Origin of the sequence: Limosilactobacillus ingluviei str. Autruche 4 (genome assembly GCF_000312405.1) — a bacterium.
In the GTDB taxonomy this organism is placed as follows: Bacteria; Bacillota; Bacilli; order Lactobacillales; family Lactobacillaceae; genus Limosilactobacillus; species Limosilactobacillus ingluviei.
On the sequence record NZ_HE997173.1, the window covers coordinates 666024 to 721795 of the forward strand.

General features: G+C 54.0%; 60 protein-coding genes and 1 tRNA gene (1 of these 61 only partly in view). 13 read left to right on the top strand and 48 right to left on the bottom strand.

Annotated features, from left to right (window positions below):
* Positions 1-25: 25 nt before the first annotated feature.
* The 4 genes from BN54_RS03255 to BN54_RS03270 all read right to left on the bottom strand — a co-directional run bounded on the left by BN54_RS03255 (position 26) and on the right by BN54_RS03270 (position 3304).
* Positions 26-745 carry a Bax inhibitor-1/YccA family protein gene (locus tag BN54_RS03255; RefSeq protein WP_019205712.1) on the bottom strand — a complete coding sequence of 240 codons (720 nt, stop codon included), beginning with the start codon at positions 743-745 and terminating at the stop codon, positions 26-28.
* Positions 746-896: 151 nt separating this feature from the next.
* On the bottom strand, positions 897-2201 hold the full coding sequence (gene murC / locus BN54_RS03260; protein ID WP_019205713.1) for a UDP-N-acetylmuramate--L-alanine ligase: 1305 nt from the start codon (positions 2199-2201) through the stop codon (positions 897-899).
* A 16-nt stretch (positions 2202-2217) separates the two neighbouring features.
* A complete protein-coding gene (gene ytpR, locus BN54_RS03265; protein ID WP_019205714.1) occupies positions 2218-2856 on the bottom strand; it encodes a YtpR family tRNA-binding protein in 639 nt (212 codons plus the stop codon).
* Positions 2857-2980: 124 nt separating this feature from the next.
* Positions 2981-3304, bottom strand: coding sequence for a thioredoxin family protein (locus BN54_RS03270; protein WP_019205715.1), 324 nt, complete (start codon positions 3302-3304; stop codon positions 2981-2983).
* 150 nt (positions 3305-3454) lie between these two features.
* On the opposite strand from BN54_RS03270, the gene BN54_RS03275 reads away from it, so the two are divergent.
* The gene (locus BN54_RS03275) at positions 3455-3793 is read left to right on the top strand and encodes a hypothetical protein (protein ID WP_019205716.1); all 339 of its coding nucleotides are present in this window, start codon (positions 3455-3457) and stop codon (positions 3791-3793) included.
* A gap of 39 nt (positions 3794-3832) precedes the next feature.
* Here BN54_RS03275 and BN54_RS03280 read toward each other — a convergent pair whose 3' ends face one another.
* The 4 genes from BN54_RS03280 to BN54_RS03295 form a co-directional block, all read right to left on the bottom strand.
* Positions 3833-4252 carry a hypothetical protein gene (locus BN54_RS03280; protein WP_019205717.1) on the bottom strand — a complete coding sequence of 140 codons (420 nt, stop codon included), beginning with the start codon at positions 4250-4252 and terminating at the stop codon, positions 3833-3835.
* Positions 4253-4519: 267 nt separating this feature from the next.
* Positions 4520-5167: a tRNA (guanosine(46)-N7)-methyltransferase TrmB gene (gene trmB, locus BN54_RS03285; protein ID WP_019205718.1), complete on the bottom strand. Its 648-nt coding sequence runs from the start codon at positions 5165-5167 to the stop codon at positions 4520-4522.
* 13 nt (positions 5168-5180) lie between these two features.
* Positions 5181-6374: an ABC transporter permease gene (locus BN54_RS03290; protein ID WP_019205719.1), complete on the bottom strand. Its 1194-nt coding sequence runs from the start codon at positions 6372-6374 to the stop codon at positions 5181-5183.
* Positions 6367-7104 (bottom strand): ABC transporter ATP-binding protein, encoded by a 738-nt coding sequence (locus BN54_RS03295; RefSeq protein ID WP_019205720.1) that lies wholly within the window; start codon positions 7102-7104, stop codon positions 6367-6369. The genes BN54_RS03290 and BN54_RS03295 overlap by 8 nt, the downstream gene beginning before the upstream one ends.
* A 133-nt stretch (positions 7105-7237) precedes the next feature.
* Here BN54_RS03295 and BN54_RS03300 point away from each other — a divergent pair, with 133 nt between their 5' ends.
* Together BN54_RS03300 and BN54_RS10190 are read left to right on the top strand one after the other, a co-directional pair.
* Positions 7238-7672, top strand: a complete 435-nt coding sequence (locus BN54_RS03300) for an HIT family protein (protein ID WP_019205721.1) — start codon at positions 7238-7240, stop codon at positions 7670-7672.
* Complete coding sequence (locus tag BN54_RS10190) at positions 7608-7844, top strand: hypothetical protein (RefSeq protein ID WP_155818259.1); 237 nt, start codon at positions 7608-7610, stop codon at positions 7842-7844. The genes BN54_RS03300 and BN54_RS10190 overlap by 65 nt, the downstream gene beginning before the upstream one ends.
* Before the next feature lie 70 nt (positions 7845-7914).
* On the opposite strand, the gene BN54_RS03305 is transcribed toward BN54_RS10190, so the two are convergent.
* From BN54_RS03305 to BN54_RS03335, 7 genes are all read right to left on the bottom strand, one after another.
* Positions 7915-8835 (bottom strand): peptidylprolyl isomerase, encoded by a 921-nt coding sequence (locus BN54_RS03305; RefSeq protein ID WP_019205723.1) that lies wholly within the window; start codon positions 8833-8835, stop codon positions 7915-7917.
* 117 nt (positions 8836-8952) lie between these two features.
* A complete protein-coding gene (locus BN54_RS03310) occupies positions 8953-9882 on the bottom strand; it encodes a 3'-5' exoribonuclease YhaM family protein (RefSeq protein WP_019205724.1) in 930 nt (309 codons plus the stop codon).
* A 117-nt stretch (positions 9883-9999) separates the two neighbouring features.
* Complete coding sequence (locus tag BN54_RS03315; RefSeq protein ID WP_019205725.1) at positions 10000-10365, bottom strand: YlbF family regulator; 366 nt, start codon at positions 10363-10365, stop codon at positions 10000-10002.
* Between the two features lie 103 nt (positions 10366-10468).
* Positions 10469-12574 carry a PBP1A family penicillin-binding protein gene (locus BN54_RS03320; RefSeq protein WP_019205726.1) on the bottom strand — a complete coding sequence of 702 codons (2106 nt, stop codon included), beginning with the start codon at positions 12572-12574 and terminating at the stop codon, positions 10469-10471.
* Positions 12575-12701: 127 nt separating this feature from the next.
* Entirely contained in the window at positions 12702-14390 is a 1689-nt protein-coding gene (gene argS / locus BN54_RS03325; protein ID WP_019205727.1) for an arginine--tRNA ligase, read from the bottom strand.
* Between the two features lie 274 nt (positions 14391-14664).
* Positions 14665-14735: transfer RNA gene (locus BN54_RS03330), tRNA-Gly, on the bottom strand.
* Between the two features lie 46 nt (positions 14736-14781).
* On the bottom strand, positions 14782-15111 hold the full coding sequence (locus BN54_RS03335) for a hypothetical protein (RefSeq protein ID WP_019205728.1): 330 nt from the start codon (positions 15109-15111) through the stop codon (positions 14782-14784).
* A 166-nt stretch (positions 15112-15277) separates the two neighbouring features.
* On the opposite strand from BN54_RS03335, the gene BN54_RS03340 reads away from it, so the two are divergent.
* Entirely contained in the window at positions 15278-15610 is a 333-nt protein-coding gene (locus BN54_RS03340; RefSeq protein WP_019205729.1) for a hypothetical protein, read from the top strand.
* On the opposite strand, the gene folP is transcribed toward BN54_RS03340, so the two are convergent.
* The 9 genes from folP to BN54_RS03385 form a co-directional block, all read right to left on the bottom strand.
* On the bottom strand, positions 15584-16738 hold the full coding sequence (gene folP / locus BN54_RS03345; RefSeq protein ID WP_019205730.1) for a dihydropteroate synthase: 1155 nt from the start codon (positions 16736-16738) through the stop codon (positions 15584-15586). The two genes, BN54_RS03340 and folP, sit on opposite strands and share 27 nt — an antisense overlap.
* Positions 16728-17327 carry a non-canonical purine NTP pyrophosphatase gene (locus tag BN54_RS03350; RefSeq protein ID WP_019205731.1) on the bottom strand — a complete coding sequence of 200 codons (600 nt, stop codon included), beginning with the start codon at positions 17325-17327 and terminating at the stop codon, positions 16728-16730. Before BN54_RS03350 ends, folP begins: the two co-directional genes overlap by 11 nt.
* Entirely contained in the window at positions 17293-18579 is a 1287-nt protein-coding gene (locus tag BN54_RS03355; RefSeq protein ID WP_019205732.1) for a bifunctional folylpolyglutamate synthase/dihydrofolate synthase, read from the bottom strand. The genes BN54_RS03350 and BN54_RS03355 overlap by 35 nt, the downstream gene beginning before the upstream one ends.
* Positions 18566-19141 carry a GTP cyclohydrolase I FolE gene (gene folE / locus BN54_RS03360; RefSeq protein WP_019205733.1) on the bottom strand — a complete coding sequence of 192 codons (576 nt, stop codon included), beginning with the start codon at positions 19139-19141 and terminating at the stop codon, positions 18566-18568. Before folE ends, BN54_RS03355 begins: the two co-directional genes overlap by 14 nt.
* On the bottom strand, positions 19132-19635 hold the full coding sequence (gene folK / locus BN54_RS03365; RefSeq protein ID WP_040469890.1) for a 2-amino-4-hydroxy-6-hydroxymethyldihydropteridine diphosphokinase: 504 nt from the start codon (positions 19633-19635) through the stop codon (positions 19132-19134). Before folK ends, folE begins: the two co-directional genes overlap by 10 nt.
* On the bottom strand, positions 19635-19994 hold the full coding sequence (gene folB, locus BN54_RS03370) for a dihydroneopterin aldolase (RefSeq protein ID WP_019205735.1): 360 nt from the start codon (positions 19992-19994) through the stop codon (positions 19635-19637). The genes folK and folB overlap by 1 nt, the downstream gene beginning before the upstream one ends.
* A 21-nt stretch (positions 19995-20015) precedes the next feature.
* Positions 20016-20714, bottom strand: coding sequence for a CPBP family intramembrane glutamic endopeptidase (locus tag BN54_RS03375; protein ID WP_019205736.1), 699 nt, complete (start codon positions 20712-20714; stop codon positions 20016-20018).
* Complete coding sequence (gene rbsR / locus BN54_RS03380) at positions 20714-21742, bottom strand: ribose utilization transcriptional repressor RbsR (RefSeq protein ID WP_338088549.1); 1029 nt, start codon at positions 21740-21742, stop codon at positions 20714-20716. Before rbsR ends, BN54_RS03375 begins: the two co-directional genes overlap by 1 nt.
* Positions 21743-21860: 118 nt before the next feature.
* Entirely contained in the window at positions 21861-22460 is a 600-nt protein-coding gene (locus BN54_RS03385; RefSeq protein ID WP_019205738.1) for a hypothetical protein, read from the bottom strand.
* 162 nt (positions 22461-22622) lie between these two features.
* On the opposite strand from BN54_RS03385, the gene BN54_RS03390 reads away from it, so the two are divergent.
* The gene (locus BN54_RS03390; RefSeq protein ID WP_019205739.1) at positions 22623-23255 is read left to right on the top strand and encodes a deoxynucleoside kinase; all 633 of its coding nucleotides are present in this window, start codon (positions 22623-22625) and stop codon (positions 23253-23255) included.
* Positions 23256-23299: 44 nt separating this feature from the next.
* Here BN54_RS03390 and BN54_RS03395 read toward each other — a convergent pair whose 3' ends face one another.
* From BN54_RS03395 to pepV, 5 genes are all read right to left on the bottom strand, one after another.
* Positions 23300-24436, bottom strand: a complete 1137-nt coding sequence (locus BN54_RS03395) for a glycoside hydrolase family 73 protein (protein WP_019205740.1) — start codon at positions 24434-24436, stop codon at positions 23300-23302.
* Between the two features lie 119 nt (positions 24437-24555).
* Positions 24556-25944: a L,D-transpeptidase family protein gene (locus tag BN54_RS03400; protein ID WP_019205741.1), complete on the bottom strand. Its 1389-nt coding sequence runs from the start codon at positions 25942-25944 to the stop codon at positions 24556-24558.
* Positions 25945-26031: 87 nt separating this feature from the next.
* The gene (locus tag BN54_RS03405; RefSeq protein ID WP_019205742.1) at positions 26032-27051 is read right to left on the bottom strand and encodes a glycosyltransferase family 2 protein; all 1020 of its coding nucleotides are present in this window, start codon (positions 27049-27051) and stop codon (positions 26032-26034) included.
* 80 nt (positions 27052-27131) lie between these two features.
* Entirely contained in the window at positions 27132-27629 is a 498-nt protein-coding gene (locus BN54_RS03410; RefSeq protein WP_019205743.1) for a universal stress protein, read from the bottom strand.
* 56 nt (positions 27630-27685) lie between these two features.
* A complete protein-coding gene (pepV, locus tag BN54_RS03415; protein WP_019205744.1) occupies positions 27686-29086 on the bottom strand; it encodes a dipeptidase PepV in 1401 nt (466 codons plus the stop codon).
* 136 nt (positions 29087-29222) lie between these two features.
* Between pepV and BN54_RS03420 the strand changes: the two genes are divergently transcribed.
* Both BN54_RS03420 and BN54_RS03425 read left to right on the top strand, forming a co-directional pair.
* On the top strand, positions 29223-30038 hold the full coding sequence (locus BN54_RS03420) for a Cof-type HAD-IIB family hydrolase (RefSeq protein ID WP_019205745.1): 816 nt from the start codon (positions 29223-29225) through the stop codon (positions 30036-30038).
* 15 nt (positions 30039-30053) lie between these two features.
* The gene (locus BN54_RS03425) at positions 30054-30914 is read left to right on the top strand and encodes an NAD(P)H-hydrate dehydratase (RefSeq protein WP_019205746.1); all 861 of its coding nucleotides are present in this window, start codon (positions 30054-30056) and stop codon (positions 30912-30914) included.
* Between the two features lie 42 nt (positions 30915-30956).
* Here the strand turns inward: BN54_RS03425 and menH are convergent, their stop codons facing one another.
* From menH to BN54_RS03440, 3 genes are read right to left on the bottom strand one after another with little or no spacing between them, the layout of a single operon-like run.
* Positions 30957-31754, bottom strand: a complete 798-nt coding sequence (gene menH, locus BN54_RS03430; RefSeq protein ID WP_019205747.1) for a 2-succinyl-6-hydroxy-2,4-cyclohexadiene-1-carboxylate synthase — start codon at positions 31752-31754, stop codon at positions 30957-30959.
* Complete coding sequence (menD, locus tag BN54_RS03435; protein ID WP_019205748.1) at positions 31747-33420, bottom strand: 2-succinyl-5-enolpyruvyl-6-hydroxy-3-cyclohexene-1-carboxylic-acid synthase; 1674 nt, start codon at positions 33418-33420, stop codon at positions 31747-31749. The genes menH and menD overlap by 8 nt, the downstream gene beginning before the upstream one ends.
* Positions 33399-34754: an isochorismate synthase gene (locus BN54_RS03440; protein ID WP_019205749.1), complete on the bottom strand. Its 1356-nt coding sequence runs from the start codon at positions 34752-34754 to the stop codon at positions 33399-33401. Before BN54_RS03440 ends, menD begins: the two co-directional genes overlap by 22 nt.
* Positions 34755-34922: 168 nt before the next feature.
* On the opposite strand from BN54_RS03440, the gene BN54_RS10350 reads away from it, so the two are divergent.
* The 4 genes from BN54_RS10350 to BN54_RS03460 all read left to right on the top strand — a co-directional run bounded on the left by BN54_RS10350 (position 34923) and on the right by BN54_RS03460 (position 36806).
* A complete protein-coding gene (locus BN54_RS10350) occupies positions 34923-35114 on the top strand; it encodes a hypothetical protein (protein ID WP_019205750.1) in 192 nt (63 codons plus the stop codon).
* Entirely contained in the window at positions 35104-35460 is a 357-nt protein-coding gene (gene tnpB / locus BN54_RS03450; protein WP_040469711.1) for an IS66 family insertion sequence element accessory protein TnpB, read from the top strand. The genes BN54_RS10350 and tnpB overlap by 11 nt, the downstream gene beginning before the upstream one ends.
* A 69-nt stretch (positions 35461-35529) precedes the next feature.
* Positions 35530-35718: a hypothetical protein gene (locus BN54_RS03455; RefSeq protein WP_019205751.1), complete on the top strand. Its 189-nt coding sequence runs from the start codon at positions 35530-35532 to the stop codon at positions 35716-35718.
* A gap of 32 nt (positions 35719-35750) precedes the next feature.
* Entirely contained in the window at positions 35751-36806 is a 1056-nt protein-coding gene (locus BN54_RS03460; protein ID WP_019205752.1) for an IS66 family transposase, read from the top strand.
* A gap of 207 nt (positions 36807-37013) precedes the next feature.
* Here the strand turns inward: BN54_RS03460 and rpoD are convergent, their stop codons facing one another.
* From rpoD to hisS, 14 genes are all read right to left on the bottom strand, one after another.
* The gene (gene rpoD / locus BN54_RS03465; RefSeq protein ID WP_019205753.1) at positions 37014-38156 is read right to left on the bottom strand and encodes an RNA polymerase sigma factor RpoD; all 1143 of its coding nucleotides are present in this window, start codon (positions 38154-38156) and stop codon (positions 37014-37016) included.
* Between the two features lie 2 nt (positions 38157-38158).
* A complete protein-coding gene (dnaG, locus tag BN54_RS03470; RefSeq protein WP_019205754.1) occupies positions 38159-40054 on the bottom strand; it encodes a DNA primase in 1896 nt (631 codons plus the stop codon).
* Positions 40055-40191: 137 nt separating this feature from the next.
* Positions 40192-42261, bottom strand: coding sequence for a glycine--tRNA ligase subunit beta (gene glyS / locus BN54_RS03475; protein ID WP_019205755.1), 2070 nt, complete (start codon positions 42259-42261; stop codon positions 40192-40194).
* Complete coding sequence (gene glyQ, locus BN54_RS03480; protein ID WP_019205756.1) at positions 42261-43235, bottom strand: glycine--tRNA ligase subunit alpha; 975 nt, start codon at positions 43233-43235, stop codon at positions 42261-42263. The genes glyS and glyQ overlap by 1 nt, the downstream gene beginning before the upstream one ends.
* Positions 43236-43526: 291 nt before the next feature.
* Complete coding sequence (gene recO, locus BN54_RS03485; RefSeq protein WP_019205757.1) at positions 43527-44315, bottom strand: DNA repair protein RecO; 789 nt, start codon at positions 44313-44315, stop codon at positions 43527-43529.
* 63 nt (positions 44316-44378) lie between these two features.
* Positions 44379-45284, bottom strand: a complete 906-nt coding sequence (era, locus tag BN54_RS03490) for a GTPase Era (RefSeq protein ID WP_019205758.1) — start codon at positions 45282-45284, stop codon at positions 44379-44381.
* Positions 45285-45299: 15 nt separating this feature from the next.
* Positions 45300-45695: a diacylglycerol kinase family protein gene (locus BN54_RS03495; protein WP_019205759.1), complete on the bottom strand. Its 396-nt coding sequence runs from the start codon at positions 45693-45695 to the stop codon at positions 45300-45302.
* Positions 45679-46149, bottom strand: a complete 471-nt coding sequence (ybeY, locus tag BN54_RS03500) for an rRNA maturation RNase YbeY (RefSeq protein ID WP_019205760.1) — start codon at positions 46147-46149, stop codon at positions 45679-45681. The genes BN54_RS03495 and ybeY overlap by 17 nt, the downstream gene beginning before the upstream one ends.
* On the bottom strand, positions 46149-47096 hold the full coding sequence (locus tag BN54_RS03505) for a PhoH family protein (RefSeq protein ID WP_040469897.1): 948 nt from the start codon (positions 47094-47096) through the stop codon (positions 46149-46151). Before BN54_RS03505 ends, ybeY begins: the two co-directional genes overlap by 1 nt.
* A gap of 136 nt (positions 47097-47232) precedes the next feature.
* Positions 47233-47682 (bottom strand): GatB/YqeY domain-containing protein, encoded by a 450-nt coding sequence (locus BN54_RS03510; RefSeq protein WP_019205762.1) that lies wholly within the window; start codon positions 47680-47682, stop codon positions 47233-47235.
* A 60-nt stretch (positions 47683-47742) separates the two neighbouring features.
* A complete protein-coding gene (gene rpsU / locus BN54_RS03515; protein ID WP_019205763.1) occupies positions 47743-47931 on the bottom strand; it encodes a 30S ribosomal protein S21 in 189 nt (62 codons plus the stop codon).
* A 142-nt stretch (positions 47932-48073) separates the two neighbouring features.
* On the bottom strand, positions 48074-48553 hold the full coding sequence (locus tag BN54_RS03520; RefSeq protein ID WP_019205764.1) for a GNAT family N-acetyltransferase: 480 nt from the start codon (positions 48551-48553) through the stop codon (positions 48074-48076).
* Between the two features lie 97 nt (positions 48554-48650).
* The gene (gene aspS, locus BN54_RS03525; RefSeq protein ID WP_019205765.1) at positions 48651-50429 is read right to left on the bottom strand and encodes an aspartate--tRNA ligase; all 1779 of its coding nucleotides are present in this window, start codon (positions 50427-50429) and stop codon (positions 48651-48653) included.
* A 4-nt stretch (positions 50430-50433) separates the two neighbouring features.
* Positions 50434-51726 (bottom strand): histidine--tRNA ligase, encoded by a 1293-nt coding sequence (gene hisS / locus BN54_RS03530; protein WP_019205766.1) that lies wholly within the window; start codon positions 51724-51726, stop codon positions 50434-50436.
* 385 nt (positions 51727-52111) lie between these two features.
* Here hisS and BN54_RS03535 point away from each other — a divergent pair, with 385 nt between their 5' ends.
* Together BN54_RS03535 and BN54_RS03540 are read left to right on the top strand one after the other, a co-directional pair.
* Complete coding sequence (locus BN54_RS03535) at positions 52112-52978, top strand: N-acetylmuramoyl-L-alanine amidase (protein ID WP_019205767.1); 867 nt, start codon at positions 52112-52114, stop codon at positions 52976-52978.
* 15 nt (positions 52979-52993) lie between these two features.
* Positions 52994-53836 carry a fructosamine kinase family protein gene (locus BN54_RS03540; protein WP_019205768.1) on the top strand — a complete coding sequence of 281 codons (843 nt, stop codon included), beginning with the start codon at positions 52994-52996 and terminating at the stop codon, positions 53834-53836.
* A gap of 137 nt (positions 53837-53973) precedes the next feature.
* Here BN54_RS03540 and dtd read toward each other — a convergent pair whose 3' ends face one another.
* Both dtd and BN54_RS03550 read right to left on the bottom strand, forming a co-directional pair.
* Positions 53974-54411, bottom strand: coding sequence for a D-aminoacyl-tRNA deacylase (gene dtd / locus BN54_RS03545; protein WP_019205769.1), 438 nt, complete (start codon positions 54409-54411; stop codon positions 53974-53976).
* 23 nt (positions 54412-54434) lie between these two features.
* Positions 54435-55772, bottom strand: the 3' portion of a protein-coding gene (locus BN54_RS03550; protein ID WP_019205770.1) for a RelA/SpoT family protein. The gene runs 894 nt beyond the window's last position; only the last 1338 of its 2232 coding nucleotides appear in the window; the start codon falls outside the window, past its right edge; the stop codon is at positions 54435-54437.

Below are 55772 nucleotides of genomic sequence, written 5' to 3' on the forward strand. Positions count from 1 at the left end.
ACCAATCGCCAACGCTGTTTTTTCATTAATCACGATCCGACATCCCAAAAATTTGCAAGAGTTGCAAGAACAGGTTAATGAAGTCCAAGTACAATTGCAAGGCCCCGATCACTGCTAAACCACTGACCGAAACTTGGTTGCCCGCTTGCAAGTACAGTTGCTTCATCTTTTGAGCATCCCAGGCAGTCAAAACCACAAAGATAATGACCGCAATAAAGGAAAAGATGTAGGTAATCGCTGGACTTTGCAAGAACATATTAATGATCCAAGCAATCATCAAAGCGAATAATGCGGCGGTCGCTTGGCCCCCGGCCCGGGAAAGATCCCGCTTGGTAACCGTCCCATAAATTGCTAAGAAGACAAATAAGGACGCACTAGACAAGAACGCCGCGGCAATGTTGGCCCCCGTGTAAGCTCCCGCAATCAGTGCAAAAACCAGGCCGTAGATGATCGCGGTCACCATCAACATCACGAAGCTGCCGACCGGATTGCGCTGGGCACTGGCGTTAATCCCAAAGGTGAGGGCAATTGGCAATAGCAAGACCAACCACACCATCCCACTGTGCGCCGCAAAGTAGGAAAAAATTACCGCCCGAAAGGCCGTCATTGATAAGTAGGCGGTCAAAGCCGAGACCAAGACGGCTAAAGCCATGTTCCCGTACATCCGGGTTAAAAAGCGATTCAGTCCCACCACGTCGGTATTAACTTCCCGCCGTTGCGGTTCCTGAGAAAAGAAATCGTTCAATTCAAATCCCCCTTCAAATTTGACTATCTTTGACGTTTAATCTAGCTAAATCCTAGCAAATCCCACCGTAGAAGGCAAGCAACTTAACCTTTTCTTTGTGAACTATTCGGTCATAAAAAGGCCGGAATATTCCGACCTCCCGTTTTAAGCCCTATTGTAAGCGCGCTACATAAGCATCTTCGTACTTTTCAATATCACCGGCGCCCATGAAAACAACCACGGCATTGTGGTGGGTCAACAATTGATCAATGGAATCCAAATCAATCGCTTTGCTGCCAGGCACCAGCTTGATCAAGTCGGCACTGGAGATTTGCCCCGCCGCTTCGCGAATTGAACCAAAAATCGGCGTCACGTACAGCTGATCCGCGGCGGTAAGGCTTTGACCAAATTCCGTTAAATAGGCTTGCAAGCGCGAGTAGGTATGCGGCTGGAAGACCGCCACGATTTCCTTATCTGGGTATTTTTGCCGGGCCGCATCCAGCGTTGCCTTGATTTCTGACGGGTGGTGGGCATAGTCATCGATAATGGTTGCTTCTCCCACCTTATGTTCGGCAAAGCGCCGCTTAACCCCAGTAAAGCTGGCCAATTCACGTTGAATCTCCGTCAAATCCACCTGTTCCAAGTAGGCCACGGCAATTACGGCTAAGGCGTTCAAAACGCTGTGTTCACCGTAAAGATGAACCGTAAATTCGCCCAGCTTCTTTCCCCGGTAAAAGGCCGTAAAGGTCGATCCGGCTGGCGTTCGCTGAATGTCAACGGCGTAGAAGTCATCCGTTGGTTTGGTACCATAGTAGTAGACCGGCACGTCAACCTTTAACTGCCGCAGACTTGGATCGTCCCCCCAGGCAAAAATTGCCTTCTTAACCTGCCGACCGTAAGTTTCAAAGGAAGCTTGGACCGCGGCCAAATCAGCAAAATAATCCGGGTGGTCAAAATCAACGTTGGTCATGATGGCGTAATCCGGGTGATAAGCCAAGAAGTGATCCCGGTATTCGTCGGCTTCAAAGGCAAAGAAGCGGGCATCGGCTTGCCCATTCCCTTCCCCATCACCAATCAAGTAATTTGTTGGGGCCACCCCCGCCAGCACATGGGACAACAAGGCCGTCGTACTGGTCTTACCGTGCGCACCAGCGACCCCAATACTGGTATAGCTTTGGACCAATTCTTCCACCGTTTCTGGGTAAGACTGGACGGGTAGCCCTAAGGCCAACGCTTGTTGCACTTCCGGGTGATCCATCCCAAAGGCGTTCCCCTTCACCACCGTCATCCCGGCGCGCAAGTTAGCTGGATCAAAAGAGTGAATTTGGATCCCCTTTTCAAGCAGGGGACCTTGGGTAAAGGTTTCTTTTTCAATATCTGACCCTTCAACCGTATGCCCCAAATCAAACAAGACCTCGGCTAAAGCGGCCATCCCGGTCCCCTTGATCCCGATAAAGTAATAGTGTTTCTGTTCCATTTTGCCGCTTCCTTTCTTAGGCAAACAATTCATTTCCCTTTGCAAAATCAAAGGCCGCACCCACCGGGGCAAAATCATCCGGCAAAATCAAGGCCCCGGGCTTTTGGGGGGCACCCTTCAAGTGGAGCTCCCGCCCCGAGCAAATCATCCCGTTGCTTTCAACCCCCAGTAGGGCCCCCGGCCAAATAATGCTGCCACTGGGCATCATCGTGCCGACGTTGGCCACGACGACTTTCACGTTGGCTTGCATGTTTGGCGAGCCGCTGACGATCTGTTGCTTGTGATCGCCCAGGTCGACCGTCGTAATGTGTAAGTGGTCCGACTTCGGGTGGTCTTCCATCTTTTCAACATAGCCAACTTGGAAATGTGGGGTCAAAGCGGCGGTCAATTCAGCCGTAAAACCCGCTTCATGAATCGCCGCGTTGAGCTTAGCCACTTGAGCAGCGGTCAGATCAACGTTACCGTTGACCCCCGTCGCTAATTCCGGCAGGATGGCACTGGCGGCCAAGAAGTTGTACCCCAACAATTGACCATCGGCAGCCGTGATCGCCACGACCTGCCCCTTTTTTTCCACCGTTTGTTCACCAGTCCCCGGTGCCGTCATTGTTACTAAAATATCCCCCAGCTCCGCCGGGTTGTAGCCTGCAATTAACATGGCAATGAATCCCTCACAATCTATATTTCTAAATAAACCAGTCTATAGTTTACCACAAGTTGCTCCCCGCGCGACAAAGCAAACAAAAAGAGTGGCCCCATTTGGGACCACCCTGCGACTGCCATTAAGCTGGCAAACTTTGTAAGAAGCTTTCAACTTCTTCTTTCGTCTTGCGGTCCTTATTGACGAACCGCCCGATTTCTTGCCCCGCTTGGTAGGCCACAAAGCTAGGGATCCCCATGATCCCCAGCTCAGCTGCTAATTCCAGATTTTCATCCCGGTCAACCAGCAAGAAGGTAAAATCGCTAAAATCGGCTTCAATTGCTGGCATTGCCGGCTTGATGAAGTTGCAATCTGGGCACCAATCCGCCGTAAAAAAGAGGACATACTTGCCCGTAGCAACTTTTTGCTTTAATTCTGCTTGGGTCATCTTTGGTAACTTTTCCATTCGCTCGCCTCCACACTTATTAATTGTAAGGATAATTATACACAATTTTCCAACTTTCACCAATGGTTTGCTCAAACCGGGAAAATTTTTGGCTTCTGCGCCACATGTGTTACAATATGTTTACTTTACATGAGAGAAGTGAGGCAGACAATGGCAAGTTCTAATTCTTCCCTTAACCCCTGGGTGATTCCCGTTACCCTCGGATTATCTGGAGCCGCGGGCTTCTTAGCTGGTAAATTGTTTGGTGACCGCAAGTTGAGTGCCAACGCAATTCTCCGCTTGGTCATCAACGACTTTAAAAAGGAAGGCCCGATTACGGGCAGTTGGATTGACTACCAAGCCCGGCCCTTCCAACGCTTTGCTGTCCGCACGCAAGCCTACCAAGGTGGCATCACCCGCCAAGAAGATGATCGATTAACCACTTACCACTTCTTAGCAGATGCCTACACCGGCTCCATTTTAGAAATGAAACGAGTGCCAAACGCTTAGCGGGCGGCCAACCAAGCGATCCTGACTGGGATCGCTTTTTTATTTACCGACCGCTCCCATGGTTTGCTCAGGAACATCCCGCAACTCAACTGCCGGATAAGCCGCTAACAACTGCCGCGCTGTGGCCAACCAGTCCCCTTGCACTGGCAATTGGATCACCGTCGGCGTGGCCCAAGCCAAATAGAGCAAGACTAAGCGCAGCTCTGCTAAGCAGGTGAGGCCGGTGAGCTCCAACCGGACCCCGGCTTGCGAGATTTGTCCCAATAATGTCCCCTCAGCTGGGGATAATGGCGTAGTCAGCCGAACCTTGAGGTAAGCCGTCTCGCTTTGGGCCATCAACTGGGGCCCCACCCAAGCCGCTTGGGTCAGCGTCACTTGACCATCAGTCAGTTTGGGGCCTTCTGGGGCCCGCTTGCTTTTCGGGCCGCGGTTAAGCAATTCATTGGTTGTCAGTTTCATCTTGGTTGATCCCCTCTCAACTATACCAATCCAATTTTTATCTGTTCAACGGCCATATCTTCTCACGCTCGGCGCCGCTTGTCAAACGCTTTCAAATCTTTTACCGGGATTTTTACGTAATTTTAACCTGCGTCTGAGCTAGCGTTACCACCCAATTTGGCAGCATTTTCAGTCTGAGGCAACCCGTTGCGCAAATTTTTTGTTTACTGTTTTTTATCACCTAGACCAATTTAAAAGCACCGTGCTGAGCACGGTGCTAACCCTAAACTATTCAGCTTTAAAATGAGCCTTCACTTTATAAATTGGTTGGCCGAGCGCCGCAAAGCGTTGTTCATATTCCGTTTCGACGTTACCTTCGTTTTCCGCCGCGTGGTGCAAATCCAGCCAGACCCCATCAAAGACCAGGCCGTAGTTATTAAAACTGGTCAGGGAATATTCGAAGAAGCCCATGTTGTCCGTCTTAAGCTCTAAACCACCGCCCGGCTTCAAGACCCGTTGGTAGTTGGCTAAAAAGCTCTTGTAGGTCAAGCGCCGCTTTTCATGCCGCGTTTTCGGCCACGGATCCGAAAAGTTCAAGTAAATTCGTTCAATTGACCCATCGGTAAAGAACGTTTCCAACCCCGCGCCATCAGCCCGAATCATTTGCAAATTAGGCAGCTTTTCCGGCAAAGCTTTTTTTAAGGCAATGGCGGCGACCGTACTTTCAATTTCCAAGCCAATAAAATTAATTTCCGGGTGCGCCTTGGCCATGCCAATAATAAATTGACCCTTGCCCATACCGACCTCTAAATGTAACGGCTGAACTTTTTCAAACCGCTCTTGCCAGTGCCCTTTGAATTGGGCTGCATCCAGGGCCATTTTTTCGGGATGGGCGGCCAATAACGGTTCCGCCCACTTTTTGTGTTTTACACGCATGTAAGTTTCTTCCTCACTTTTTCTTAATTCGTACCTTCAAATAATACCGGTTCAGCAGCCAAACTTCAATCCCCGCTAACAGCAGGTTGCCCCCAGCATGCCACCAGACAAAGCTGGTCCGCCCCACCGACCACGAGGCGACCACAATCAGGGCAGCAACCACGCTCAGCAACCGGTTCATTAACCGTCGAAACGCCGCGGGTTGCGTTGCCGCTGGGAGCGGGAAGAGGTGGGGAAAGACGATTTGGTCGTATTGGTGATAAAAGGGGATCACCTGGCTGGCGACCAAGTAAATAAATAACAAGACCAACAGGGTATTGAGCCACGGGACCGTAACAAAATACGTCACGACCATCGCGACGGCCGTTAACCGCCAGACTAAATTGCCCACTTCAACGTTGCGCACCAAGCCTTGCGCATAGAGGTAATCCCACGCCGAAGGCCCCCCCTGCAGCCAACGAACGCCCCCTTGCAGCCATTTGCGGCGCCGAATTTTTCCCTGGACCGCTGGCACATCGGTGAAGAGGTTAAAGAAGCGATAGAGGCGGTCCATGCGTTGCTGTTCCAAGGCAACGGCGTGCCGCCAGTCAAGCGCCTGGGCTGGCTTTTTGACTAATAAGCAGCCTAGGGCAAAGCCCAGCCCAACCAGGGGCCAAGCCAAACTCAAGCTCCAGCCCGCCAAGGGGAGCCCCCATTGCCACCAAGCCACACCCCGCCGTTGGAAGCTCAGCTGCTGGTAGGCAGATTTCAACCAACCCCATTTCAAAACCGCCGCGGCCCCGACCAGCCCGGCCACGTACCACGGCAAGGCACTGGCACTGAGATCTTTGACCCGCAGCAAAAGAGGCAGACTCACCACCAGCCCCGCTTCGCTGAGCAAGATACCGCGCCAAGCACTGTAATAAAAGGCGGCTCGAAAATACCCCTGCGCGGCACTGGTCTGGGGCAGTAAGACGACCGGATCAGCCGGCTGCACCAAGGTCGCCAATTGCCCGGCCTGAGTCACTAATGTCAGCCAAGCTAACACCACCGGCCACACCCACCACGCCGTGGGAGCCACCGTGGGCAGCCACTGAGCGTAACGATACGCGAGGGCGCCAAACAAGAAGAACAGGGCAATGATGAAGTGATCATTAAAGACCAAGCGCCAATACTTCAACAGCTGAGTAAAGTGCCGCTGCTTGCGCGCAATAAACAAATCACGCATCCTGCTCCCCCCCTGCCATGGCTAGGTAAATTTCATCTAACGAGGCGGTCGGATCCGGCGCTTGGGCTTTGAGGTCCGCTAACGTCCCTTGGGCCTTAACCCGCCCATCGGTTAATAGCACAAAGCGGTCGCAATAGCGTTGGGCGGTATCCAAGACGTGGGTGGACATCAAAATCGCCGCGCCTGCCTGCTTGCGTGCTTCAATCAACGCCAAGAGATCCCGAACCGCTAAGGGATCTAAGCCGTAGAACGGTTCATCAACGATAAAGAGCTTGGCCTCCGTCAAAAAGGCCATCACAATCATTACCTTTTGCTTCATCCCCTTCGAAAAATCGGCTGGAAACCAATCCAATTTATTCGCCAACCGAAACGTCGTTAGCAGTTCCTGGGCCCGCTGCCAGGCTGGCTCAGGGGCTAATTGGTATGCCTTGATCGTAAGCGCCAAATGTTCGCGCAAGGTTAGTTCTGGATAGAGGATCGGGGTTTCAGGCACGTAGGCAATCTGTTGTTTATACGCAACCGGATCGGTGGCTAGCGCGGTCCCATTTAAGGTAATCTGCCCACTGAAGGGACGCATTAAACCAATGATGTGGTTTAAGGTCGTGGACTTACCAGCCCCGTTGAGGCCAATCAAGCCGACCAATTCGCCCGCAGCCACGGTAAAGCTGACCTGGTGAAGTACCGGCAATTGGGAGTAGCCTCCCGTCAGGTTTTTAATTTCTAACGTCATTTTGTCAGGCCTTTCTAAAAAAGTTTTCATTCTCCAAGTATACCACAAGGGAAGTGCGGTATACTGGTATTAACTATCGCAACGTGGGGTGTCAACAACCCCATTTAAAACTTAAGAAACGAGGCGTAATCAAATGGAAGACTGCATTTTTTGTAAAATCATCAATGGTGACATTCCGAGCTACAAGGTCTATGAAGATGAGGTCGTCTATGCCTTCCTCGACATTTCGCAAGCCACCCCTGGTCACACCTTAGTCGTACCTAAGCACCACGTCAAAGATATTTTTGCCTATGATGCGGATTTGGCCGCCCGAGTCTTTGCCCGCTTGCCAAAGATTGCCCGGGCAATCAAGGCCTCTAACCCCAAGATCGTGGGAATGAACATCCTAAACAACAACGGAAAGGCCGCTTACCAATCCGTCTTCCATTCCCACATTCACCTGCTGCCCCGCTATGCGGATGACAAATTCAGCATGACCTTTATTGACAACCAGGAGGCATATGATGAAGCTAAATACCAAGCCGTTTGTGATGCCATCGTGGCCCAACTGGCAAACGAAAACAACTAAGTTGACCGCGGATTGGCGCCAATTGCAACAAGATTTACAAACCATCAGCCACGCTAAGCGCCAGCTGACGGTTAGTCTGCAACAGCTGCAACGGACCTTACCTGCCGTGCAAGCCGCCGGCCAAGCGTTACAAACGCACATCCGCCAACTGTTGGCTCAAGATCAAGCTTAACCGAAAAAAGATCACCATTCCAACCGCCCAAGCGGGGATGGTGATCTTTTTTTATCCGAGCGCTGACAAGCTACTTGCTACTGCTAGTGGTGTTGGTCGTTGCCCCCGTCGTCAAGTAGTCATCTAAAATGTTGGTCAAATCCTTATCCTTAATCGAAACGTTCCCCTTCTTTAAGACCTTGGAGATCACTTTCTTCATAAAGGTAGAATCATTCATATTAGTTTCCACGATCTGCGTCTTTAAGTCGTTGATGTGGTTGGCCATCTTTCCCTTAGCCGGGTGCTTGATCATGTAGATGACCTGGTAGCCATTTTCAGTTTTGACTGGTTCGGTCGTGTATTCACCCGTCTTCAAGGCAAAGGCCGCTTTCATGTAGTCACTGTCAACCGAAGCACTGGTGTTGTCAAAGGCGGCCACCACCCCACCGGAATTCTTGGTGGACGTATCCGTGGAGTACTTCTTGGCTAACTTCTTAAAGTACTTCAGCTTATCACCGTCATGACTATTCAACTTGTCAATCACGTCTTGGGCCGTTTCCTTAGAGCTGACCAAAATTTGGGCCGTTTGCACCTTTGGCTCGTACTTCTTCCATTGGGCCTTTAACTTCTTATTGGTAAAGGTCGACTGATCCCGCACCGCGGCTTCTAACAGCAGTTGGGAGCGAATTTGTTGCTTAAAGCTCTTGGTCGTCAACCCCTGTTGGGCCAAAACCGTGGAGAAAGACGAACCATATTGGCTCTTGTAAGAGTTGTATTCTTTATTAACGGCGGCATCGGAAACCTTCTTGCCATATTGCTTCTGCAAGACCTTATCCAAGATCATTTGTTGCAAGACAGCCTTCCCCTGCGAAGTTTCCTTCATGCTGCTGTAGTATTCACTTTCGGTAATCTTGCCCCCGCTGGTCGTCGCGACGGCCTTGTTGCCACACGCCGCCAATGGCAGCATTAATGCTACCCCCGCGACTAAGGCCAATAACTTCTTCTTTTTCAAACTCCTTCACATCCTTTTAAAAACTTACCAGTCTAATATACCACATTCCGCCCGCCTCCCCCGGGCAAAAGCGAATTTTTAGGCTTTCTTTGAAAGTCATTCACGATTCGGCCACAGCTATTCCTGGGGCCGGTAGAACTGCCGCCGGTCCATGGCAAATAAGCGGTCGGTAAATTCCCCAGGGGTCGTCTTTGCCAATGCGGTATCCATCATTAACAGGCTGGCATCCAACTCATCCAACTGGTGCAAGACTTCGGCTTCGCGAACCTGCGGGCGAACGGGGGAACCGTATTCCAGCAAGCCGTGGTGACTTAAAATCAGATGTCGCAACAGCACCACGGCTTCACTGTTGGGATCAAGCTGCTGGGCTTGGCAGGTCGCCACAATTTCCCCGTCGAGCAAGGAAATGTGCCCCACCAACTGCCCGGCTAAGGTATACTGCGTTGCAACCGCCCCCGAGAGTTCGAGCGTCTTTCCCAGGTCGTGCAAAATTGCTCCCGCGTACAGTAATTCCCGGTTTAGGGCCGGATAAAGATCACAAACGGCCTCAGCTAAACGCAAAATCGACAGGGTATGGTAGGCCAACCCGCCCGCAAAAGCGTGGTGGTTGGTCTTGGCAGCCGGGCTGATGAAAAACTTTTCCCCGTGCTGGGCTACCAACGCGACCACAATTTGGTGCCAGGTCGGTTCCTGAATGGCCGTAAAGAAGGGGCGCAGGGCATCTTTCATGTCGGCCACACTTTCCGGTGCTTGGGGCACAAAGTCTTCCGGGCGCTTTTCTGGGGCCAGCGCCAGGGCTTGAATCTCAACTTGCGGCCGCCCTTGGTACGAACTGCGCTTCCCAGTTAACTCCACCACCACTCCTGGTTGGAAAGCCGCCACCTGTTCGGCCGTGGCGTCCCACAAGTTACCACTTAACTCCCCACTTTGGTCGCTAAAGGTCAGGGCCAGGTACTGACTGTTGGTTTTGGTAGTCTTCGCTTGTGCATCCTTAATCAGACACGCTAACTGAAGGTTTTCCCCATCTTGATAATCGTTTAATCCCATTTTACCTATCCCTTCCATATAAAAATCAGCTGCGTTGCCGTCAAGCGGGCCCCGACAACTGGATCCCAGACAAAAGAAAGCCGCGGAAAAAACGGATTTTTTCCCGGCTTCGCTAAGTTAGTTTTGCTTTTGTGGCATGATGTCTTGGTAGATATCTTGAATTGGCTTGGTGATGACCTTGTTCAATTCTTGCATCATGTTGTCAACCCGCCGTTCTACTTCCATCAAAGCAATCACGGATTGCTTTTGGCCGACTTCCTTGGCCAAATCTTGGACGGCCTTGATTTCGTCTTCACTCAGTTCTTGACCGGCCATTTGCTTTTGTTGGGCTTGCATTTGGCTTTGTTGGAACTTCTTAAACAGTTCAAAGGCGTCGCTATCAGCCTTTAGCTTGGCAAAGGCCGCTTGTAAGTCTTGGTATTCTTGGGTTTCACGCATTTGGCGTTCCAATTCGTTTGCTGTATCGTAAATATTTACAACCATTTTTGTTCCTCCATCTGAACCTGACGGTAATAAATCCCGCCCGGTTACTCGTTTTCGCTGTTACCCTTTAACGGCAACAATTAACTTTATTGTAACACACCGGTTAACGGAAAAGCGACCGGACATTATCCCAGGCTTGACTCAACCCTTGCTTGACCTGGTCAGCCAATTCACCAGCTTGTTGCCAGAGATTTTTACTTGGCGACTTGGTTCCACTCATCGCCCGGGTCTGGGCATCTTTGACCGTAAAGGTGGTCCCGGCCGTATGTGGCAAGAGGCTGGCCATTTCCGTCCGGTACAGACTGGCTAGGTCTCGTTCTTCCACATCCGACAATTGCTGCGTAACGGTCGTATCGTCATAACCTTCCCACGTCGCGACCACAACGTCGGGCGTATAGCCCACAATCCACTTATCACGGTCACTGTCATTCTCCTTGAGCCCGGAATTGGTCGTCCCGGTCTTGCCGGCTAAGGTATAACCGCTAGGCTTAGCGTTTTGTGCCGTCCCCAGCTTAAAGACGTCCAGCATCATACTGGTCATTTCATCAGCTTGGGCGCGTTTGATGATCCGCTTGGTCATCAATTTATCTTTGCGCTTGACCTCATGGCCGGTCGAGTCAACCACCTTGGTAATCAAATGGGTCGTCGGTAACTGCCCGCCCGAGGCAAAAACGGCGTACGCCCGCGCCAACTGCAAAGGTGAGACCCCCTTGGTCAAGCCCCCGAGGGCCAAGGCCAGGTTTTGGTCACTCTTTTCCACGGGTAAGCCAAAGGCCTGGGCCATCTTGTAGCCCGTTGTGACCCCAATCTTATTCAGCAGCCACACCGCCGGCGCATTGAGACTTTCGTACAGGGCTTTATACATTGGGACCTTGCCGCTGTATTGATCATCATAATTCTTTGGCGTGTACTTCTTCTTGCCCGTCCCGTACGTTGTCTTTTCATCTTGGAGGGTCGAATCGTAAAAGTAGCCGTGCTGCAAAGCCGGGAGGTAGACCGCAATTGGTTTGATCGTTGAACCTGGCTGACGGCGCATCTGCGTCACCCGGTTGTAACCCCGGAAAACGTGTTGGCCCCGACCCCCAAACATCGCCAAAACCCCACCAGTCTTAGGGTCGATGGCCACGGATGCGGCTTGAACCATGCTGCCATCAGCCAAATTGGCCGGAAAATTATCATCGTCATCAAAGACTTGCTGCATCGCTCGTTGTTGCCCCTGGTCCAAGGTCGTATAAATTTTGTAGCCATTGTTCATGACCTCTTTTTCGTCTAAGCCATACTTGCTGATCGCCTCGGCAATTACGGCATCAAAAAAGGAGGGGTACTTATAGGTGTTCGGGGCCCGGTAGCCGTTTTTGACCACCAGGGGGGTCTGTTGGTAGGCCGTGGCTTGCCGCTGGGACAATTTGCCATTTTCCACCATCAAGTCCAACACCAAATTACGCCGTTGCTTAGTAGCCGTGGGGTGATCGATTGGATTATAAATTCCCGGCGCCGTCAGCATCCCCGCCAACGTCGCGGCCTGCGGCACGGTTAAATCGCCAGCGTCAGTGGCAAAGTAGCGCTGGGCGGCATCCTGAATCCCCCACACGCCATGCCCAAAGTAGGCGTTGTTCAGATACATCGTCAGAATTTCCGCCTTGCTGTATTGATTTTCGACTTCAATCGCAATAAAGATTTCCTTGGCCTTGCGGGAAAAGGTTTGTTCCTGACTGAGGAAGGCGTTTTTCACCAGTTGCTGGGTCAAGGTGCTTCCCCCACCGGAAATGTAGTTGCGGCCCATGACCTTGTTTTTAACCAACAAGAAGGCCGCTCGCCCCAAACCCTTAACGGAAAAACCGTGTTCGCGGTAAAAATTGCGATCTTCCGTGGAAAGCACCGCATCAACGACGTGGGGCGAAACTTGCTTTAACTTAACGTAAGTCCCCTTTTGCGAATACAAACTCCCCGCCGAGTCACCGTGGCGATCATAAACCATCGTCGGGTGTTCCAAGCGGGCTTGTAGGCTCTTGACGTTGGCGGTCTTGGCCACCACCGTCAGATAAATGCTGACTGCTAAAAACAGGGTCAGCCCAATCACAATCAGCCACCGGGTCAACTGGAACCGGTGCCAAAAAGCGCGAAAGTTTGCCCGCCCCGTCTGCCAAGCGGCCCGGGCCCAGTTGCCAACCCGGGACTGCCAATCTTTCAACTTCATCAGATTATTCATCAACTTCCTTTCTGCTCGGTCTCTGCCAAATTTTAGCATACTTATTGGGCAAAAGAAAAAGAGCAACCGCCCTTTCTAACGCTTTCTTAGCAATTAGCCAGCTGGCTGCTCCCTTTTAATTTCAAGCTTACATTTCGTCAGGTGCCTTCACCCCTAAGATGGCCAAAGCGGACTTCAGCACGTAGGAGACGGCTTGAACCAAGGCCAAACGTTCCAGTTTTTGGTCGTCGTCCACCAGGATCCGGGTGTGCGCGTAGTATTGGTTAAAGTCCTTGGCCAGGGCCAGCGCGTACTTCCCAATCAGGGATGGGTCGTAGTTAGCCGCCGCCCGTTCAACCGTTTCGCCGTATTGACTCAGGCGCTTGACAATTGGCCATGCCTTTTCATCATGTAAGGCCAACTCAACCCCATCAAAGGATGGCTTACCAGCCTTGCGCAGGATCGATTCGGCCCGCGCGTGGGCATATTGGACGTACGGCCCGGTTTCCCCTTCAAACTTCACCACGTCTTCCAGGCGGAAGTCGACCCGGTTACGCCGGTCGTTCTTCAAATCATGGAAAATTACGGCGCCGACCCCAACTTGTTCGGCTACTTCATCGGCATTCGCCAAGGTTGGGTTCTTTTCGGCAATTTGTTGGCGGGCCATCTTGATCGAATCGTTCAAGACGTCTTCCAATTGCACCACGTTCCCCTTCCGGGTCGACATCTTCTTCCCGTTTAAGCTCATCAACCCGAACTTGATGTAGTGAATTTGCTTGGCCCATTCAAAGCCCATTTCCGTCAGGACCGCTTTTAATTGGCCAAAGTAGTATTCTTGTTCCGCCCCCACGACGTACAGGGATTTAGCAAACCCGTACATCCGCTTCCGGAACAGGGCCGTCGTCAAGTCCCGCGTCATGTAAAGGGTTGACCCATCCGACTTGAGCACCATCGCGGGGTTCAAGTCGTACTTGGACAGGTCAACAATCCCGGCCCCCCGACTTTCTTGCAACAGGTGCTTGTCCTTTAAGAGTTGGATGATTTCATCCATCTTGTCGTTGTAGAAGGCTTCCCCGTTGTAAGAGTCAAAGTCCACGTCCAACAGCTTGTAGATCTTCATGAACCGCTTTAATGATTCCTTCCGGAACCAAACCCACAGCCGGTACGCTTCTTCGTCGCCATCTTCCAGCTTCTTAAACCATTCCCGCCCCATGTCAGCGTATTCGGGGTGTTCATCAGCTTCCGTGTTGATCTTAACGTAGTAGCGTTGCAAGGTGTTGATTGGGTCAGCCTTGACTTCTTCTTCGTTCCCCCACATCTTGTAGGCGGCCATCAGCTTCCCAAATTGGGTCCCCCAGTCCCCTAAGTGGTTGACTTTTACGGGATGATAACCCGTCTTGGTCATCAAGTTGGCGATCGCATTCCCAATCACAGTTGAACGCAGGTGGCCCATCCCCATTGGCTTGGCAATGTTTGGTGAAGACATGTCAATCGTCACGTTCCCGCCGTGACCGAGATCCGATGAACCATAGTTTGCTGGGTCCGCCAAGATTTCCATCAAGACATTGCCGCCGACCTTGGCCTTGTCCAAGAAGAAGTTAATGTAAGGACCTGCCACTGCAACCTTTTCAAAGCCACTTGAGTCGACCTTAGCCACCAATTCTTGGGCAATCAGTTGGGGCGCCTTGTGCAAGGTCTTGGCTAAAAAGAAAGTTGGGAACGCGTAGTCCCCATTTTTGTTGTCCTTGGGCCGTTCAATTTTTTCGGCCAAGGTCGCTTGGTCTAAGTCTGGCAAGGCTGCCGCTAAGGCCGCCACTACTTGTTGTTTTTCGTCCATAATTTCCCTCCTGAGCTAATAAAAAAGTCTCTAACCAACAACTGTTGATTAGAGACGAGATTTCCCGTGGTACCACTCTACTTGAATTTCCATTCCACTCATTATGATGAATATTCAATTCTCCTTTAACCCCGCTTCAGAAGGGCTCCCCCTCCGGCTTGCACCATCCCGGATTCGCTAAGTGGCAACTGCCTTCTTACTGTGGTTAAAAGTTAACTGTTATAACATATGTGAAATGTTATAAAAAAGAACACCGCCAACACGATGTTCAACAAGCGGGTAACGAGAATCGAACTCGCGACTTAACCTTGGGAAGGTTATGTTTTACCACTGAACTATACCCGCAATAACTAGGTGAATCAATCACCTTTTATATCTTACCATAAATCCGTTATTTGTCACCCTTTTTTTCGGATTTTTTCGTGGCCCGCTTCTTACGGGCTGGCTTCGCCGCTTTTTCTCCCTTTTCCTTTTCTTCCTTGGCGGCTAATTCCTTGTCTTCGGCCGTCCGTTCGACCGCCTTGACCATTTTGGCTTCATCCTTGCGAATAACCGCCCGGCCGTTCAATTCATTGACACTGGTCTTATCGGAAGGATCAAACTGCTTGATCGCAATCATGATGGAATTTTCGTAAACCTTTTCCACGATCCCGCCAAAATCGTGTTCTAAGGGACCAAACTTACCAGCTTTGACTTCATCGCCAACTTTATAAAACGTCATTCAGTTCACCTCATTATTTCGCCATTAATTGCAATAAGGACTAGTTTACACACTTTTGGCAATTTTTCAAGTCCCCCGCTTCGACCATGCTAAAATAGAAGTAAACCGCAAAATAAAAAAAGCAACGCGCCCTCGGCTCGTTGCTTACCACTTTGGGAGAAAAAACATGATTATCTTAACCGTGAACTGGTTGCTCGTTTTCGCAATTTTTTGGACCTACCACCGTGGTCTGCACGCTCCGGCAGAAAAGCAGCTGTCCTTTTTTGGCGGTTGGACCCGGCTCTTATTAGCCAGCCTCTTGAGCGTGCGGATTGGGATTTTGATCGTAACTTGGCCCTACCGGCTGCTTTGGCACAGCTGGCAAGTCGTCCTCCTCTTTGCCATTTTAATCATCATCGAACTCAGCTTTCGCCGTAAACGCCTGACCTTTGGCAGTCCCCGCTTAGCGCGGTGGTCGCAAGTTGGCGTCGGCTTACTGTTGCTCGCCATGCCCTGGTAGGGTCCAGTAACTTTGCTTAATCGTATCCAGGAGTTTGACCAACTGCCGGGTGGCTTCCACATCGTGGACCCGCAGCACCCGGCCCCCCGCTAAGTACATGGCCGCTTCGGCAATCAGAGTGACGCCTAAGCGTTCATCCTTCGGCAGGTTAAACAAACGTTGGCCGAAGCCCTTACGCGAAATTGCCACCATAATCGGCCGCTGGAATTGATTTAAGGCTGCCACATTGTTCATCATGGCAAAGTCTTGGTAGCCATCCGCCACTTTGGCATAGCCGATCCCCTGATCCAAACAGATCCGCTCGGCTGCAATCCCCGCTGCCTGCAGGGCTTGGAGGTTGGCGCGGAAGAAATCCACCATTCCCGCCGTTAAGTTGTGGTACTCATGTCCCCGGCTGGAGTGCATGGTTACCAACCCGACGTGGTGATACTGGCTGAGCAAGTGGCGCTTGGCGGCCGTCTCAAAACCATTAACGTCATTAATAATGTCAACGCCGGCCGCTAAGGCCCGCTCCATGACCGGCAGTTTATAGGTATCTACGGCTACGGCCACCTGCGGGTAACGGGCCTTGATCAACTTAATTGCCGGTTCAATTCGCCGCCACTCCTCGTCCGGCGCGACTTCCACAAAGCCCCCCGGCTTAGTGGTTTGGCCCCCCGGCTCAATTATGTCGGCGCCGGCCGCCACCATTTTTTCGATCTGGGCGATCATTGCATCAGTTTGCGCATACCGGCCCCCATCATAAAAGGAATCTGGCGTCACGTTTAAAATTCCGTAGACTAAGGGGGTCGTGGTCAGATCATAGCGAAAGGCCCCCGCTTGCCACCAGACGGCTTGTTCGGCTTGTAAGGCTGCTAAGTCAGCTTGCAAGGGCGCGTCACTGGCAAAGCGTTCGCCCACCCGCTTGGCAAAGGTCGGCCAGGCACTTTGCGGTAAAACAAAGCCAAGGCCGGCTGGTAAATCCACCACTGCTAGGTCAAAACCGGCCAACAAATCCCGGACCGCGGTCTGCGCCGGGGCCGGAAAAGTCCACTTCAAAGCTAAGGAACGGTGGGTCACTAATATGTCATTAAAAAGCGGGGCGAAGGCCGGCGCTTCCTTTGCTAAGTGCCAATTTTCAAGCTTCATCTTGCGTCATTCCTTTCACGAGGGCGGCCACCGCTTGACTGCGGTGATCATACTTTACAAATTCTGGCAGGGGTAAGGCGGCCAAGGGGCGGGTTAAGCCCGCCGGGATTAAGATCTGATCCAGCCCATGCCCCGTGGGCCACGGAGTGCGAGCGATTTGGCCGGTCAACTGGCCGTGGTAGAGCGCCATTAATTCACCGCCGCGAGCTAAGGCAATTACCGTTTGCATCGTAAACCCCCGGTCAGGATCGACCGCCCGCTCGATCAGCGCTTGGTTCACGGCCGGGGTACCAAATTTAGCGTGCAGTTCGCGGGCCGTTTGTACCCCGAGTTCTCCTGGCCGGTGAGCCAATTCAATCCCGGAATCATCGGCAATCACCAGCGCATCCGGCAGAAGCTGACTGATAAACTGCGCTTTTTGCGTCGCATTGGCCGCATAACTGGTCGTTCCTTCCGGCGGAAAGGCCACCCGCCGACCTAAGACCGCTTGGTAACCCTGACCGGTCGCGCCAAAAAAGGCCAATTCCCGCGTTAATTCACTAATTTTAAAATCATTATTGGTTGCCAGAATAAAATTTAGTTGCGGCAAGTCGCTTTCCCTCCTTCACTACATAAAATGAACCCGTAATTACAATCACCGTCTTCGGCGTAGCCGCATCTAGAGCCGCCGTTAACGCCGTCGCCACCGAAGGCATCACCTGACCGGTGGGCAAGTAGTCCTTTAGCTTTTCCGCCGGGAGGGCCCGGGTCGGGTGGTTGGGTGTCACCAGGTAATAAGTCGCCCCGAGGGCTTGATACTGCTGGGCCAACGTGGCCACGGCTTTATCAGCCAAGAACCCCAGAATAAAGGTAAATTGTGCTGCGGGGTAACGCTCTTGCAACGCCGCTAACAAATGGCGCGTCCCATCGGGATTGTGGGCCCCGTCTAAAATCACCGGTGGCTGGGCGTTGATTTGTTCAAAGCGGCCCGGCAAGCGGACCCGGCCCAAGGCTACTTGCAGTTCAGCCACGGACCAAGCTAGCGGCAACTGACGTAAGGTCGCCAAAGCGGTCATCAAGTTGAGCCGCTGAAACTGGCCGCTTAAGCCAAAGGGACTTTGCCAACCGGGCTCAGTTCCCACTTGAATGGCCACCTGTCCGGCCAACGTGGGATGCACCTGAACTACGGCGGCACTGTCTATCAGGGGAACCTGCGCTTGCTTAGCCGCCTGGGCAATGACGGCCCGGGCCGCCGGGGCTTGCTCCGGCGCTAAGACAACCGCCCGCGTACCAGTCTTAATGATTCCCGCTTTGGCGTGGGCCACCGCCGTCAGCGTTGGGCCCAAAATCCGGGTATGGTCCAAAGCCAGGTGGGTAATTACGGCTAAGGCCGGGGCGCTGATCGCATTGGTGGCATCCAACTGGCCACCCAGGCCGACTTCAATCACCGCCCAATCAACTTGCTGACGGGCAAAGGTGACCAGGGCAATCAAGGTCCACCCTTCAAAAATGGTCAGCTTCCCCAAGGTCACGCCGGCCGGCAAATGGGCCTTGATTTGGGCCACCGCGGCCACCACCTGAGCGGGTGTGATTAATTGGTGGTTGATTTGGACCTGTTCACGTTCGTCCAAGAGGGCCGGACTAGCAAAGTGGCCGACCCGGAAGCCTTTGGCCAGTAAGGCTTCCGCGATGATTTGACCGGTCGAGCCCTTGCCATTGGTGCCCGCCACATGGACGATCTGAAACCGTTGGTCCGGATGCCCGAGGTTGGCCAAGATTTGGCGCAAAAGCGGCACCCGGTCGGCCTGATCCCCCTTCATGGCAGGCGCAAAGGCCGCCAGGGCCGCCTTATAGCTGGTCATGATGCGTCCGCACTTGTTGCAGGAATTCCTGCCGCAAGGCCTCCTGAGTGGCAAACTGCCCACTAAACTTGCTGGTGTAAGTAAACTGACCCGTCTTATGCACACCGCGCATTTCCATGCACATGTGACGAGCCGCCACGCTCACCGCAACCCCGGCGGGCGCTAACAACCGGTCCAATTCCGCCAATAATTCCGTCGTTACCCGTTCTTGCATCCCCGGTTTTTTGGTCACGTAGTCCACCAAGCGCGGAATCTTACTTAAGCCAATTACCCGATCGTTGGGGACGTAAGCTAAGCTGATTACCCCAAAAAAGGGCAGGAGGTGGTGCTCACACATTGAGTAAAAGGGAATGTCTTGCACCAAAACCATTTCGGGCCGTTCTTCAACGTGAAAGGTCTTGTAATTGGCCACTTCTTCGGCTTGCTTACCCAATGAAGCAAAGACTTCACTGTACATGCGGGCAACGCGGGCGGGAGTTTCTTGCAGCCCTTCGCGCGTGGGATCTTCCCCGACGGCCAGCAAAATTTCCCGCACCGCCGCTTCAATTCGTGCTAAATCCATCCTTGAACTTCCTCTTTTCCAATAATTTCCGTTAACCAATTGTGATCAGGCGTCTGGGCCAACAATGCCGCCACCTGTTGGCGTTGATCCCCGGCCGCCAGGACCGTCAATAAGGGGACCAGCACAAACCGGCGGTTGGCCATTTCCGGGTGGGGCACCTTAAGGGTCGCCGTCTTAAACTGCCGGTTCCCGTAGTAGATAATATCCAGGTCAATCGTCCGCGGCCCCCAGTGCACTAAACGCCGCCGGTGCAAAGATTGCTCAATGACATGTAAATAGTGCAATAAGTCGCTGGCCGTCAGGCGGGTTTCCAGTTGGACGGCCAAGTTATAAAAACTGCGTTGGACCACCCCACCCACCGGCTCCGTTTCATACACCGGGGATACGGCCACCACCTTAATTTCCGGTCGGAGCGTTAACAAGTGCACCGCGAGCCGTAAATTAGCGGCCCGATCACCAATGTTGCTACCGATACTGAGCGATACTGGGGTCATCATCGTTGCCGTTCGACCTCAATTTCGACATTGTCAAAAATCCCGGCAATCGGTACCGCGTACTTGCGGACCTTAAGGTGAACGCTGGTCAACGCCGGGTAAGTGGTCAAAATTTCATCCAGTAAGCGGTTGGCCACCGTTTCAATCAGATCAAAGGAATTGGTCGTCACAAACTGACGGATGGTTTCGTAAACGTCGGCATAACTGACCGTTTCGCTTAAGTCGTCATGGCGGACCTTTTGTTCAATCGGGTAGCCCAGCTTCGCGTCGATTTCTAAACGCTGGCCGAGCTTTTTTTCTTCGCCAAACACCCCGTTATAGGTATGAAAGGCCATATTATTCAAATTAATGTATCCCATCACTTCTCATCTCTCTTTTTCTTAATGTAACAACAATGGTACCACCAAGGCGCCGGTCGCGAGCAAATTATTCAGGGCGTGGATGGCAATCGTATACTCTAAGTGGCCGGTCCGTTGGTAGACATAGGCCAAGACCCCACCCAACATGAAGTAAATCAAAAAACTGATCGGATTGGTACTGGCGTGCTCGGCCGAAAAGACCAGCCCCGACACTAAAATGGGCCCGATCAACTGAAAGCGACTAAAGAACAGATCAATTAAAATGCCGCGGAAGATCACCTCTTCGGCGACGGGACTCAATAGGATTGCCCCTATACTCATCGCCACAATCACCAACGGGTCATGCCCCATCAACTCGGCAATCGCTTGGTTATTCGCCGTTTCCGTTTGGTGGTACCACAAGCGATTAAAATAGCTTAAGGCCAGCTGGCAACACAACAGCACCAGCCACCCACCAAAGATCCAATCGCGGGCCTGGCGCCAGGATAGGGCACGCTTTAAGCTAAAGCCGGTCCGCTGGTAGACGGCCAGGGCCAGGGCAATAATGGCAATAAAAACGCCAAAGTACCCGGCCAACCAACCCCAGCGGGCCCCCAAGCTCCCGGCTTGGCGCACGGCAAATAAAAACAGGGGTGGCACTTGAATCACCAAGACCAAACCTACCATCACCAGCACCCGTTGCCACAGGGGTTGCTGCGTTAAATCAATTCTTGTTCGCATTACTGATCCTCACTTACTTTGGCCGTACTCTGCCGTTCCACTAAGTGAACCGGCATCTTGACCAATTGTTGTTCTAATGGTTGCTCCTTGGCCGTCATCCGGTTAAAGAGCAGAGTTGCCGCTTGTTGGCCCAACTGATTGATCGGTTGGTGAACCGTCGTTAATTGGGGAGTCACGTATTCGGCTAAATCAATATCATCAAAGCCCACGACCGACAAGTCCGCTGGTACCCGCACCCCGCGTTCTTGCAAGCCCCGGTACAGGCCAATCGCCAATTCGTCGTTGGCACAAAAGACCGCCGTGGGTTGGTGGGCTAAGACGGCCGCCGTTTGCTCGTAGCCGCCCCGCTTACTCAAGGTCGTCTTGACGATGGCTTTCTCATCAAAAGCAATCCCCGCCGCGGCCAGTCCCGCCTTAAAACCTGCCAACCGGTTTTGGACGTTTTCCGTTGGCGCCGTCGGCATGTACATCACGATCCGCCGGTGCCCTAATTGGGCCAAGTGGGCCGCGGCTAACTGCCCACCCGCGTAGTCATCCACCGAAACCCGGTCTTCGTGGTCATGAGTTTGGTTTTGGTCAAACAGGAGATAGGGAATCGCGTTGGGCTTTAAAATCTCGTCAATCGTTTCGGCCGTAATCGACGACGAGGCGATGATCAGTCCGTCGACCGACCGTTCGACCAACCGACTCAGGTAGTAGCGTTCCAACTCCACTTCATGGCTGGCACTAAAGACCAGCGGCATGTATTCCTTTTGGCGGCACACTTCTTGAATCCCCCGGACAAAGGACGAGAAGAAGGGATTGCCGATATTCGGCACCAAAACCCCCACCGTTTTAGACGAATGCAAAATTAAATTGCGGGCGTTGAAATCCGGAACGTAATTCAACTGCTTTTTGAGCGCGTGAACCCGGTCTTGCGTCGCCTGACTAAACCGGGCCCCCTTGCCGTTCAAAATTTGTGAGACGGTCGTTACTGACACCCCGGCCGCCTTGGCCAAATCCTTAATCGTCACTTTTTTTGCCATTATTCTCCTCCAAAGGCTCGCGCAACCGGGCCCCTCTTAAGCCATTAGGGCGCTGATATTTTAGCGCCCCGCACTTGACCGCTAGTTTGGTAAACATTTTACCTTATTTTCAGTAAGGACGCTAGACCGAGGTGGCAAAGATCCCGCGCAGAATTGCTGCCGTCGTCGCCCCCTGACTGCCCCGCAACCGTAAATAATCAATTTGGGCCAAGAGAATTTCGTATTCCCACAAGGACGACAGGTCATGTTCATTATAGTAGTGGAGGGTAAGTTTGATTGTCCCCAACTGGTGAATGATCCCTTCAAAGTCATCCCGCCCCTTATACTTGGCCGTCCCGATGACCACCGGCAGGTGATGGTCGACGGCATCGTGCAACAGGGTCAACAACAAAGGTTTGTGCTGATAATCTTGGGTGGCTACATACGCTTCCAGTCCCCAGATGTCAAAGTAACCGTGGGCTTGGGCGACCTGGCTCTTGTAAGCGACCGTCGTCAAATAGTCGGTCTGGGCCCGCACCTGGCGAATACTTGTTAAGCGAATCGCGGTTAAACCGTTGATCTTCGCGTCCCAATCCAGGGTCAACAATAAGGTAAACGACTGGTCGGTCGCCAAGACAAAGCCGACGTTAAAGGTGTCATCATCCGCAAAATTATAAACCTCTACCAGGGTCCCATTTTGCTGGCTGAGCAAGAGGGCTTCCTTAATTTCTGTTGGGCTCATTTCATTTTCCTCCGCTGTTAATTTTTTATGCTGGGGTTGGTCCCTTCTGCTACGGTCGTTTGCCGCTTTTTCGCCCCGAATTCCAGTACCCAGCGCTTTTGTCTGCGCGCGGTTTGTAGTAAGATAGTGATCGTTGCGAAAAAAAGATAAAGAGGGGCAATTATGGTGATTATTACAGCTGGTATGATCGGTGTGGGCAAGACGACCCTCACCGGCAAAATTGCAGAACACTTGAATACCCAGGCATTTTTTGAACCGGTGGGCGAAAACCCAGTGCTTCCATTGTACTATAAGAACCCAAAGCAGTACGGTTTCCTTTTACAAATCTACTTTTTAAACAAGCGGTTTTCAATGATCAAGCAGGCCCTGTCCGATGATAACAACGTGTTGGACCGGTCAATTTATGAAGACGCCCTGTTTACCAAGGAAAACAACGCCGAAGGCAATATCTCCGATACCGAACTGGCCGTTTACTTGCAGCTGCTCGACAATATGATGCAAGATTTAAACCACCTGCCAAAAAAGGCACCGGATTTGATGGTTTACTCGGAAACGACCTTTGAAACGATCCTCTACCGGATCAAAAAACGGGGGCGGGATTACGAACAGATCGATCACAACCCCGAATTAAAGGACTACTACTACAAGATGTGGTCGGCCTACAAGGATTGGTACCGGGAATACGATGCCAGCCCGAAAATGAAAATTGACTTGGATCGCTACAACCTCGATGACCCCAAGAACGTCGAAATCGTCTTAGGCATGATTGACGAACGCCTAGCGGCAATCCGTTAAATGAGCAAAAAAGCAGTTGCGCTGGCAACTGCTTTTTTTCATTGTCAATGCCACAAGCGGCGCAGGACTTCAATGATCCCCACCGAGCCGGCCCCACCCAAGACGGGCCACGTCCAATTCGCTTTCAATGCTGTCGCAACGGTTGGCGAAGGACTGGTTTGGGGCACCGTTGGCCGCGCTCGGTGCGTTGGTGGCGTGGCCGAATCCACCGGTGGGGTGGCCCGGTCGTATTGGGTCAGTTGGTAGGTATCAATCAACTGGTTGAGTTTCCGATCGTAATTGGGATCGGTCGCATAGGTTCCCCGCAAGGCCTGGGTGGCTTGCCGATACGTGGTGGCCACGTGCCGGTGTACCCCCGCATAGGTCGGTTGCGCCAGGACCTGCGCGTAATCGGCTAACGCGGCTTGTTCATCCGGGTAGTGGCGAAAGGTGCCGAGCACCGTCACATCCTGACCGTTTAAGTGCTCGACCGTGGGTAGCGTCACCCCTTGGGCGCGGTACTGGCCCTTGATGCCGAAGTAATTGTGATGGTTGACCGCCAGATCACTGGTCCCAAAGTTGCTTTCCAGGGCGGCTTGGGCCAACAAAACGGACGGGTATAGATCGTGGGCCTGCCCAATCGCTTGAGCCGCCGGGACCAATTGTTCAATGAAGGCCCGTTGGTGCGGCGTCAGCGGCCGGGCCGGGTAGGTCTGTTGATCGACCGCTCCCGTTGGCGCCGGCGGGGCTGCCGTCGGAGGGACCTCCGCTGGGGCCCCCGGCTGCGGCGCTGATGACGGGGCCGGCTGCGGCGCCGTTGCCGCTGGCTTTGCCATTGCGGGTGCCGGTTGGTGGGCGCAAGCCAGGTCAAACCCGGCTTGGTACCCCGCCGACCGGACGGGATCTTGCCATTCCGTTGGCCGCTGCCAAGTCCCTTGACACCCGTCGGCGACCCCCTGGGCAAAGGCGGTTTGGTACTGGGCTTGGTATTCCGTCAACCAATGCTGATAAGTTTGCTGACTGTCTGGTGCCAGGGCGGCCAATTCGGCGGTCGTCAGTGGTTGGCGCGTCTTTAAGACCACTGCGCTGGCCAGTTGTTGGCACGCGGCAGGCGGCAGCTGATTTGCCGCCTGGCCCAGTGGACTGAACGTGAGCGTCGTAATTGCAATTGCCGTTGTTAAAGTTGTTTTTAAGTGCATCATGAAATTCCCCCTTTACTTTTATATACGTCATGAAAGCGTAAAATTATTTTCAAAACGCAAAAAAGTCAAAAAAATTGCTGCCCCGCTGGAGCAACAATTTTTTTAGAGGTTAAATTTGATTAATACACAATCACGGGTTCCTTATTGGACAAGGCTTTAAAGGCCACCCCCGCATCAGCCGGGTGCATATTGACACAGCCATTGGAACCATCAGTTAAGTAAGCAGTCTTGGACCAGTTCTTCCGCCAGCTGGCATCGTGGAACCCACACCCGCTCAAGGTAAACGGCGTCCAGTACGTTACCGGTGACGCGTACGGCTTGCCATCATCGCCAGTCCCGCGTAAGGTCGTATGCATTTGTTGATACATCACGTACCAGACTCCCTTGGGGGTATCATCACCACTGCTGTGCTTCCCGGTCACCACGTCGGCTGAAGCGACCAACTTACCATCCCGGTAGAACCAAGCGTGTTGGTCAGCGATCGAAACTTCGGCGTAGGTATCCCCTAAGCCGTCGTTTTTAGTCACTCCATAGCCCAACCCGCGCGTATCATAGCCTTGCCCGTAAATGTCGGCCTTGGCATCGACTTGGGTCCGCCCAGTCACGATCGCCTGCCCAATCGTGGTGGCCGCCCGGCTGGCCATGATTTTCCAGCCGTAATCCCCATCCGCCGTGGTCGTAATCGTATTGCCCGCGTGGGTGGTAAACTTGAACTTCTTGCCCAAAGTAGCGTACTTGGCGTTCAACTGCTTGATCACCGCCGCCTCTTTGACGGGGGTAAAGTGGTACTTCCCGGCTTGATAAGTCGCCTTATCAATCACCTGGCTGGCTTTGACCTTCACCGGGTGCCCCGCGACTTGGTAAGTCACTTGCCCATTGTTAAGCTTCTTTAACGCGGCCACCGCTTTTTTCACCGTCGGGCTGTCCGCTTCTAAGGGTTGTTGGACCTTAGCCGTCAGCTTGATCGTGGGTTCATTCTGGTGGCGAAGCAGGGCCGCCATGACTTTGGCTTCATCGTACGCTGTCCCGTGCTTGGCGGGGGTTACCGTCACCCGGTTCGCGTGCCACACCGCCTTGGCATCCACTGGCAGGCGCTTGTTGCCATTTAACTGTCCTAACTGGTGGTGCAAAGTCGCCTTCATATCCGCCCGCAAGGCCGCTTGATCCATTTGCAAGGGCAAGGTGTAGGCGTGCGGTTGCCGACTCGGGAACCAGGTCGCTTGCTTTTGCAACTGCCGGGCGACGGTTTGCTTAGCATCCTTGGCAAAGACCGGTTGTTGGTCGTGTCCGTCAAAGACCAGCTTACCGTTTAAATAGACCCGGTTGGTCAGCTTGGTCTGACTCACCTTTTCGTAAGCCTGGGCCGCCGTTAAGCCGCCCACGTTGATCCCATTAATCGTCACGTGGCGGTGAAAATGAGTCTGGAAATAGTGCCGGCTGCCTAGGGACACCCCCAGCAAGGCCACGGCAGCGATCCCCACACTGATCAAAAGCTTTTTGCGCTGCATAATGTCTTCCCCACTTTCCGCATTCTTTAGCCCTTATTTTACCATTTGATTGCAAAATTGTAACCTTTGTTTAACATTGCGCAAAGACTAATTAAAGCCATACCATTTTTGCGCCAGCTGGTAACCTTGCACGGCCACGCGCCGGCCGATTTTACCGGGTAAATTCACTCCCAGGCCAAGCCAGTGGTGGCGAAGCAAATTGTGCAAAGCTGGATCAAACTGGGCCAGATCATGCCAGAGGGCCTGCTTTTTCGCCAGGGCCGCCGGGCGACCATCTTTGAGCAAAAGGACCGACGAAATCGTGGTAATGATTTCTAAGTAATGGGCCATGTACTTGCCCAAGCCACTGTCCAGGCTGGTCACCTGGGTGTAGTAGCGAATCATCAGCCGGTTGACCAAGAGCTGCTGGTCGATTCGTTTGAGCATCACCGCTTCATTGACCGACTGATCAGCGCGGCCAATGAAATAATGGTAGAGATCCACATCGAGGTAGTAGAGCCGTTTGACAAAGGGCAAGGGTTGAAAGACGTAGAGGTTGTCAACGTAAAAGGTATGGCGCGGCAAAGCCAGGTGAGCTTCGTTCACCAGCATCGCTGTCCGGTAAATGACCGCGTGCATCAGCAAGTATTCCCCGAGCGGCAAGTGGACGGCTTCCCAAGAAAAGACCTGGTGGGTGGGTAAGTGGGGATAGCGGATGGTCTTTTTTCGCGGCGCATTGATCTTATCATAAGTATAATTGCTGACCAGCATATCAATTTGCTCGCCTTGCTCCCGGAGCTCTTGCAAAAAGGCCAACACCCGCAAGAGGGCGGCCTGGTCCAGCCAATCATCGGCATCGACCACCTTCAAGTAGTCACCACCGGCCGCTTGAATTCCCGCCATGATCGCGGCCCCGTGCCCCCCGTTGGCTTGGTGGAGCGCCCGGATCAAAGTCGGGTGACCAGTCGCGTATTGGTCAATCATGGCCCCAGTCTGATCGGTGGAGCCATCATCAACCAGAATTACTTCCAGGCCTCGCTCAACCGCCAACAAAGGAGCCAAGCACCGTGCCAAGTAAGGCTGGGCGTTGTAACAAGGGACAATAATTGAGAGGAGTGGCTTTAACAAAGAATCTTCCTTTCTGGGGCCGCTAATCGTAAGAAAACCGCCCAGCCCCATGGTTGGACGGTTTTTCGACACGCGTCAATTTAAATTTCTGGGTAGGTAGCTTGCTTAAAGGTCACCGGCTGGTTGTCCTCATCGGTCTTGACCACGACCACATCACATGGTGCTTGGCGCACGATGTAAGCCGAGGTCGAACCAACGATCATCCGGCCGATCGTATTGAGCCCCGTGGCCCCGACCAAAATCAGGTCAATGTCTTCATCCTTCGGATAGGTATCCGTCAAGATCACCTTGGCGTTGCCCACCACCACGGAAGTTTTTACGTCTTGGACGCCGGCCGCTTGGGCTTGGGTCGTCAAGTCAGCCAACAGGTGCTTCATCTTATCAACTACTTTGTCGTACAAGCCCTTATCGGAAATTCCAAAGGTCGTAATCGCACTTGGGTAAGGTTCGCCATTAACCACGCTTAACAGGTGCAAGCGGGCCCCATTGCGTTGGGCAATTGCGACCGCCTTTTTAAAGGCCAACAGTGATTGCTTGGACCCATCGATCCCGACTAAAATATTTTGATATTCAGCCATTTTTCCCACCTCCAGCAAAATTGTCTACTTTACCCTTTTATTTTAACACTTTTTGCCTACTTGGTTACTAAATCATTAATCGCTTCCATGTAAATTGCCATTGACTTCAGCAGGTCGGCAACCGGTTGGTATTCATTGGCCTGGTGCATAGTGTTCGGCGTGCTTGGCATCAAGGCCCCAAAGGCCACCCCGCGGGCCATCAGGCGGCCATAGGTCCCCCCGCCGACCACTTCTGGCTTAGCGTCAGTTTCGCCCGTTTGGTCAATGTAGGCCTTCATCAGGGTTTGGACCAGCGGATCATCAGCGGGAACGTAGTGCGGCACTTCAAATTTTTCATAGTGGACCGTCATCCCGTAATCCTTAGCCACGGCCGCGACTTTGGCTTGCAGGCCGTCCGGCGTGACGCCCTTCGGGTAGCGGAAGTTCATGTCAATTTGGCCCCCCTGAGCGGCATCAAAACTTAACAAGCCGACGTTGACCGTCAGGTCCCCCATCACCGGATCGGTGTAGGCACCCATGAAGTTGTGGAACCGGGTATCTAAGTGCAAGTAGTTGGCTACCAGGTCAACAAACTGCTTGGCCTGCCCACCCAAGTGCAATTGTTGCAAGAAGGTCGCCAGGTAAGTGGCCGCATTGATCCCCTTTTCGGGCTCCATCCCGTGGGCCGCTTTCCCGATCACTTGCAGGTGCAACCCATCGGCTTCCAGCACGCATTCCCCTTCCACTGGGTTGGCATCCAAAAAGGCGGTAAAGGCCGTAGCAACCGCTTCGTTATCACCGACTTCGACGATCGCATCCGCTTCGCGCGGTACCATGTTAAAGCGCAAACCGGCCTTAAAGGAACGCAGTAAGTCATCGCCGGTATTACTCCCTGGGTAGTCCAAAAGCAGGGACACTTGCCCCTTTTCCCCGTTGATCACCGGGAATTCCGCGTCGGGTGAAAAGCCGTAGGTTGGTTCGGGTTCGACTTCAAAGTAGCGCTTCATCCCCGTCCAATTGCTTTCTTCATCGGTCCCGACAATAAAGCGGACCTTCTTGTTGGGCACGACGCCCATGTCCTTTAAGGTCTTCATGGCGTAGTAAGCCGCCATCCCGGGCCCCTTGTCATCCGAAGCTCCCCGCCCAATCAGGTTGCCATCCTTGATGATCGGATCAAAGGGATCACTGTCCCAGCCGTTGCCCGCCGGCATCACGTCTAAGTGGGCCAGGATCGCCAGGGTTTCATCGCCGTCCCCCCATTCGGCATAGCCGACCAGGTTATCGATATTCTTGGTCTTAAAGCCATCTTGTTCCGCCATTTCCAAAAAGGCGCTCAGGGCTTGGGCCGGGGCTGGGCCCAGCGGGTATTTTTCACTGGCCTGGGTGTCGTCACGGACACTCGGAATCTTGATCAGGGCGATCAAGTCGTTTAAATAGTTTTCTTTTTGTTCCGTTGCTTTTTGCAGCCAATCCGTCATTTTTTCTGCCTCCATAAACTGTTTGCTTATATTTAATGATACCATATAGGCAAAGTTAATTTTAATTTTTAATGGTTTTTCGTGCGCAAGCGGTGACCCTGCTTGCTGCACACGACGTTGGAAAGGATGCGATAAGATGCCACTGCCGTTTGCTGCCGTTGCTTTTGATATGGATGGGACCTTTTTGCGCGACGATAAAAGTTTTGACCGCCCCCGCTTTGAACGGATTTTAGAAGCACTCTTGGCCCAAGGGTGTCACGTGATCGTAGCCAGTGGGGACCCCGCGCAATTTCTGTTGCCCCACTTTGGTGACCGGAGTGAAGCTTTGACCGTGATCGCCGAAAATGGCGCCCAAGTGATTGATCAGGGGCACGAACTGATGACGACCACCTTGGAGCGGACCCTGGCCGCCCAGGTCGTGGCCTTTTTGCACGATGAATTACAGATTGAACCGACCTTGGCGGGCGTCAAGCAAGGCTACTTCCCACCCCACCCCTCAGCCGCCCTCTTGGCACACATGACCCGCTACTACCCCCAGCACACGATTTTAGACCAACTCCTGCCCCTGCCGGACGATGACTTTTTCCAACTGTCCTTTTTAGTAGCCGATCAAGACGTCGCCACCGTCAAGGCCCAATTGGACGCCCGCTTTGCCGGCCAACTGACCGTCACTCCCAGTGGCAATGGCTCGATGGACCTGACCATTCCCGGCATCAACAAGGGCTGGGCCTTAAGCAAGGTCTTGGCCCGGTGGCAGTTAAGTGGTGATGACCTGATCGCCTTTGGGGACGGGGGCAACGACGAAAGTATGCTCAAACTGGCCCGCTATTCCTACGCGATGCCCAACGGCCGCCCAGAAATCAAGCGGTTGGCCCGCTTTAGCGTCCCGGTCGATAACAATCACGATGGCGTCTTAGTCGTTTTAGACCAATACTTACAGGAATACCAATAGAAAGAAGCGTTGCACATGCAAGAATTAGATGAAAAAATTTTGCGCCAGGTAATCAAACCCCGCCCCCAGGAAAGCTTTAAGGGAACCTTTGGGAAAGTCTTGCTCGTCGGGGGCAACCACCAGTACGGCGGCGCGATCATTATGGCCGCTACCGCCGCGGTTTACGCCGGGGCCGGCCTGGTCACCGTGGCCTGTGACCCACTGAATGTTACCGCCCTGCACACCCATCTGCCCGAAGCGATGGTGATTGATTTTCACGATCAAACGGCGCTCACGAAGCTCGTCGCCCAGGTTGACACGGTCGTGATTGGCCCCGGGCTGGGGACGGAAGCGGCCAGCCTGGCGGTCTTGCAAACCGTTTTTGCCCAGACCAAGGCCGCCCAAACGGTGGTGATTGACGGCTCGGCCATTACCTTATTGGCTGAGCACCGCCTGCCGCTGCCAGCGGGCCAGCTGATCTTTACGCCCCACCAGATGGAATGGCAACGACTCAGTGGGCTGGCCATTGCCGACCAAACCCCAACGGCCAACCAAGCCGCTCAGGCCAAGCTCGGCGGGATGGTCCTGGTCAAAAAACACCACACCGAAATCTACGCTTCCACCGGCAGTTGGCGCTTGCCAATCGGCTCGGCGGCCCAAGCCGTCGGCGGGATGGGGGACACCCTGGCTGGGATGATCGGGGGCTTTTGCGCCCAGTTCCGCACCGACGTCACCCAAGCGGCGTTGGCAGCGACCTACGCCCATAGCGCGATCGCCGATCAACTGGCGGAAAATCAATACGTCGTCTTACCCCACCAAATCAGCCACGCCCTGCCGGCCTTTATGAAGAAGGTCGCCCAAAGCGGGCCGGATCACCAAATTGGCTTTATGAACTAACACAAACCCCCGTTGGGTGCCAAGCGCCCAGCGGGGGTTTCTTTATGCGTAGTGTTTTAACCAGGTGGTTACGGCGGCTAAAAATTCGGTAGGGTGCTCCAAGTGCACACAGTGGCCCCCCGGCAGGACCTGGTAGTCCAACTGCGGGGCCTGGGCCTGCATCGCCAAGTTGAGGCGTTGAAACTTAGCGTCCTGTTCGCCCACAAGCAACAGCCCCGGTGGCAATTGGGCCAATTGGGGCCAGTAGTTGGGCTGCTGGCCGGTCCCCATCATCATCAGGCTCATCGCCAAGCCAAAGGGTTGCTGGCTGAGTCGCTCGGCCCGCACCCGCGCTTGGACCGCCGCCGGCAGGGCCCGCTGGCTGGCAAAGAGCGGCAGCTTCTCCCAGTCATTCACAAATTCGACTAAGGGGACCGTCAAGAGCTTCGCTGCCAGGGCGTTGTCCTGCTGCTGCCGTGCCAGTCGCTGGGTCGGATCAGCCAACCCCGGCCGCCCGCTTTCCAAAATCACGCTGATCACCCGGGGATCGGCTAAGGCCCAGGCCAAGGCCACCCGCGCCCCCATCGAATAGCCCAAGAGGTGGTAGGCCGGGATTTGTTTGACCGCCAGCAGGGCCTGCAGCTCGGCCACCACCTGGGCCATCCGGTAACGGGTCGGGTGGACAAAAACCGGCGAGCGCCCGTGCCCAATTAAATCGACCGCTAAGACGTTGACCGTTGCCGGCCACGCCAGGGACTGCCAAGTCGCCCCGGTCCCGGTAAAACCGTGCAGACAAACCAAGGTCGGCTGCTCCGGCTGATACGGGGTCAGCCACTCGGCGAAATAAGTCGCCTCAGTCATGAGCGGTCACCGCCGTTTGGTAGGCTGCCACCAGGGCTTCCCAAGTCGTCACCGGCCCCGTCGGTGCATCCGTGACTTCAATCAGGTGTTGACCGGGCTGATTCAAGCAGGCTTGCAAGACGGCCGGCGTCTGCGGGTGGTGGTAGGTAAAGTCGTACAAAGCCGCCACCCGGGCAAAATCGAGGTCCTGGGGCGTCTGGAACAGAGCGGTAAAGTCAGCCGCCGGTAGGTGCCGCTGGGCTAAGAAATTAAAGATCCCCCCGCCGTTGTTGTTCAAGAGGACGATCGTGACCGGCAGTTGGTACCGGCGCAGCATCGCCAACCCATTCATGTCGTGAAAGAGGGCCAAGTCGCCGATCAGCAGGGTCACGGGACGCTGCCGGCCAGCCGCCAGGCCAGCGACCGTTGAGACCAAGCCGTCGATCCCATTAACCCCGCGGTTACCAAAGATCCGGACATTGGCTGTTTGTGTCAATGCCAGCCGATCAACCAGTCGAATGGCATTGCTATTAGCAACAAACAAATCCTGATCGTGCAACCAAGCAGGTAACCCCTGGGCAACAGTGGAGTGATTCAGTCCTTGATCAGCCACACTGGCCACCAATTGGGCCGCTTGCTTTTGGCACGCTTGCCATTGGATCAACCAGTCTGGTGCCGGAGCGGTCAGATTTAAATTGGCCACGGCAGCGACAAATTCGGTCACCGTTTGGTCCAGCACCCAGGTGGCCTGGTGCAATTGGTCCTGGTATTTAGCCCCATTTTCGACCAAGATCGTCGGCAGCGGGTGCGCCTGCAGCCACTGCATCACCGGCTTGGTAACCGGCAGGCGGCCAAAGCGCAAGATTATTTCTGGTGTCGGCAGGGCGGCTTGGAAGAGTAAGTCGGCCTGGCCGAGATAATTTGGGGTCGCGGTGGCTGCCAAATTGGTCAGCGGATCGCCGATCACCGGCCAGCCCAACGTTTCCGCCAAGTGCGCCAGCTGGGTCGCTTCGGCTGGCGTCCGTTCCTCGCCGACGATGATCAGCCCCCGCTGTTGCAACACGGCGCGCAGCGGGGTCAGGTCGACGTGATGGGTAACCGGCAAAACCTGGCTACTTGGCCCGCTCGGCGATGGCAGGGCCGCGCTGGGCAGGAGGGGTTCGCGCAGGGGAAGATTCAAGTGGACGGGGCCCCGGGGCCGGGTCAAGGCCAGGCTGGTCAGCTTGACGGCTTGCCAGTGGGCATAATTGAGCAGCGCCGGCGTCGCTTCCGGCAGGGCCAAATCAACCATTGCTTTGACGTGGTCCCCGTATAAAGCGTGTTGATCCATCGCCTGGGGGGCACCGACCCCTTGCAATTCAGCCGGGCGGTCCGTGGTCATCACCACTAAGGGCAAATTGGTCGCCTCGGCCTCGCAAATCGCCGGCAGGTAGTTGGCCGCCGCACTGCCTGAGGTGCAGACCAAGCCAACCGCGGCCCCCGTTACCTTGCTCAACCCAAGGGCAAAGAAGCCGGCCGAGCGTTCATCAACGTCCAAGTAGGTCTGAAAGGCCGGGTGGCGGTGCAACATTAAGGCCAGCGGGGTCGAACGGGAACCGGGGCTGATGACCACCTGCCGGACGCCGGCCTCACTGAGCCCTCGTAAAAAGGCGGCCAAATACTGAGTTAATTGCGCTTGATGGTCCATGAATCACTGATCCCCCTTAACATTGGTTGAAATTTCAAACGGGTCTCGGCCCGCTCCGTGGCGGCGTGTGAAGCGGCGACGATTCCGCACCCCGCATACAGACGGCCGGCCTGGGCGCTAAAGACCCCAGACCGCAGCCCAACGACAAACTCGCCTTCGTCTGCGCCGAGGCTAAGCCAGCCGACTGGCGCTCCGTACAGGCCCCGCCCGGCTTCATGCTCGCGCAGCCAGGCCAAGGCAGCCGCCCGGGGCTCCCCGCCTAAGGCCGGGGTCGGGTGCAGGGCAGCGACAACGTCCAGCAAGTGGCTGCCGGCTTGCCGGGGCCCTGCCAACGGGTGGTAAATGTGTTGAATATCCCGGTTCTTTAAAAGTTGGCGCGCCCCGATCGTCACGGCAGTCGTATACGGCGCCAGCAATTTCGCGATCCGTTGCACGACGATCTGGTGCTCAGCTTGATTTTTCGGGTCGGCCAACAGGGCGGCCCCCAACTGCTGATCCGCCGCTGGCGTCGCCCCCCGCGGCGCTGAGCCGGCCACGCTGGCGGTCAAATACTCAGTCGCCGTCGCTTTCACTAGGCGTTCCGGCGTCGCTCCGACAAAGGCCCGCTGCGGGCTTTCCACCAAGAAACGGTAGGTATTGACCTGCTGGGCGGCTAGCCGGTGCAGGATGGCGACCGGATCAAAGTGCGCTCCAGTGGTAACGGCCAGTTGCCGGGCCAAGACCACCTTGCGCAACTGCCCCGCCTGGATCGCCGCCACGCTGCGGTCGACCAGCTGCATCCATTCCGCAACTGCCAGCTCCGTACCGGTCACCGTTGGCGGGACCGCCGATACCGGCCGGTCAGCTACCAGTAGAGCACTGACTTGATCCGCTAATTCCTGCAGGTCCGCCGCCAAGTGAGCACTGACCGGGGCCAGGAGGGTCACCGTCTTGCCCGCCGGGGTCTGCTTGAACAGCAACTGGGGCAGAATTACGTAGCCGGTCGCCAAATCGGCCCAAAATTTGGCCGGCTGGCCGGCTAAATCAAAGGGCAACCCGCCCATGAGGCAAGGCGCCGCTCCACCCCCGGGCGTCAGATCAACCCACTGAACCTGGAGTTCCTGTTGAATTTGGCGCAAGCGCGCCGGGATTAAATCTTGCCAAACCCGCAGCGGCTTAGCGCCAAACAGGGTCAGCGATTGGTCGGCCGCCGCAAAGACCACCCGACCCCCGGCATAGGCGGCACTGCGCGCCACCAAGTCTCCCAAAGACCCGGCCGGCAGCGAAATGGTATAAGCCGCGTAGGTAAAGCTTGCGGCCCGCTTTAACGCCGCTGGTGTTAAGCTTATTTTCACGTTGTTCACCCCTTCGTAAAATCACGGCTCCCATTATAGCACTGGTACCCCTAGGCAACCAAAAAAGGCGCTGCCCTCCTCACCTGAGGAATGTAAGCACGGCATAACTAACCGGATTTAAACCACAATCGAGACCTTCTATACTTAGGGAAAACTTAACCTTTATTTATGATTCATGATATTGTAGAGGTGGGCACGCCAACGATCAAGGCAGTTGCGCCGATTTTCAACAAGCGTCATCCGGCAAAAACGTTAGCCGCCCCGGTTACCTTAAATAAACTACGAGTAAACCTCTATCAAGGTGCTGATCCTGACTTAGCTGCCAAATTACTAACTGTGATGATGAATCATGTTGATTAACTGGGTCGCGCCGCGGCATGTCTATATCGTTTGCGGGAAAACTGACTTGCGGAAAGAAATTGATGGCTTAGTTCTAATAGTTGAAGAAAATTATGGTCTTCAATTAGACAATGATTCACTTTTTCTCTTTTGCGGTAGTCGTACTGATCGCTTTAAGGGCTTATATTGGGATGGTGAAGGATTCGTCTTACTGTATAAGCGGTTTGAAAATGGTAATTTGCGTTGGCCACGGTATCGTAATGATGCCGTTAACTTAACACCACGTCAAATCAAAAAATTATTACAAGGTATCGCTCCGTTGCCTGTTAAACATGTCAAACCAGCAATTAAAGGAACAATTTATTAGTCAAAAAGGATGTTCACGGGCCTCTATTTCTGATATGCTTACAAAAATCAGAAAAGGAGGTGATGAACCATGGCTAAGCATAAGAAAGTCCGTGAACCGCAAAGCTTAGAAGAGGCTTTAGTGATTATACATAAACAAGAAGCCATAATTGCAAAGCAAGCTGCTAAGTTCGAAGAACTGGAAACCAAGGTCTTGGAGCTATCAGAAACGATTAAGCTCTTTGGCGTTCGGACCTACGGAAAAAAAGTGAAATTTTGACGCCAGGTCAAACTTCGCTTTTTGAGGATTCAGTGAAGGAAGAAGAAAACAGCACTGATCCGAATGTTTCAACTGAACCGGCAGTTGAAGAGTACGTGGTTCGTCGCCGCAAAAAGAAGCGAGGGGTCCGGCAAGCCAATTTGGATGCCTTACCACAAGTGGACAAGGTCTATGAACTTAAAGGTAAAAAGCGTTTTTGTGATGCTTGTGGAGAAGAATTGAAAATTATTGGTAAGCATCTCGCTCATCGTAAAATTAAGTGTAAACCAATGGAGTTTTACTGCGAAAACTTCTATGTGCAAGTTGTTAAAAGTGAACGAAGCAAGTGTTACTTTTGGGCTGCAAGTAGTGCGAAAGAGTTTAGTCAACATAATATCGCCTACTTTTTCTACGCCGCCTCCCGTGGTGGCGAGGTAATCCCTCAAATCATTGGCCCGGATTATCGAGGCTGTTTGATGTGTGATGGACATAGCGCCTATCAACAAGAGCGACTGCCAAACGGGACGCTCAAAGCTTGTTTGATTCACATTGCCCGGAAGTTCAAAGAAATCGTCAAAATTGGTAAGGGAGCGAAGATTCTTCAGCATTCCAAAGCCGCCGAAGCGGCAACCAAGTTAGGCGAGATCTTTCACATCGAGCATGACTTAAGTTATACCACCGGAGAAGAAAAAGCAGCGCAGCGGCGCTTACGTCTTAAACCACTGATGGACGAATTTTACCGATTTATTGGTGAGATTGAGCATCCAATTAGTAAACTGCGGGTGGCAATTAACTATGCCTTAAATCAGAAGGAGCGCGTTTATCAGATTTTTGAACATGGCGAGCTGCCATTAGACAACAATCATGATGAACAACTGATTCGGCCAACAACCACCGGACTCAAAAATTACTTATTTGCGAAAACCGAAGCTGGGGCTGAAGCGAACGCCATTTGGTATACCTTCATTCAAACGGCTAAATTAAATCAGCTCAAGGTACGTGAGTACTTAGAACATCTCCTATCAGCCTTCACATGGACTGAAAGTCCAGTCTGGGAGGCTTATTTACCGTGGGATCCAGAAATTCAACGTAAATTTGGAACTCAATAGACGCAAATAGCGCTCAGAAGTTGTCCTTCCTTCAAGGATACTTCTGAGCGCTATTCTGCTAAATACGGTCTATTATGCCGTGTTTACGAAACAAGTTTGATAATTCGTTTTATTATCTAACTAAACTGTCTGTTTGACGCTAAAAACACAAAAAACGGTTTTGCACCTCATCTTGGAGGCACAAAACCGTTTGGTAGTTGGTTTGGTTTATTCTAAGAAGTCCTTCAATTGCTTGGAACGGGATGGGTGGCGCAGCTTGCGCAGGGCCTTGGCTTCGATTTGCCGAATCCGTTCCCGGGTCACACCAAAGACCTTACCGACTTCTTCTAAGGTCCGCGTCCGACCATCATCAAGGCCAAAGCGGAGCCGCAGGACGTTTTCTTCCCGGTCGGTCAGGGTGTCCAAGACATTTTCGAGTTGCTTTTTCATCATCTCGTAGGCCGCGTGGTCCGCCGGACTGGTAGCATCGTGGTCTTCGATAAAGTCCCCCAAGTGGGAGTCGTCTTCTTCCCCAATTGGCGTTTCTAAGGAAACTGGTTCTTGAGCGATCTTCAAGATGTCACGGACCTTCTTGGTTGGCATATCCATTTCCGCCCCAATTTCTTCCGGCAGCGGCTCACGGCCGAGGTCTTGGAGGAGTTGGCGTTGGATCCGGATCAGCTTGTTGATCGTTTCGACCATGTGGACCGGAATCCGAATCGTCCGGGCCTGGTCGGCAATCGCCCGCGTAATCGCCTGGCGAATCCACCAGGTTGCGTAAGTGGAGAACTTGAACCCTTTGCGGTAGTCAAACTTTTCGACCGCCTTCATCAGCCCCATGTTCCCTTCTTGAATCAGATCGAGGAATTGCATCCCCCGCCCAACGTAGCGCTTGGCGATCGAAACCACCAGCCGCAGGTTGGCTTCGGCCAGTTCCTGCTTAGCAACTTCATCGCCCTTTTCGATCCGCAGGGCCAAGGCAACTTCTTCGTCGGCCGTCAGCAGGTTGACCCGACCGATTTCCTTTAAGTACATCCGAACCGGATCGTTGATCTTAACCCCGGTTGGCGCCGAGGTATCCTTGACCGCCTTATCGGACAGCTTTTCGGTCGCCCGCAAGGCCCGTGGGTCCGGGTCACCATTTTCGTCGACGACGCTGATCCCGGCATCTTCGACGTTTTGCATCAAATTGTCCATCCCTTCTGCGTTCAGCCCAAACGGAGTTGCAATTTGATCAGTTAATTCGTTGTATTCGATTTCCTTTTGTTGCTTGTAGGTCCGAATCAACTTACCGACGGCCTTGTCGTAAGCCGCTTGATCAAAGTTTTCCAAGTTTGAAATTACCAGGTCTTTTTTTGCATTCTTTGCCATTATTAATTAATCTCCTCCGTCTTCATTGCTTGCTGACGTTGATAGAGTTGCACCAATTGAGTGGTTAAGTGCAGGATTTGGTCGCTGTCGCCCAGCATACTGGCCTCGTTTAGGGCCGCTTGGGTTTGTTCAATCTGGGCCGTGAGCGGCAGCTCCGTCGTCAGGACCCGTAGACAATCGGTCACGACCTGCGCTTTTTCTTCTTCAGCGATGATTTGGGTTTCAACCTGACTGAGCAGACTTTGCGCCCCGGGGGTGAGGTGATCCATCACCGCCGCGGGGACAAAGTCCGAATGATCCGCCAGGTAGTGCTTAATGACCGTGTACAACTGCTGGTAGGCGGGCTGGGGAAACTGAAAATCCGCCAAAGCATCCAGGCGGTAGCGCACTTCCGCATCATAACAGTAGTATTTTAACAGGATTTGCGCCGCCCGTTCGCCGCGCGACAAAGTCGTCGGCTGATTAGCCGCCGGCACCGTCCAGTCAGGATCTTCAGCTGGCGGGGGCACCAGCCCCGCTTCTTCTTCTGGCGGCGGGACGGTCCCCATCGGCGCCGCCGGGACGGCCCGCGGCGCGGGGATACTGGCCAATTGCCGCTCCAAACTGCCCAGGTCCAGGCCAAATTCCCCCGCTAATTTTTTCAGGTAGACACTTTGCCCCACCGGCGTCGGCACGGTCGCAATTACTTCCAAGGCCGCATTCAAGTAGTTAATCAATTCGCTTTGCTTTTGCAAGTTCAAATCCTTGCGCAAGTAAGCCAAGCGAAAATCGACCGCTGTCTCCTCGCCATGGGTCATATACTCCTGAAACTTGAGACTACCGTACTTTTGGACGTATTCATCCGGGTCCAGACCCGCCGGCAGTTGGACCACCCGTAAGGTCAAATCCGGGGCGGTGTCTTCGACCAGCTTTAAGGAACGATCAATCGCCGCTTGTCCCGGCTCGTCCCCATCGTAGGCAATCGTCAGCTGACTGGTCAGGCGCGCGATGGCTTGGACCTGTTCGCTGGTAAAGCTGGTCCCCATCGAGGCAATCCCGGTCTTGATCCCGGCCCCGTACGCCGCAATGACGTCCATAAAGCCTTCAAACAGGGTCAAGTGCCCCGCCTTGCGCGCCGCCTGCTTGGCCAAATCCAGGTTAAAGAGGGTCTGGCGCTTATTAAACAGGGGCGTTTCCGGACTGTTGAGGTACTTGGGGGTGTTGGCGGGAGCCTTTTTAGCCAGGATCCGCCCGGAAAAGGCGATCACCTGGCCGTTGGCATTTTTAATCGGGTACATTACCCGCCCGTGGAAGCGGTCCTGCAACTGCCCATCCGCCCGCTCGACAAACAGGCCGGACTTGCGCAAAAGCTGGTAATCCAGCTCCTGTTGCTGGGCGTACTGGTATAAGACCGGCTGCCCATTGGTGGGTTCGGGGGCAAAACCGAGGTTGAACTGATCGATCAATTCCCGCGTCATCCCCCGGTCCAAAAGGTACTTTAAGGCTGGCTGCCCAGCCGACGTATTGACCAGGATGTGGTGATAGAGCTTGGCCGCTTGTTCGTGCAAACGCCCCAACTGGCCCCCCTGGCTATTTGGATTGGACGGCGCGGCCGCCGTATACTGGCTGGGCAACTCCAGGTCGGCAAACTCCGCCACGGCTTCGACCGCCTGGGGAAAGGACATGTCATGTAATTGCATCAAGAAACTAAAGACATTCCCGCTCCGGTGACAGGAAAAGCAGTAGAAGAATTGCTTTTCCTGGTTGACCGAAAACGAGGGGGTATCATCCTGGTGAAAGGGACAGTGCCCCATCAGGTTTTTCCCCTGCTTTTTCAGCTGCACATCTTGACCGATCACATCCGCAATATCAACCGCATTACGGAGCCGGTCTAAGACCTCCTCCGGGATCTTCGCCATTCACAACCCCCCGCTCGTGCATGCATAGTTACGAAAGGTCGCCCCCTGAAAACGGAATGCGACCTTTCATCAAAATACTACCTAATAATACTATTTTATATTCTAGCACAAGGGCCGGGGCTTGCCAAGGGGCTGGCTTATTTCACAATTAATTGGTCCAAGTTCCCCAAGCGGCCCGTTAAGTCCGCCAGCAGGGTCAGTTGGGCCAGCCGGTTGTTCTTGACGGCTTCGTCCTTGTCCATAATCATGTTTTCCGTGAAGTAAGCCGTGATCACGTCCGTCAGCGCCGTTAACTTGGCAAACAGGTCCGCCAGGCTCAATTGGTCCGCTTGCTTGGCCAAAGCAGCCACGGCCGTGTGCAGCGCCGTTTCCGATGGGTTAACAAACTTGGCTGGGTCCACCGTCGTTGGCAGGTCGGCTGGGGCCTTTTGGGCGATCCGGATGACCCGGGTCAGGGCTTCAATTTGGTCCTTGAAGCCCGCGTCCGCTTGGTGGGCCGCCAGCAGTTGGGCTGCAGCGACAATGTTGACCGGATCGGCCACTTTAGTGTCAGTCGCCGCGTCAATTACGTCGTGCCGCAGGTGATCATCACTCAGGAATTGCTTGATCCGGTCGAGCAAGAAAGTCCGCACTTGGGCGGCATTCTTCGTGTAGTCGTAGCGCAAGTCCAGGTTGGCAACGGCTTGGGCTGCTTGGGCTTGGAAAGTCAAGATTGGCAAGTGCCAGCCTTGGGCCACCAAAATCCGCATGATCCCGGCCGCCTGGCGCCGCAGGGCGTACGGGTCGTTGGAACCAGATGGGATCAAGTCCACGGCAAAGAAGCTGTAAATTGAGTCCAGCTTATCGGCAATCGCCAGCAGGGCGCCAAGCTTGGTCGTCGGCAGGTCCCCTTCCGCCGAAATTGGCAGGTAGTGTTCCCGCACCGCGGCGGCCACGGCCGGCTTTTCCCCGGCTAAGTTGGCGTAAATTTCACCCATGATCCCTTGCAATTCGGCAAATTCACCGACCATTTGCGTCGTCAGGTCAAACTTGTAGATCGCACTGGCCCGCTTCAGGTCTGCCAATTCGGCTTCACTCAAGCCTAACTGGTGCCCGAGGGCTTGGGCCAAGGCGCCGGTCCGGGCCATCTTTTCGGCCATCGAGCTGATTTGGTCGTGGAAGCTGACCTTGCTCAAGCGGGCCACATATTGGTCAATGCTGAGCTTTTGGTCCTCTTCATAGAAGAACTTGGCGTCTTCCAAACGGGGAACCAAGACCCGTTCGTTCCCCTTGATTACGTTATCCAGGTGGTCGCGGTTCCCGTTCCGCACGGAAATAAAGTGTGGCAAGAGCTTGCCAGCGTGATCCCGGACGCAAAAGAAGCGTTGGTTGTCGCGCATGGAAGTAATCAGGACTTCTTCGGGCAAGACGAGGTACTTTTCATCAAAGGCCCCGGCAAAGGCGGTTGGCCATTCCACCAGGTTATTGACTTCTTCCAGCAGTTCCAAGTCTTCGTCTAGGACCCAGTCGTGTTCGGCCACTAAGGCATGAATTTGTTCTTGGATCAAGGCCTTGCGCTTGGCTTGGTCGGCAATCACAAAGTCGGCCTTGAGGGCGGCTTCGTAATCAGTCGCCGTAGCGATGTCAATGGCGTGGCCCAGGAAGCGGTGCCCCTGGGTGGTCCGGCCGGCCGTCACGTTTAAAATGCTAAACGGCACCACTTGATCATCCAACAAGGAAACCAACCAGCGAATCGGCCGGATAAATTGGAGGTTGAAACTGCCCCACTTCATCAAGGTTGGGAAGTTCATCGCCGTGATCACATTTGGCAGCTTGGCCAAGACCTTGGCCACTGGTTGCCCCGCGACGCGCTTGTTGACAAAGACGTATTCGACCCCTTTGACGGCCTTAAATTCAATGTCATCAACGCTGACCCCTTGGCCGCGGGTAAAGCCTTGGGCGGCCTTGGTCCAGTTGCCATCAGCATCTAAGGCGATCTTTTTGGCCGGGCCCTTGACTTCTTCATCTACGTCCGGTTGCTTGTCTGCTAAGCCGGAGATCAGCAAGGCCAAGCGCCGGGGCGTCGCAAACTCTTGGATTTGCGCAAAGTCAATCCGTTCTTCCTTTAAGAAGTTGGCCACCCGTTGGTGCAATTGGGCGATACTCTTGGTTACCACGTGGGCCGGCATTTCTTCTACGCCGACTTCTAACAAGTATGAGTGCGTCATTACTTTTCCCCTTTCTTGGCTTGCTTGGCAGCCCGGGCCGCCGCTTTTTCAGCCGCCCGAGTGTACTTTTCAACCGTTGCTTGGCGCTGTTGTTCGTCGTGAATCAGCGGGAAGCCGAGCTTGCGCCGTTCTTCGACAAAGGCCTTGGCAATCATCTTGGCCATGATCCGGATCCGGTGCAAATAGCCGGCCCGTTCCGTGACCGACACGGCCCCGCGGGCATCCAAGAGGTTAAAGGTGTGGCTGCACTTCAGCACATAGTCGTAAGCCGGGTGGATCAGCCCGAGCTTAATCAAGCGCTTGGCTTCACTTTCAAAGTTGTCAAAGTCAGCCAAGAGCATGTCCTGATTGCTTTCTTCAAAGGCATACTTGGAGTGTTCGTATTCGGGTTCTTTGAAGATGTCACCGTACAAGACCCCGTCGGACCATTCCAAATCATAAACCGAGTTGACGTTTTGGATGTATTCTGCCAGCCGTTCCAAGCCGTAGGTAACTTCCGCGGCCACCGGATCCATTTGCAGTTCCCCAACAACTTGGAAGTAGGTAAATTGGGTCACTTCCATCCCGTCGAGCCAGACTTCCCAGCCGACCCCGGCACACCCCATTGAAGGGTTTTCCCAGTTGTCTTCCACGAAGCGAATATCGTGTTCTAAGGGTTCAATCCCCAGTTCGCGCAGACTGCCCAGGTATAATTCCTGGATGTTAGCCGGCGAAGGCTTCATCAGGACTTGGAATTGGTGGTGTTGGTAAAGCCGGTTTGGGTTTTCCCCGTAACGGCCGTCCGCCGGCCGCCGGGATGGTTCGACGTAAGCGGCGTTCCACGGTTCGGGCCCAATTGCCCGCAAGAAGGTGTACGGACTCATCGTCCCGGCCCCCTTCTCGTTGTCATACGCTTGCATCAACATACATCCTTGGTCTGCCCAGTATTTTTCCAGGGTAAAGATGATCTCTTGGACCGTCATTTTCTTGGCCATGCTGTTTCTCCTTTCACTCTGCTGCCGATGGAAAGTAAAAAAGCCCCGCAGCGACGGTTAGCCCGTGGCTGCAGGGACGATTACTCGCGGTTCCACCCTGCTTTTTTGCACTATGCAAAACAGCTTCATTATTCCAGCTCGGGGGTGCTCCGAAAATCCGGCGGGCTTGCACCAATCTCCCGCTCGCTGTGAAATGGATCTCTTCTTCCCGTCATCGCCAGCAGATATTCAAAAATATACGTTGTTAATAGTACCCGCCTACCCGCCAAAAGTCAATCGTCCGGGGTGATTTCACGAATTTTCGCGCGGCGGCAAAGTCAATTGATCCTGCCAGCTGGCCAATGAATCCAGAAAGTGCTTGCTCTTTAAGTGCAAGCCGACCTGATCGGCGTAAATCTTATCCAGCGCCCAGCGCAGGGCCCGCTGGGTTGGCGCGTCAACGTTCACGTCCCCGACCGTTTGCAGATTTAAGTGGGCAAACAAGCGCAGGTAATTGACCACCTTCGGCTGCAGATGCAAGCGGTGCTCGTCTTGATCCCAGTGATCGCGACATAAGACGCCCCCAAACGCCTCCGAATAATCCAGTGGTAAATCCCGCCGGCCACAGATTACGCAGCCATCCCAACGCGGGGCCACCCCGAAGCGCCCCAACAGTTGAACTTCTAAAACATTGACAATCACTTGGGGCGCCTTGCCGGCATCGAGGAGCTGCAACGCGGTCAAAATTTGATCATACCAGGCCCCGATCCCCTGCCCCTCTTCAAAGGCCACCCCGACCAAATCGAGCAGGTAGGTCGCATAGGCATTCGCCGTCAGATCCGGCCCCAAGTGCTTGAGCTGGTGGGTTTCTTTCGCGGCGACCAGGTAGGATAAGTTGCCCCCTTCCAGCCAGCCGACGTAGGTCCCATACGTAAAGGGCAAGAGCGGCGCCGCCAACTTGGAACCCTTGCGCCGCGCCCCGCGGACAAAGAACATCGTCGGTCCCAGGTTACGGGTCAAAAACTTCACCAGCAGATCGTGTTCACGGTAGTCGCGCCGAAATAAAATCAAACCTTCAAAATCAGTATTTACCCGGGCCATTGCGGTGCCCCCTTTCAATTCATAAGAAAAACCGGGGTGCGCCCCGGCTTTAGCAGCTCATCATTAGTAATCGGTATTGCGGTAGCCGTAGTCCTTGAGCATGGCAGCCTTGTCGCGCCAGCCTGGCACCACCTTGACCCACAGCTGCAAGTAGACGTGATCGCCCAAGAGGTGTTCGATGTCTTGGCGGGCGCTTTGCCCAATTTGCTTGAGCATCGCCCCCTTCTTGCCGATAATAATCCCCTTTTGACCCGGCCGTTCCACCACGATGTTGGCGCTGATGTGGACGGTGTCTTCACTTTCGCGCTTCACACTGGTCACGTCAATTGCCACGGAGTGCGGAACTTCTTGGCGGGTCAAATGAAAGACCTTTTCGCGAATCATTTCGGCAATCACAAACCGTTCCGGGTGGTCCGAAATCTGATCACTCGGGTAGTATTGCGGACCTTCCGGCAGTTGGGCAACCAAATCATTGATTAATTGGTTGACGTTGTTACCCTGCAAGGCCGAAATTGGGATGATCCCTTTGAAATCTAAAGTTCCTTCGTACTGGGCCACAATGTCTGGCAGGTCGTTGGGGTTGACCAGGTCGATCTTATTGACAACCAAGTAAATCGGCTTGTGAACCTTCTTTAAACGTTCGATGATAAATTCATCCCCCGGCCCCTTTTTACTGTCGGCCGGAACAACGAACAAGACCGCATCGACTTCATCCAAGGCCGACAGCGCCGAACGTTCCATGAAGTCACCCAGCTTGGTCACTGGCTTGTGAATCCCGGGGGTGTCAATAAAGACAATCTGGGCATGATCGGTCGTGTAGATCCCCTGAATCTTATTGCGCGTCGTTTGGGCGACATTGCTCATGATCGCCACTTTTTGGCCGACCACGTAGTTCATCAAGGTCGACTTGCCCGCGTTGGGCCGCCCGATCAGGGCCACAAAACCCGAGTGAAATTTTTCTTCCGTCATCTTTTCCATCCTTTATCATATTAAATCAGTGAGGTACGGTGCCAAGACCAAGAGGCCAATTACCACCGCCAAGCCCGCGGCTAACAGGACCAACCCCGCGGCCACATCCTTGGCCAGTTTGGCATTTTCATCGTAGCGTTGACCAACAATTAAATTAACCAGGGCCTCAATCACCGTATTTAAAAATTCTGCAAACCAGACCAGCGCAATCGCCAGGGCCAACCAGCACCAGGTGTTTAAATCCACGTGCAAGCCCAGCCCTACCACGACGACCACCCCCGCGGATACTAAGTGGCTGCGCATGTTGCGCTCATTTTTAATTACCGCCCAAATCCCGGCCCCGGCGTGGCGCAAGGCCTGGCTAAAGTGCCGATTTTTGCCGGTCTGCGGGGCTTTAGCGGGTGAGCCCATAAGCCGTTAAGATCGCCTCTTGGAGGCTGAACATCGCCGCTTCATCGGCCGGTGTCTCGTGGTCGTAGCCGTTAAGGTGCAAAAAGCCGTGCACCAGCAAGAAGCCGAATTCGCGGTCCGCCGAATGGCCTAAAAACAGCGCCTGTTCCTTGACCTTATCCAGGGAAATAAACAAATCCCCCAAGTCCAGTGGCAACTCGGCTTGCAATTCCGCCGGCAAGGTTAAATCCTCCTCGTCGTTGATCGCAAAGGAAATCACGTCCGTTGCCCGATCCACGCCGCGGTACTTGGCGTTAAGCTCCTTCATTTCCGGATTGCGGACCAGGGTCAAGGACAACTCCGCGCTGGCTGGCAAGGCCAACTTGGCCGCCGCTTGGGCCAACAGTTCTTCGGCCAGGGCCGTTTGGTGCTCCGTCAGCATCCCCTGGCTGTGGTCATAAATTGTCAGTTCCATTAATTCTTCCCCTCTGCGCGGTCATAAGCCGCGATAATCTTGGCAACGACGGGGTGACGAACCACGTCATCGGCCTGAAAGTAGACAAACTCGACCGCCGCGACGTCCTTTAAAATTTGTTCGGCCGACAAGAGGCCACTCTTGGCCCCCCGCGGCAGGTCGATTTGCGAGACGTCGCCATTGACGACCATCTTGGCGCCAAAGCCCAGCCGGGTCAAGAACATCTTCATTTGGGCCTTGGTGGTGTTTTGGGCTTCGTCGAGGATCACAAAGGCGTTGTCCAAGGTCCGGCCCCGCATGTAGGCCAGCGGCGCAATTTCAATCACGCCCCGCTCCATCAGGCGTTCGGTGTGATCGGCGCCAAAAATTGAGTTTAAGGCATCATAGATTGGCCGCAGGTACGGATCGACCTTTTCCTTTAAGTCGCCGGGTAAGAACCCTAAGCTTTCGCCGGCTTCCACGGCCGGGCGGGTCAGAATAATCCGTTCAACTTCCCCGCGCTTGAGGGCGGCCACCGCCATCGCTACGGCCAAGTAAGTCTTCCCGGTCCCGGCCGGGCCAATCCCAAAGGTAACGTCGTGATTTTTCATCGCGTGGACGTACTGGCGCTGGCCGAAGTTCTTCACCCGAATCGGCCGCCCCTTGCGGTCATTGATGATTTTTTCTTGGTACAGGTCGGCAAAGTATTCTAACGTCCCCTTGTGGGCCATCTTCATGGCGCTGATGATATCGGTACTGGCAATCGTAATCCCCTGCTCGATCAAGGCTACCAGCTGGTCTAAAATCGCCCGCGTTAAATGCACTGCTTCATCGGGCCCGCTGAGCTTCAATTGATTGCCAAACGGGTGAATCGTGATGCCCATCCCCTCTTCGAGCAGGCTGACGTATTGATCCTGCGTCCCGAGGAGGGCAATCTGCACCCGCGGGTTATCGATTTCATATTGCATTTCAATTATTTTTTCTGCTGCTGCCAAAAAAAGCTTTCCCCTTTTTTACTAAATTATCTGAAAAAATTATAGCACAATTGACCGCCAAAACGACAGTGATCAAAAAAGCGACCGGCAGACCCGATCGCTGGGAAATTTATTTACCTTGTAAGAACTTCTTCACGGTTTCGTTGACGACCTTACCGTCGGCCTTGCCCTTAACCTTCGGCATGATCGCCCCCATCACCTTGCCAAAGTCCTTCATGCTCGTGGCTTGGACCTGGGCAATCGTGTCCTTGACGACTTGGGCGACTTCCGCCGGCGTTAATTGCTTGGGCAGGTACTTTTCGACCACGGCCAATTCGTGCTTGACCTGATCAATCAAGTCTTGGCGCCCGGCCTTTTCAAACTCGGCCAAAGACTCCTTGCGTTGCTTGAATTCACGCGCCAAGACCCCGTTGGCTTCATCGGGCGTTAAATCGTGGCCCAGCTTGATCTTTTCGTTGGCCACCGCCGCCTTTAACATCCGGACCACGCTCAAGGTTGCCTTATCCTTGGCCTTCATGGCCGCGACCATATCCTTGGTTAATTGCTCTAATAAACTCATTGTCTTGCCTTCCTTTCGATACGAAAAAAGCCCCGGTCAAAGAACCGGAGCTTTTAGCCATTAGTAACGACGGCGCTTGTTCTTACGCTTTCGTGCCGCTTCAGACTTCAACTTGCGTTTTACACTTGGCTTTTCATAGTATTCACGCTTGCGGTATTCTTGAAGCGTTCCGTTCCGTGAAACCGTACGTTTAAAGCGCCGAAGAGCATCGTCTAACGATTCATTCTTCCGAACGATAGTCTTGGACATATTGAATTCCCTCCCTCCGAGCTTAAAATCGTACTGTTATACCAGATCATTCTGGTTTATCCACTACGCACTATATTTTAGGCATCCTCTCCCCGAAAGTCAACAAATTTTTGAAATTTTCTTGGGGACCAGCCAGCCAAATTTAGAGGTCCTTAATCATAAAGCGGTCCATCGTCTGGTGGTTGGCCGTTTGCATCGGGCCCGGCAATTCTTGGAAGCCCATTTTTTCGTACACGTGGCGCGCGGCCGTGAGGGTATGGTGCGTTTCCAAGTACAAGTGGCGAAAGCCCGCCTGCTTGGCACGCTGTTCCACGGCTTGCAGCAATTGGTAGCTGAGGCCGCGCCCGCGGGCGGCGGGGGTTAGATACACTTTTTGCAATTCCGCCACTTGCTGGGCCGGGGCGTAGGGCGCATACCCGGCGCCCCCTAACACGACCCCGTCGTCGCTGACCGCCACCACGTAGCCCCGGTCCGGAGCCGCTTGGTAGTAGCGACTCAAATGCTCCAATTCCGGATCGAAATAGGCCGTTCCCGGCCGGGCTAGGTTTGCGTCCTCCAGCGCCTGGCGAATAATTTGGGCCAGGGCGACATCGTCTTGGGCTTCAATTTCTCGCATCAGCATTGTATTTCCTCCCGTCCGTTCTGGTTGGGTCCCATTCTAACAAACCTGAAACAAAAACGCCAATCCGTTTCAAACCGATTGGCGTTTTCGTTAAGCATTAGTCTTCATCCGCGGGTGCTTCAGTGGCGACCGTCAGATGTAATTCTTCCAACTGTTCTGGATCAACCGTCCCAGGAGCAGCCGTCATTGGTTCAATCCCCTTGGAGTTCTTCGGGAACGGGATCACGTCCCGAATGTTGTCAGCTCCGGCCAACAGCATTACCCAACGGTCAAAGCCAAAGGCCAGGCCCCCTTCCGGCGGCATCCCGTTTTCCAGCCCCCGCAAGAGGAAGCCAAAGCGGGCGTTGGCTTCTTCCTTGCTGTAGCCCAGTGCCTTTAGGACCTTTTCTTGGACCTTTGGATCGTGAATCCGGATCGAGCCCCCGCCGATTTCGTTCCCGTTCAAAATGATATCGTAGGATTGGGCGTGAGCTTGGTGTGGGTCTTCTCCTTCTTCCAAGTAGTGAAGGTCTTCTTCCTTGAGCATCGTGAAGGGGTGGTGAGCGGCAATCCACTTGCCAAAGCCTTCGTCGTATTCAAACATCGGCCAGTTGACCACCCACAGGTAGTTCCATTGGTTTGGCGCAATCAAATCCATTTCCTTGGCGATAGCTTCTCGCAGGTAACCCAGGGCATCACAAACCACGTGGAAGGTATCGGCCACGAAAAGAATCAGGTCGCCTTCCTTGGCCCCCAAGCGTTCGTTGATCGGGTCGGCCAGGTCCGTTAAGAACTTGGCAATCGGCCCGTTGTAACCGTCGGCCGTGACCTTTACCCAGGCCAAGCCCTTGGCGCCGTAACGCTTGATGTATTCTTCCTTTTTGGTAATGTCCTTACGGGAGTAGTGGTCGGCCCCACCCGGGACCGCAATCGCGCGGACGTAATTGCCGGCCGCCACGGTACCAGAAAAGACCTTAAAGCTGCTGTCCTTAACTAAATCGGACAGGTCGTGAATTTCCATCCCAAAGCGGGTGTCCGGCTTGTCGGAACCAAAGCGGTCCATCGCTTCTTGCCAGTCCAAACGGGGGAATGGCGTTGGCACATCGACCCCCAGGGCCTCCTTCATGACTTGCTTGATCAAGCCTTCGGTCATTTCCTGAATTTCTTCGGCCGTGGCGAAGCTCATTTCCGTGTCAATCTGGGTAAATTCCGGTTGGCGGTCCCCCCGCAAGTCTTCGTCCCGGAAGCAACGCGCCATTTGGTAGTAACGATCCACCCCGGCGGCCATCAACAATTGCTTAAACAATTGCGGTGATTGGGGCAGGGCGTAGAAGTGCCCATCATACAAGCGGGATGGCACCAAGAAGTCCCGCGCCCCTTCCGGCGTTGAGCGGGTCAAGTTTGGCGTTTCCACGTCCATGAAGTCGTGGCTGTCGTAGTAGCTGTGAACGATCGCGGCCACCTTGCTGCGCAACTTCATGTTCTTCATCATTTGCGGCCGCCGCAAGTCTAAGTAGCGGTACTTTAAGCGCAGGTCTTCCGCCGCTTCGACGTCATCTTTGATTTCGAAGGCCGGCGTCTTGGAGCGGGCCAGGATGTTGGCTTCCTTGACTTCGACTTCGATCTTCCCCGTCGCCAGTTCCGGGTTGGCTTGGGCCCGGGCCCGTACCAGCCCGCGGACTTCAATGATGTATTCATTGCGACATTCGTTGGCTACTTCAAACGCCACCCGGTCGTCTTCTTCGTTAAAGACCAGTTGGACGATCCCTTCGCGGTCCCGCAGGTCAATAAAGATCAGGCCCCCCAGGTTGCGCCGCTTGGCGACCCAGCCCTTTAAGACGACTTCTTGGCCGATTTGTGCTTCGCTGGTCCGGCCAGCGTAGTTTGTCCGTTTCATTTGTTTATTCCCCCAATTGTGCCGTGTAGACGCCCTTGAAGTCCGCTAAAACATCCGCCAACTTCAGGGTCACTTCTTCTTGCGTTGCCATATTCTTAAAGTGGACATTGCCGGCGGCCAGTTCGCGTTCGCCGACCGTTAAGACCGCCTTGGCCCCGGCCTTAGCCGCCGTCTTAAACTGGGCCTTTGGTTTGCGGTCCAGGTAGTCGCGTTCCGCAATCAAACCAGCAGCCCGGGCGGCTTGCACTAGCTGCAAGCTGACCAGGTTCGTTGCTTGGCCAATCCCGACCACGTACAGGTCCAGCGTTGGCAAGGTCGGCAAGGCCGCGCCCTCTTCTTCCAACAATAAGAGCAGCCGTTCCAGGCCGATCCCAAAGCCGACCCCGGCCAAGTCAGGGCCCCCAAGTTGTTCGACGAGGCCACTGTAACGGCCCCCACCACAGATCGTGGTGTAACCGTGGCCCAGCGATTTGGCTTGAACCATCACTTCAAAGATCGTGTGGTTGTAGTAGTCCAGCCCGCGAACCATCGTGGCGTCGACCACGTAATCAATCCCTAAGGCGTCGAGCATTTGCTTGACGGCTTCAAAGCGGTCGTGGGCTTCCGGCGTCAAGTAATCCAGAATCGATGGCGCGTCAGCCACGAACTGCTGGTCGCGCGGATCCTTGGAATCCAAGACCCGCAGCGGGTTCTTTTCCAAGCGAGCTTGGGAATCTTCACTTAATTCCGCATAGTGCGGCTTTAAGTAATCAATTAGGGCTTGCCGGTAGTTGGCCCGGCTGGTTTGGTCCCCCAAGGAATTGATGGCGACCCGCAGGTTGGTCAACCCCAGCTTGGCAAATAATTGGCAGGCCATCGCGATGACTTCCACGTCGATCGCCGGATTATTGGCACCAAAGGCTTCTACCCCAATTTGGTGGAATTGGCGTTGCCGCCCGGATTGCGGCCGTTCGTAACGAAACATTGGCCCCAGGTAGTAAACCTTGTAGGGCTTTTGAAATTCCGGTCCGTACAGCTTGTTTTCGTTAAAGGCCCGCACGACCCCGGCCGTCCCTTCTGGCCGCAAGGCGATGTGGCGATCCCCCTTGTCGTTGAAATCGTACATTTCCTTGGTGACCACGTCGGACGTATCCCCAGCGGAGCGTGAAAAGACCTCATAGCTTTCAAACAATGGCGTCCGGATTTCTTGGTAGTCGTAAGTCTTAAACAATTCCCGGGCGACGCCTTCCACGTATTGCCACTTAACCGTGTCCGTTGGCAAAATGTCGGCCGTCCCCTTTGGACGTTGGTAACGCATTATTTTCCCTCCTATTATTACAGCTCCGCAAGCCCCCGGCCTAAAGAAAAAGCACCCCTGCTTTCACAAGGGTGCATTCTAGCACGGTACCACCTTGGTATCACTCACGGATAACGTCGCCAGGCGACGCAGCCCACCTCAAAAGGGTCACTCGATCTGCGTGGATACCGGGCTTACACCCGTCCCGGCTCGCTGAACTCCCGCAGGATCGATCAGGCTTTCTCACTGGTGGCTGAAAATTTTTAATTCTCATTTACCTTACTCGTTCCCCCGCGCCGAGTCAAGTTTTTCCCCGACATTTCCCGGCCCCAGCCTGGAAAAAGGTTGCTTTTTTTATTCAGCCGGTCATACTTATTTTTAAGGAAACAAAAAGGGGCGATTTCGTGTGGAGAAATTGATTCATTACCGCCGCTGGTGGAGCACTTTGCTCCCCATCGGCCTTGCTTTGCTGCTGATTGCCATCATCGCAACCCAAAATCGGCTTACCATCCATAAAGAAGCGGTGACCTTACGGATGGGCCCGGGGCTGACTTACCAGCCCCTCAAGCACCAGGCGGCCACCGAAAAGGTCCGCTTGATTGGGCAAAGTCATAACTGGTACAAATTACGCCTAGGAGATCACCAGGTCGTCTGGGCGCCGGCCTGGCGGGTCAACCACCAAACCAAAGTCGCCCCTGGGAATGCCTTAAGTGAAGCCACGATCGTCATCGACGCCGGCCACGGGGGGACCGACGTGGGGGCCGAACACGTTACTGACAGTAAACAAGCCAAATACATGGAAAAGACTTACACCCTACAAATGGCGCAGCGCGTCGCCGCCAAGCTGCGGGCCCAGGGGGCGCGGGTGATTATGACGCGGACCGATGATCACTTCGTAGATCTCAAGCCGCGCCCGCAAGTCGCCGAACGGGTCAAAGCCGATGCCTTCATCAGCTTTCACTTTGATTCTTCCCCCCACGCCAACGAAGGGAGTGGGATGACCACCTACTATTACCACCAGGGCGCCAGCAAGGCCCTGGCCACCTTGGTCAACCATGAACTTACGCCCCTGCCCTTGGCCAACCACGGGATTGACTTTGGAAATTTCTTGGTCATCCGCGACAACACCCAGCCGGCGATTCTCTGTGAGATGGGCTACATTAATACCAAGCGCGATTTTAAGCAAATTAAATCCGCCCGCTACCAAGACCAAGCGGCGACCCAGATCGTCAAGGGGGTTAACCGCTTCTGCCAGGTGCGGGCTGGGAAATAGAAAGGAAGTCTTGCCATGGAATTACCGTTGAGTTGGTTTGAAAAATTGCCCTTCGCCCCCTTCCAACGGGTGGTGCCGGTGCGCGGCGGGGACATCAACCTGGCCTTTCGGCTGGAAACGGCCACCCAAACCTACTTCATCAAGGTCCAACCCCACCAGCCGGCCAGCTATTTTGCCCACGAACAAGCGGGGTTAACGGCGCTCAGCCAGGCGGTTAACGTCCCCCAACCGTTGGCCAGCGGGGCGCTGGACGATCACGCCTACTTGATTTTAAATTGGCTGGACCAAGGCGCGGGCGATCAGTTTGCCCTCGGCCAAGCGGTCGCTCGGCTCCACCAAATCACCAACGACCAGTTCGGCTTTGCGACCGACCACACCACCAAGGTCTTAACCAAAAACAATCATTGGAATGCCGACTGGGGCGATTTTTACCGCCACCAACGCCTGGCCCCAGAAGTCGCGGCCGCCAAGGCCCAGGGCGTCTGGAATGACTGGCGCGACCAGCACTACCAGCGGATGGTGGCCGCTTTTGCTCACTATTATCAGACCCACCCGGTTCAGCCCAGCCTCTTACACGGCGATCTTTGGGCCGGCAACTTCTTGTTCACCAGTAATGGCACGCCCACCCTTATCGACCCGGACGCCCTGTTTGGCGACCGCGAGTTTGACCTGGCGATGACGACGATTTTTGGCGGGTTTGAGCCGGCCTTTTATCAGGGCTACCAAAGCGTCTGGCCCTTGGCACCGGGTTTTGAAACCCGCCTGCCGTGGTACCAATTCTACTACCTGACCATGCACCTGATCTTGTTTGGCGAAAGTTACGGGCCAAGCGTCGATCAGATTTTACAGCAATACTAGCGGCTGAGAAGAAACCATTTTTTTAGGCTAGAACTGTAAGTAGCAACAACAAAAAGCGCTAGCAATCAACGTTTTCAGTAACGTGGTTGCTAGCGCTTTTGAATTTTTAAAACTTTTTTCCGGCCGCTTTAATTTACTTATTTTTCGTAAATAATCGTCACCGGCCCGTCGTTTTCCAACTCGACTTTCATGTCGGCTCCAAACTGGCCGGTTTCAACGTGAATGCCGGCGGCGGTCAAAAGATCATTAAATTGGTGGTATAAGGGCTCGGCGACCGCCGGCTTGGCGGCATTGGAAAAGCCCGGGCGGTTGCCCTTTTTCACGTCCGCATACAGGGTAAACTGGGAGATCGATAAAATTTCCCCACCGACGTCCTTGAGGCCCAAGTTCATCTTGCCGGGTTCACTTTCAAAGACCCGCAGATTAACAATCTTGTGGGCCAAATATTCCAAGGTCGCCGGCGTGTCTTGCGGCCCAAAGCCGACTAGCAAGAGGTAACCCTTGCCGATCTTGCCGACCACTTGCCCTTCAATCGTGACTTGGGCGTGGTTGACCCGTTGCAATACTACTCGCATCTGCTTTCCTCCGTTACTTTGGCTTAGTGAATGACCCGCTTGACTACGTAAACATCCGCTACGTTCTTCAAGGCATCCTCGATCAAGTGCAGGTGGTTTAAATTCCGCACCCCTACGGTCAAGGAGATCGTGACCATCCGGTTGTGGTCGACCTTCCCGTTGATCGAATTTAAGTAGCGGGTCTTATTGTTGACCACCCGAATCACATCGTTTAACAAGCCATTGCGGTTATAACCTTGAACTTCGATATCCGCGTTATAGTTGGTCCGGTCGCCCTGCGGATCCGACCAGTAGACGGATACTAACCGTTGGCCGCTGGCTTCGCTGGCCTTGACGTTCGGACAATCCCGCCGGTGCACAGACACCCCGCGCCCCTTGGTGATGTAGCCGACGATGTCATCGCCCGGAATCGGGCTGCAACAATGGCTGAGCCGGGTTAAGAGGTTATCGACCCCTTCGACAATGATCCGGTCATTGGAGGTTGGTAGCTTCTTCTTTTCGGGTTTGGCATCAAAGGTCTTGTGTTCTTCCAGCAATTCCTTTTCGGCCTGGCGCTGGCGGTCCTTTTTTTGTTGTTTGCGGACGTCTTCCGTGAACCGGTTGCACACCCCCAGCGGCGGGACATCCCCAAAGCCGACGGCGGCGTAGAGGTCATCGATCGAATTGTAGTGCATCTGCTCGGCGACCTTGCGCTCCAGGTCTGGGACCATGAATTGGACCGGATTAAAGCCATTGTCACGCAGCTCGGTTTCGATGATCCGGTGACCTTCCTCCACGTTTTCTTCCCGGTTGTGGGCGCGGAAGAACTGGCGAATCTTATTGCGGGCCCGCCGGGTCGACACCAGATCCAGCCAATCGCGGCTCGGGCCAGCCGAAGACGTCGAGGTCAAAATATCGACAATATCCCCGTTTTTGATCTCGTAATTCAGTGGCACGATCCGCCCGTTAACCTTCGCCCCCGTGGTATGGTTCCCCACTTCGGTGTGAATCTGGTAGGCCATATCTAACGGCCCCGCCCCCTTCGGCATTTCGATCGCATCACCCTTCGGGGTAAAGGCGTAGACTTTATCGGCAAAGATGTCGCTTTGGACCCCCTGCATAAACTCGTCGGTCCCGTTGCTTTCTTGGCGCAGTTCCAGGATTTCTTTAACGATGTTGAGCTTTTGGGAATCCCGGCTGGTCTGATCAACGCCGGCCGTCTTGCCTTCCTTGTAGGCCCAGTGGGCGGCCACCCCGTATTCGGCCACCTCGTGCATTTGGTGGGTCCGGATTTGGATTTCCAGCGGCCGCCCTTCGGGTCCAATCACCGTCGTGTGTAAGGATTGGTAACCATTGGCTTTCGGCATGGCGATGTAATCCTT

Bases quoted from the DNA above. Each gene is read 5' to 3' on its own strand.
- murC (WP_019205713.1), bottom strand. From the start codon at position 2,201: ATGGAACAGAAACACTATTACTTTATCGGGATCAAGGGGACCGGGATG.
- ytpR (WP_019205714.1), bottom strand. From the start codon at position 2,856: ATGTTAATTGCAGGCTACAACCCGGCGGAGCTGGGGGATATTTTAGTA.
- BN54_RS03270 (WP_019205715.1), bottom strand. From the start codon at position 3,304: ATGGAAAAGTTACCAAAGATGACCCAAGCAGAATTAAAGCAAAAAGTT.
- BN54_RS03275 (WP_019205716.1), top strand. From the start codon at position 3,455: ATGGCAAGTTCTAATTCTTCCCTTAACCCCTGGGTGATTCCCGTTACC.
- BN54_RS03280 (WP_019205717.1), bottom strand. From the start codon at position 4,252: ATGAAACTGACAACCAATGAATTGCTTAACCGCGGCCCGAAAAGCAAG.
- trmB (WP_019205718.1), bottom strand. From the start codon at position 5,167: ATGCGTGTAAAACACAAAAAGTGGGCGGAACCGTTATTGGCCGCCCAT.
- BN54_RS03290 (WP_019205719.1), bottom strand. From the start codon at position 6,374: ATGCGTGATTTGTTTATTGCGCGCAAGCAGCGGCACTTTACTCAGCTG.
- BN54_RS03295 (WP_019205720.1), bottom strand. From the start codon at position 7,104: ATGACGTTAGAAATTAAAAACCTGACGGGAGGCTACTCCCAATTGCCG.
- BN54_RS03300 (WP_019205721.1), top strand. From the start codon at position 7,238: ATGGAAGACTGCATTTTTTGTAAAATCATCAATGGTGACATTCCGAGC.
- BN54_RS10190 (WP_155818259.1), top strand. From the start codon at position 7,608: ATGAAGCTAAATACCAAGCCGTTTGTGATGCCATCGTGGCCCAACTGG.
- BN54_RS03310 (WP_019205724.1), bottom strand. From the start codon at position 9,882: ATGGGATTAAACGATTATCAAGATGGGGAAAACCTTCAGTTAGCGTGT.
- BN54_RS03315 (WP_019205725.1), bottom strand. From the start codon at position 10,365: ATGGTTGTAAATATTTACGATACAGCAAACGAATTGGAACGCCAAATG.
- BN54_RS03320 (WP_019205726.1), bottom strand. From the start codon at position 12,574: ATGAATAATCTGATGAAGTTGAAAGATTGGCAGTCCCGGGTTGGCAAC.
- argS (WP_019205727.1), bottom strand. From the start codon at position 14,390: ATGGACGAAAAACAACAAGTAGTGGCGGCCTTAGCGGCAGCCTTGCCA.
- BN54_RS03335 (WP_019205728.1), bottom strand. From the start codon at position 15,111: ATGACGTTTTATAAAGTTGGCGATGAAGTCAAAGCTGGTAAGTTTGGT.
- BN54_RS03340 (WP_019205729.1), top strand. From the start codon at position 15,278: ATGATTATCTTAACCGTGAACTGGTTGCTCGTTTTCGCAATTTTTTGG.
- folP (WP_019205730.1), bottom strand. From the start codon at position 16,738: ATGAAGCTTGAAAATTGGCACTTAGCAAAGGAAGCGCCGGCCTTCGCC.
- BN54_RS03355 (WP_019205732.1), bottom strand. From the start codon at position 18,579: ATGACCAGCTATAAGGCGGCCCTGGCGGCCTTTGCGCCTGCCATGAAG.
- folE (WP_019205733.1), bottom strand. From the start codon at position 19,141: ATGGATTTAGCACGAATTGAAGCGGCGGTGCGGGAAATTTTGCTGGCC.
- folK (WP_040469890.1), bottom strand. From the start codon at position 19,635: ATGACCCCAGTATCGCTCAGTATCGGTAGCAACATTGGTGATCGGGCC.
- folB (WP_019205735.1), bottom strand. From the start codon at position 19,994: ATGGGATACATTAATTTGAATAATATGGCCTTTCATACCTATAACGGG.
- BN54_RS03375 (WP_019205736.1), bottom strand. From the start codon at position 20,714: ATGCGAACAAGAATTGATTTAACGCAGCAACCCCTGTGGCAACGGGTG.
- BN54_RS03385 (WP_019205738.1), bottom strand. From the start codon at position 22,460: ATGAGCCCAACAGAAATTAAGGAAGCCCTCTTGCTCAGCCAGCAAAAT.
- BN54_RS03390 (WP_019205739.1), top strand. From the start codon at position 22,623: ATGGTGATTATTACAGCTGGTATGATCGGTGTGGGCAAGACGACCCTC.
- BN54_RS03395 (WP_019205740.1), bottom strand. From the start codon at position 24,436: ATGATGCACTTAAAAACAACTTTAACAACGGCAATTGCAATTACGACG.
- BN54_RS03400 (WP_019205741.1), bottom strand. From the start codon at position 25,944: ATGCAGCGCAAAAAGCTTTTGATCAGTGTGGGGATCGCTGCCGTGGCC.
- BN54_RS03410 (WP_019205743.1), bottom strand. From the start codon at position 27,629: ATGGCTGAATATCAAAATATTTTAGTCGGGATCGATGGGTCCAAGCAA.
- pepV (WP_019205744.1), bottom strand. From the start codon at position 29,086: ATGACGGATTGGCTGCAAAAAGCAACGGAACAAAAAGAAAACTATTTA.
- BN54_RS03420 (WP_019205745.1), top strand. From the start codon at position 29,223: ATGCCACTGCCGTTTGCTGCCGTTGCTTTTGATATGGATGGGACCTTT.
- BN54_RS03425 (WP_019205746.1), top strand. From the start codon at position 30,054: ATGCAAGAATTAGATGAAAAAATTTTGCGCCAGGTAATCAAACCCCGC.
- menH (WP_019205747.1), bottom strand. From the start codon at position 31,754: ATGACTGAGGCGACTTATTTCGCCGAGTGGCTGACCCCGTATCAGCCG.
- menD (WP_019205748.1), bottom strand. From the start codon at position 33,420: ATGGACCATCAAGCGCAATTAACTCAGTATTTGGCCGCCTTTTTACGA.
- BN54_RS10350 (WP_019205750.1), top strand. From the start codon at position 34,923: ATGATTCATGATATTGTAGAGGTGGGCACGCCAACGATCAAGGCAGTT.
- tnpB (WP_040469711.1), top strand. From the start codon at position 35,104: ATGTTGATTAACTGGGTCGCGCCGCGGCATGTCTATATCGTTTGCGGG.
- BN54_RS03455 (WP_019205751.1), top strand. From the start codon at position 35,530: ATGGCTAAGCATAAGAAAGTCCGTGAACCGCAAAGCTTAGAAGAGGCT.
- rpoD (WP_019205753.1), bottom strand. From the start codon at position 38,156: ATGGCAAAGAATGCAAAAAAAGACCTGGTAATTTCAAACTTGGAAAAC.
- dnaG (WP_019205754.1), bottom strand. From the start codon at position 40,054: ATGGCGAAGATCCCGGAGGAGGTCTTAGACCGGCTCCGTAATGCGGTT.
- glyS (WP_019205755.1), bottom strand. From the start codon at position 42,261: ATGACGCACTCATACTTGTTAGAAGTCGGCGTAGAAGAAATGCCGGCC.
- glyQ (WP_019205756.1), bottom strand. From the start codon at position 43,235: ATGGCCAAGAAAATGACGGTCCAAGAGATCATCTTTACCCTGGAAAAA.
- recO (WP_019205757.1), bottom strand. From the start codon at position 44,315: ATGGCCCGGGTAAATACTGATTTTGAAGGTTTGATTTTATTTCGGCGC.
- era (WP_019205758.1), bottom strand. From the start codon at position 45,284: ATGACGGAAGAAAAATTTCACTCGGGTTTTGTGGCCCTGATCGGGCGG.
- BN54_RS03495 (WP_019205759.1), bottom strand. From the start codon at position 45,695: ATGGGCTCACCCGCTAAAGCCCCGCAGACCGGCAAAAATCGGCACTTT.
- ybeY (WP_019205760.1), bottom strand. From the start codon at position 46,149: ATGGAACTGACAATTTATGACCACAGCCAGGGGATGCTGACGGAGCAC.
- BN54_RS03505 (WP_040469897.1), bottom strand. From the start codon at position 47,096: ATGCAATATGAAATCGATAACCCGCGGGTGCAGATTGCCCTCCTCGGG.
- BN54_RS03510 (WP_019205762.1), bottom strand. From the start codon at position 47,682: ATGAGTTTATTAGAGCAATTAACCAAGGATATGGTCGCGGCCATGAAG.
- rpsU (WP_019205763.1), bottom strand. From the start codon at position 47,931: ATGTCCAAGACTATCGTTCGGAAGAATGAATCGTTAGACGATGCTCTT.
- BN54_RS03520 (WP_019205764.1), bottom strand. From the start codon at position 48,553: ATGCTGATGCGAGAAATTGAAGCCCAAGACGATGTCGCCCTGGCCCAA.
- aspS (WP_019205765.1), bottom strand. From the start codon at position 50,429: ATGAAACGGACAAACTACGCTGGCCGGACCAGCGAAGCACAAATCGGC.
- hisS (WP_019205766.1), bottom strand. From the start codon at position 51,726: ATGCGTTACCAACGTCCAAAGGGGACGGCCGACATTTTGCCAACGGAC.
- BN54_RS03540 (WP_019205768.1), top strand. From the start codon at position 52,994: ATGGAATTACCGTTGAGTTGGTTTGAAAAATTGCCCTTCGCCCCCTTC.
- dtd (WP_019205769.1), bottom strand. From the start codon at position 54,411: ATGCGAGTAGTATTGCAACGGGTCAACCACGCCCAAGTCACGATTGAA.